Annotated in this window: 52 protein-coding genes (2 of these 52 cut by a window edge); 35 read left to right on the plus strand and 17 right to left on the minus strand. The window is 64.0% G+C overall.

What is annotated here, in order from left to right; genetic code table 11:
* Positions 1–816: the 5' portion of a LacI family DNA-binding transcriptional regulator gene (locus J2Y63_RS01275; protein WP_435264568.1), read on the minus strand. It extends 204 nt beyond the left edge of the window; 816 of the gene's 1,020 nt are visible here — the first part of the coding sequence; it begins with the start codon at positions 814–816; its stop codon lies off the left edge, out of view.
* 283 nt (positions 817–1,099) lie between these two features.
* Here J2Y63_RS01275 and J2Y63_RS01280 point away from each other — a divergent pair, with 283 nt between their 5' ends.
* The 5 genes from J2Y63_RS01280 to J2Y63_RS01300 all read left to right on the plus strand — a co-directional run bounded on the left by J2Y63_RS01280 (position 1,100) and on the right by J2Y63_RS01300 (position 6,747).
* A complete protein-coding gene (locus J2Y63_RS01280; RefSeq protein ID WP_435264569.1) occupies positions 1,100–2,146 on the plus strand; it encodes an ABC transporter substrate-binding protein in 1,047 nt (348 codons plus the stop codon).
* 78 nt (positions 2,147–2,224) lie between these two features.
* Complete coding sequence (locus J2Y63_RS01285) at positions 2,225–3,046, plus strand: ATP-binding cassette domain-containing protein (RefSeq protein ID WP_256115012.1); 822 nt, start codon at positions 2,225–2,227, stop codon at positions 3,044–3,046.
* Positions 3,043–4,296 carry a sugar ABC transporter permease gene (locus J2Y63_RS01290; RefSeq protein ID WP_435264570.1) on the plus strand — a complete coding sequence of 418 codons (1,254 nt, stop codon included), beginning with the start codon at positions 3,043–3,045 and terminating at the stop codon, positions 4,294–4,296. The genes J2Y63_RS01285 and J2Y63_RS01290 overlap by 4 nt, the downstream gene beginning before the upstream one ends.
* Positions 4,297–4,321: 25 nt before the next feature.
* The gene (locus J2Y63_RS01295) at positions 4,322–5,050 is read left to right on the plus strand and encodes an SDR family oxidoreductase (protein ID WP_435264571.1); all 729 of its coding nucleotides are present in this window, start codon (positions 4,322–4,324) and stop codon (positions 5,048–5,050) included.
* A 65-nt stretch (positions 5,051–5,115) separates the two neighbouring features.
* Positions 5,116–6,747 (plus strand): FGGY-family carbohydrate kinase, encoded by a 1,632-nt coding sequence (locus tag J2Y63_RS01300; protein ID WP_435264572.1) that lies wholly within the window; start codon positions 5,116–5,118, stop codon positions 6,745–6,747.
* Here the strand turns inward: J2Y63_RS01300 and J2Y63_RS01305 are convergent.
* Complete coding sequence (locus tag J2Y63_RS01305; RefSeq protein ID WP_435264573.1) at positions 6,744–7,724, minus strand: bile acid:sodium symporter family protein; 981 nt, start codon at positions 7,722–7,724, stop codon at positions 6,744–6,746. The two genes, J2Y63_RS01300 and J2Y63_RS01305, sit on opposite strands and share 4 nt — an antisense overlap.
* Before the next feature lie 94 nt (positions 7,725–7,818).
* Here J2Y63_RS01305 and J2Y63_RS01310 point away from each other — a divergent pair, with 94 nt between their 5' ends.
* The 3 genes from J2Y63_RS01310 to ggt all read left to right on the plus strand — a co-directional run bounded on the left by J2Y63_RS01310 (position 7,819) and on the right by ggt (position 11,085).
* Positions 7,819–8,688, plus strand: coding sequence for a LysR family transcriptional regulator (locus J2Y63_RS01310; protein ID WP_435265026.1), 870 nt, complete (start codon positions 7,819–7,821; stop codon positions 8,686–8,688).
* A gap of 84 nt (positions 8,689–8,772) precedes the next feature.
* A complete protein-coding gene (locus J2Y63_RS01315; RefSeq protein WP_435264574.1) occupies positions 8,773–9,447 on the plus strand; it encodes a GntR family transcriptional regulator in 675 nt (224 codons plus the stop codon).
* A gap of 45 nt (positions 9,448–9,492) precedes the next feature.
* Positions 9,493–11,085: a gamma-glutamyltransferase gene (gene ggt / locus J2Y63_RS01320; RefSeq protein ID WP_435264575.1), complete on the plus strand. Its 1,593-nt coding sequence runs from the start codon at positions 9,493–9,495 to the stop codon at positions 11,083–11,085.
* Between the two features lie 47 nt (positions 11,086–11,132).
* Here ggt and J2Y63_RS01325 read toward each other — a convergent pair whose 3' ends face one another.
* Positions 11,133–11,987, minus strand: a complete 855-nt coding sequence (locus J2Y63_RS01325) for an alpha/beta fold hydrolase (RefSeq protein WP_435264576.1) — start codon at positions 11,985–11,987, stop codon at positions 11,133–11,135.
* Between the two features lie 48 nt (positions 11,988–12,035).
* Complete coding sequence (locus tag J2Y63_RS01330; protein WP_435264577.1) at positions 12,036–12,650, minus strand: pyridoxamine 5'-phosphate oxidase family protein; 615 nt, start codon at positions 12,648–12,650, stop codon at positions 12,036–12,038.
* Between the two features lie 105 nt (positions 12,651–12,755).
* Here J2Y63_RS01330 and J2Y63_RS01335 point away from each other — a divergent pair, with 105 nt between their 5' ends.
* The gene (locus J2Y63_RS01335; protein WP_435264578.1) at positions 12,756–13,679 is read left to right on the plus strand and encodes a LysR family transcriptional regulator; all 924 of its coding nucleotides are present in this window, start codon (positions 12,756–12,758) and stop codon (positions 13,677–13,679) included.
* On the opposite strand, the gene J2Y63_RS01340 is transcribed toward J2Y63_RS01335, so the two are convergent.
* The 5 genes from J2Y63_RS01340 to J2Y63_RS01360 form a co-directional block, all read right to left on the minus strand.
* Entirely contained in the window at positions 13,680–14,894 is a 1,215-nt protein-coding gene (locus J2Y63_RS01340) for an adenylate/guanylate cyclase domain-containing protein (protein ID WP_435264579.1), read from the minus strand. It lies immediately after the preceding gene.
* A gap of 125 nt (positions 14,895–15,019) precedes the next feature.
* The gene (mce, locus tag J2Y63_RS01345; RefSeq protein WP_435264580.1) at positions 15,020–15,421 is read right to left on the minus strand and encodes a methylmalonyl-CoA epimerase; all 402 of its coding nucleotides are present in this window, start codon (positions 15,419–15,421) and stop codon (positions 15,020–15,022) included.
* A 9-nt stretch (positions 15,422–15,430) separates the two neighbouring features.
* The gene (scpA, locus tag J2Y63_RS01350; RefSeq protein ID WP_435264581.1) at positions 15,431–17,557 is read right to left on the minus strand and encodes a methylmalonyl-CoA mutase; all 2,127 of its coding nucleotides are present in this window, start codon (positions 17,555–17,557) and stop codon (positions 15,431–15,433) included.
* Positions 17,557–19,560 (minus strand): acetyl-CoA carboxylase biotin carboxylase subunit, encoded by a 2,004-nt coding sequence (locus tag J2Y63_RS01355; protein WP_435264582.1) that lies wholly within the window; start codon positions 19,558–19,560, stop codon positions 17,557–17,559. Before J2Y63_RS01355 ends, scpA begins: the two co-directional genes overlap by 1 nt.
* 24 nt (positions 19,561–19,584) lie before the next feature.
* Entirely contained in the window at positions 19,585–21,117 is a 1,533-nt protein-coding gene (locus tag J2Y63_RS01360) for an acyl-CoA carboxylase subunit beta (protein ID WP_435264583.1), read from the minus strand.
* 124 nt (positions 21,118–21,241) lie between these two features.
* Here J2Y63_RS01360 and J2Y63_RS01365 point away from each other — a divergent pair, with 124 nt between their 5' ends.
* The 6 genes from J2Y63_RS01365 to J2Y63_RS01390 all read left to right on the plus strand — a co-directional run bounded on the left by J2Y63_RS01365 (position 21,242) and on the right by J2Y63_RS01390 (position 27,659).
* The gene (locus tag J2Y63_RS01365) at positions 21,242–22,678 is read left to right on the plus strand and encodes a helix-turn-helix domain-containing protein (RefSeq protein ID WP_435264584.1); all 1,437 of its coding nucleotides are present in this window, start codon (positions 21,242–21,244) and stop codon (positions 22,676–22,678) included.
* Positions 22,679–22,718: 40 nt separating this feature from the next.
* Positions 22,719–23,384: a DUF2161 domain-containing phosphodiesterase gene (locus tag J2Y63_RS01370; protein WP_435264585.1), complete on the plus strand. Its 666-nt coding sequence runs from the start codon at positions 22,719–22,721 to the stop codon at positions 23,382–23,384.
* 108 nt (positions 23,385–23,492) lie between these two features.
* The gene (locus J2Y63_RS01375) at positions 23,493–24,560 is read left to right on the plus strand and encodes an ABC transporter substrate-binding protein (protein WP_435264586.1); all 1,068 of its coding nucleotides are present in this window, start codon (positions 23,493–23,495) and stop codon (positions 24,558–24,560) included.
* On the plus strand, positions 24,541–25,623 hold the full coding sequence (locus J2Y63_RS01380; RefSeq protein ID WP_435264587.1) for a FecCD family ABC transporter permease: 1,083 nt from the start codon (positions 24,541–24,543) through the stop codon (positions 25,621–25,623). The genes J2Y63_RS01375 and J2Y63_RS01380 overlap by 20 nt, the downstream gene beginning before the upstream one ends.
* Positions 25,616–26,374, plus strand: coding sequence for an ABC transporter ATP-binding protein (locus J2Y63_RS01385; protein ID WP_435264588.1), 759 nt, complete (start codon positions 25,616–25,618; stop codon positions 26,372–26,374). Before J2Y63_RS01380 ends, J2Y63_RS01385 begins: the two co-directional genes overlap by 8 nt.
* Positions 26,367–27,659: a hypothetical protein gene (locus J2Y63_RS01390; protein WP_435264589.1), complete on the plus strand. Its 1,293-nt coding sequence runs from the start codon at positions 26,367–26,369 to the stop codon at positions 27,657–27,659. Before J2Y63_RS01385 ends, J2Y63_RS01390 begins: the two co-directional genes overlap by 8 nt.
* 9 nt (positions 27,660–27,668) lie before the next feature.
* Here the strand turns inward: J2Y63_RS01390 and J2Y63_RS01395 are convergent, their stop codons facing one another.
* Positions 27,669–28,151, minus strand: coding sequence for a RidA family protein (locus tag J2Y63_RS01395; RefSeq protein WP_435264590.1), 483 nt, complete (start codon positions 28,149–28,151; stop codon positions 27,669–27,671).
* 193 nt (positions 28,152–28,344) lie between these two features.
* Between J2Y63_RS01395 and J2Y63_RS01400 the strand changes: the two genes are divergently transcribed.
* Complete coding sequence (locus tag J2Y63_RS01400; RefSeq protein WP_435264591.1) at positions 28,345–28,998, plus strand: TetR/AcrR family transcriptional regulator; 654 nt, start codon at positions 28,345–28,347, stop codon at positions 28,996–28,998.
* A gap of 6 nt (positions 28,999–29,004) precedes the next feature.
* On the opposite strand, the gene J2Y63_RS01405 is transcribed toward J2Y63_RS01400, so the two are convergent.
* Positions 29,005–29,892, minus strand: coding sequence for a LysR family transcriptional regulator (locus tag J2Y63_RS01405; RefSeq protein ID WP_435264592.1), 888 nt, complete (start codon positions 29,890–29,892; stop codon positions 29,005–29,007).
* 85 nt (positions 29,893–29,977) lie between these two features.
* Between J2Y63_RS01405 and J2Y63_RS01410 the strand changes: the two genes are divergently transcribed.
* The 7 genes from J2Y63_RS01410 to J2Y63_RS01440 all read left to right on the plus strand — a co-directional run bounded on the left by J2Y63_RS01410 (position 29,978) and on the right by J2Y63_RS01440 (position 37,325).
* A complete protein-coding gene (locus J2Y63_RS01410) occupies positions 29,978–31,309 on the plus strand; it encodes an aspartate aminotransferase family protein (protein ID WP_435264593.1) in 1,332 nt (443 codons plus the stop codon).
* A gap of 126 nt (positions 31,310–31,435) precedes the next feature.
* On the plus strand, positions 31,436–32,587 hold the full coding sequence (locus tag J2Y63_RS01415) for an ABC transporter substrate-binding protein (RefSeq protein WP_435264594.1): 1,152 nt from the start codon (positions 31,436–31,438) through the stop codon (positions 32,585–32,587).
* An 85-nt stretch (positions 32,588–32,672) separates the two neighbouring features.
* On the plus strand, positions 32,673–33,749 hold the full coding sequence (locus J2Y63_RS01420; RefSeq protein WP_435264595.1) for an ABC transporter ATP-binding protein: 1,077 nt from the start codon (positions 32,673–32,675) through the stop codon (positions 33,747–33,749).
* Positions 33,750–33,751: 2 nt separating this feature from the next.
* Positions 33,752–34,615 carry an ABC transporter permease gene (locus tag J2Y63_RS01425; RefSeq protein WP_435264596.1) on the plus strand — a complete coding sequence of 288 codons (864 nt, stop codon included), beginning with the start codon at positions 33,752–33,754 and terminating at the stop codon, positions 34,613–34,615.
* A gap of 1 nt (position 34,616) precedes the next feature.
* Complete coding sequence (locus J2Y63_RS01430) at positions 34,617–35,417, plus strand: ABC transporter permease (protein WP_256114975.1); 801 nt, start codon at positions 34,617–34,619, stop codon at positions 35,415–35,417.
* A gap of 166 nt (positions 35,418–35,583) precedes the next feature.
* Entirely contained in the window at positions 35,584–36,621 is a 1,038-nt protein-coding gene (locus J2Y63_RS01435) for an alpha/beta hydrolase family esterase (protein WP_435264597.1), read from the plus strand.
* Between the two features lie 146 nt (positions 36,622–36,767).
* Positions 36,768–37,325, plus strand: a complete 558-nt coding sequence (locus J2Y63_RS01440) for a TetR/AcrR family transcriptional regulator (protein WP_435264598.1) — start codon at positions 36,768–36,770, stop codon at positions 37,323–37,325.
* Between the two features lie 60 nt (positions 37,326–37,385).
* Here J2Y63_RS01440 and J2Y63_RS01445 read toward each other — a convergent pair whose 3' ends face one another.
* The 3 genes from J2Y63_RS01445 to J2Y63_RS01455 all read right to left on the minus strand — a co-directional run bounded on the left by J2Y63_RS01445 (position 37,386) and on the right by J2Y63_RS01455 (position 39,403).
* Positions 37,386–37,730 carry a hypothetical protein gene (locus J2Y63_RS01445; protein WP_256114971.1) on the minus strand — a complete coding sequence of 115 codons (345 nt, stop codon included), beginning with the start codon at positions 37,728–37,730 and terminating at the stop codon, positions 37,386–37,388.
* A 354-nt stretch (positions 37,731–38,084) separates the two neighbouring features.
* Positions 38,085–38,732 (minus strand): glutathione S-transferase family protein, encoded by a 648-nt coding sequence (locus J2Y63_RS01450; RefSeq protein ID WP_435264599.1) that lies wholly within the window; start codon positions 38,730–38,732, stop codon positions 38,085–38,087.
* An 80-nt stretch (positions 38,733–38,812) separates the two neighbouring features.
* Positions 38,813–39,403: an amino acid synthesis family protein gene (locus J2Y63_RS01455; protein ID WP_435264600.1), complete on the minus strand. Its 591-nt coding sequence runs from the start codon at positions 39,401–39,403 to the stop codon at positions 38,813–38,815.
* Positions 39,404–39,551: 148 nt separating this feature from the next.
* On the opposite strand from J2Y63_RS01455, the gene J2Y63_RS01460 reads away from it, so the two are divergent.
* The 9 genes from J2Y63_RS01460 to J2Y63_RS01500 all read left to right on the plus strand — a co-directional run bounded on the left by J2Y63_RS01460 (position 39,552) and on the right by J2Y63_RS01500 (position 49,058).
* Positions 39,552–41,375: a helix-turn-helix domain-containing protein gene (locus J2Y63_RS01460; protein ID WP_435264601.1), complete on the plus strand. Its 1,824-nt coding sequence runs from the start codon at positions 39,552–39,554 to the stop codon at positions 41,373–41,375.
* Positions 41,376–41,495: 120 nt separating this feature from the next.
* A complete protein-coding gene (locus J2Y63_RS01465) occupies positions 41,496–42,488 on the plus strand; it encodes a flavin reductase (RefSeq protein ID WP_435264602.1) in 993 nt (330 codons plus the stop codon).
* Between the two features lies 1 nt (position 42,489).
* Positions 42,490–44,004 carry an aldehyde dehydrogenase gene (locus J2Y63_RS01470; protein ID WP_435264603.1) on the plus strand — a complete coding sequence of 505 codons (1,515 nt, stop codon included), beginning with the start codon at positions 42,490–42,492 and terminating at the stop codon, positions 44,002–44,004.
* A gap of 21 nt (positions 44,005–44,025) precedes the next feature.
* The gene (locus J2Y63_RS01475; protein WP_256114965.1) at positions 44,026–45,102 is read left to right on the plus strand and encodes an LLM class flavin-dependent oxidoreductase; all 1,077 of its coding nucleotides are present in this window, start codon (positions 44,026–44,028) and stop codon (positions 45,100–45,102) included.
* Between the two features lie 2 nt (positions 45,103–45,104).
* Positions 45,105–45,917 carry an alpha/beta fold hydrolase gene (locus tag J2Y63_RS01480; RefSeq protein ID WP_435264604.1) on the plus strand — a complete coding sequence of 271 codons (813 nt, stop codon included), beginning with the start codon at positions 45,105–45,107 and terminating at the stop codon, positions 45,915–45,917.
* Positions 45,910–46,299 carry a carboxymuconolactone decarboxylase family protein gene (locus J2Y63_RS01485; protein WP_435264605.1) on the plus strand — a complete coding sequence of 130 codons (390 nt, stop codon included), beginning with the start codon at positions 45,910–45,912 and terminating at the stop codon, positions 46,297–46,299. The genes J2Y63_RS01480 and J2Y63_RS01485 overlap by 8 nt, the downstream gene beginning before the upstream one ends.
* A 150-nt stretch (positions 46,300–46,449) precedes the next feature.
* Positions 46,450–47,283 (plus strand): transporter substrate-binding domain-containing protein, encoded by an 834-nt coding sequence (locus tag J2Y63_RS01490; protein ID WP_435264606.1) that lies wholly within the window; start codon positions 46,450–46,452, stop codon positions 47,281–47,283.
* A 63-nt stretch (positions 47,284–47,346) separates the two neighbouring features.
* The gene (locus J2Y63_RS01495; protein WP_435264607.1) at positions 47,347–48,321 is read left to right on the plus strand and encodes an amino acid ABC transporter permease; all 975 of its coding nucleotides are present in this window, start codon (positions 47,347–47,349) and stop codon (positions 48,319–48,321) included.
* Positions 48,318–49,058: an amino acid ABC transporter ATP-binding protein gene (locus J2Y63_RS01500; RefSeq protein ID WP_435264608.1), complete on the plus strand. Its 741-nt coding sequence runs from the start codon at positions 48,318–48,320 to the stop codon at positions 49,056–49,058. The genes J2Y63_RS01495 and J2Y63_RS01500 overlap by 4 nt, the downstream gene beginning before the upstream one ends.
* Positions 49,059–49,088: 30 nt before the next feature.
* Here the strand turns inward: J2Y63_RS01500 and J2Y63_RS01505 are convergent, their stop codons facing one another.
* On the minus strand, positions 49,089–49,967 hold the full coding sequence (locus J2Y63_RS01505) for an aldo/keto reductase family oxidoreductase (RefSeq protein ID WP_435264609.1): 879 nt from the start codon (positions 49,965–49,967) through the stop codon (positions 49,089–49,091).
* A 111-nt stretch (positions 49,968–50,078) separates the two neighbouring features.
* On the opposite strand from J2Y63_RS01505, the gene J2Y63_RS01510 reads away from it, so the two are divergent.
* The gene (locus J2Y63_RS01510; RefSeq protein WP_435264610.1) at positions 50,079–50,996 is read left to right on the plus strand and encodes a LysR substrate-binding domain-containing protein; all 918 of its coding nucleotides are present in this window, start codon (positions 50,079–50,081) and stop codon (positions 50,994–50,996) included.
* A 3-nt stretch (positions 50,997–50,999) separates the two neighbouring features.
* Here the strand turns inward: J2Y63_RS01510 and J2Y63_RS01515 are convergent, their stop codons facing one another.
* On the minus strand, positions 51,000–52,454 hold the full coding sequence (locus J2Y63_RS01515) for a TrkH family potassium uptake protein (RefSeq protein ID WP_435264611.1): 1,455 nt from the start codon (positions 52,452–52,454) through the stop codon (positions 51,000–51,002).
* Between the two features lie 207 nt (positions 52,455–52,661).
* Between J2Y63_RS01515 and J2Y63_RS01520 the strand changes: the two genes are divergently transcribed.
* Positions 52,662–53,843, plus strand: coding sequence for a GGDEF domain-containing protein (locus J2Y63_RS01520; protein ID WP_435264612.1), 1,182 nt, complete (start codon positions 52,662–52,664; stop codon positions 53,841–53,843).
* A gap of 3 nt (positions 53,844–53,846) precedes the next feature.
* Here J2Y63_RS01520 and J2Y63_RS01525 read toward each other — a convergent pair whose 3' ends face one another.
* Positions 53,847–54,878, minus strand: coding sequence for a LacI family DNA-binding transcriptional regulator (locus J2Y63_RS01525; protein WP_435264613.1), 1,032 nt, complete (start codon positions 54,876–54,878; stop codon positions 53,847–53,849).
* Positions 54,879–55,152: 274 nt separating this feature from the next.
* On the opposite strand from J2Y63_RS01525, the gene J2Y63_RS01530 reads away from it, so the two are divergent.
* Positions 55,153–55,952: the 5' portion of an ABC transporter substrate-binding protein gene (locus J2Y63_RS01530; RefSeq protein ID WP_256114955.1), read on the plus strand. It continues 535 nt past the right edge of the window; only the first 800 of its 1,335 coding nucleotides appear in the window; the start codon lies at positions 55,153–55,155; its stop codon lies beyond the right edge, outside the window.

Consider the following 55,952-nt stretch of genomic DNA (forward strand, 5'->3'; position numbering starts at 1 on the left):
GATCCAGCGCATCACGCCTTCCAGCGAAATCGTCGAGTTGACGAACATGCCGCGCGGCAGCGGACTCATGCGTTCGGCAAGCTGCCGCATGGCGTTTTCCGCCTTTTCGGGGGCATAGCCGACGGTTTGCACGAGCGTGTCGTCGACGGCGACGCCGGCCTCCGCATGGGCATCGCGAAAACCGCGCACGCGCTCCATCGTGTTGTGGTCCGTGCCGCGGCCGCCGACAAAGAGGAGAGGGGTCTTCTCGCCATATTCCTTCTCGCAATTGGCAAGCACCCGGCGCGTCAGCTCCAGCGCGCCGCCGTAATTGTCGGAGATGACGGAGGGCGCGCGGGCGCCGGGAAGGTCGAGGTTGATGGTGCGCACGCCGGCGGCAGCGCACAGTTCCATGACGCGGTCCGGGTCGGTCGCGCCCGTCGCGATCAGGCAGTCGACCTGGTAGGACAGCATGGCGCGCGCGGCCTCCAGCTCCAGCGCCGGGTCGCGCATCGTGCAGGTGATGATCGGAAACAGGCCGCGTTCGCGCGCCAGCGCCTCGAACTGTTCGACGATCGAGCCGAAATAGCGGTTGTCGTATTTGGGCACGATCATCCCGATGATTTTCGACCGGTCCCGGCGCAGCACGCTTGCCTGCATGTTGAGCGCGTAGCCCTGTTCCTCGGCAAGCTTGGTGATCTTTTCGGCGAGCTTCGCGCTGATGCGGCGCTTCTTCCAGTTGCCATTCAGAACGGCGCTCACGGCGCTGGCCGAGGTGCCCGCCAGCTCCGCCAGATCATAGATGGTCGTCCTTTTCGTCTGCGTCGTCCGGTTCACATTTCATCTCCGTTTCGAGAGCCACCTTGACACCAATGGCGATTGGTGGCAATTCTTGCTTCATCGATTGAGCAAGCATGCTCCATCGATGAAGTTGCCTGAACAGCAAGGCTGACCCAAGGGAGGAGTCAGACGGAGCATCGACGAACCGGACGTTGTGGCATCCCCGCAGCGAACGATGATCTGCGCGCTTTGGTGCGTGGAAGGCGTCGGTCCTGTCGCCCTTGTCGGCTTGAGGACGCCGGCGAACGTGAACTTGAGAAATCAACCGTGGAGGAACCCAATGAAGACGCTTACCCTTTTGCTCGCATCGACCGGTCTCGTCCTGTCGCTTGGCAGCGCCGCCCTTGCCCAGGAGGGCGCGACCGTCGCCTTCCTGATGCCCGACCAGGCCTCGACCCGCTACGAGCAGCACGACTATCCCGGCTTCAAGGCCGAGATGGAAAAGCTGTGCCCGAGCTGCACCGTGATCTACCAGAATGCCAATGCGGACGTCGCCCTCCAGCAGCAGCAGTTCAACTCGGTGATCGCGCAGGGCGCCAAGGTCATCGTGCTCGATCCGGTCGATTCCGCCGCTGCCGCAGCCCTCGTCGAGATCGCCCAGTCGCAGGACGTCAAGGTCATCGCCTATGACCGCCCGATCCCCGACAAACCGGCCGACTACTATGTCTCCTTCGACAACCAGGGCATCGGCAAGGCCATCGCGCAGTCGCTGGTCGACCACCTGAAGGCCAAGGGCGTCGCGGACGGTGCCGGCGTGCTCCAGATCAACGGCTCGCCGACCGATGCGGCCGCCGGCCTTATCCGCGACGGCATCGATTCCGCGCTCGACGCCTCGCCCTACAAGACGCTCGCCGAATTCGACACGCCGGACTGGGCGCCGCCGAAGGCACAGGAATGGGCGGCCGGCCAGATCACCCGCTTCGGCGACCAGATCGTCGGCATCGTCGCGGCGAACGACGGCACGGGCGGCGGCGCGATTGCGGCGCTGAAGGCAGCCGGCGTGAAGGAAATGCCGCCGGTCACCGGCAACGACGCGACGATCGCAGCACTCCAGCTGATCATCTCGGGCGACCAGTACAACACGATCTCCAAGCCCTCCGAAATCGTCGCGGCGGCTGCGGCCGGCGTTGCGGTGAAGCTGCTCAAGGGCGAAACCCCGGAAGCGACCCACAAGCTCTACGAAACGCCCTCGCAGCTTTTCGTGCCGGCGGTCGTGACGGCGGAGAACATCAAGGCCGAAATCTTCGACAAGGGCATCAACAAGCCGGAAGAAGTCTGCACCGGCGAATATGTTGAAGGTTGCCGCAAACTCGGCATCATCAACTAACCTGCCCATACGTGTCCGGCCGTTTGACGCGGCCGGACACCCGATCAGTCGAGGTCAGCCCTAGAGGTTCCAGAGGCCATGACAGCCACGCTTCAAAATATTCCCGCCAAGGGAGAATCCGTGCTGCGCCTTAGCGGCATATCCAAGAATTTCGGCGCCGTATCCGCCTTGACGGACATCGATCTCGACGTGAAGGCCGGCGAAGTCGTCGCCCTTGTCGGCGACAACGGCGCGGGCAAATCGACGCTGGTCAAGGTGCTCGCCGGCGTGCACCAGGCATCCTCCGGCACGATCGAGTTCTGCGGCGAGCAGGTGACGCTCGACAGCCCCGCCAAGGCGCTGGACCTCGGCATCGCCACGGTGTTCCAGGACCTGGCACTCTGCGAAAACCTCGACGTCGTGGCGAACCTCTTCCTCGGCCACGAAATGTCGCCCTGGGCGCTCGACGAAGTGGCCATGGAAGTGCGCGCCTGGACCCTGCTGCGCGAGCTTGCCGCGCGCATTCCCTCCGTGCGCGAGCCCATCGCCTCGCTCTCCGGCGGCCAGCGGCAGACGGTCGCCATCGCGCGCTCGCTGCTGCTCAATCCGCGGCTCATCATGCTGGACGAACCGACGGCGGCGCTCGGCGTTGCGCAGACGGCGGAGGTGCTGAACCTCATCGAGCGGGTGCGCGACCGCGGCCTCGGCGTCATCATCATCAGCCACAACATGGAAGACGTGCGCGCCGTCGCCGACCGCATCGTCGTGCTCCGGCTGGGCCGCAACAACGGCATCTTCACGCCGGATTCATCGAGCCAGGAGCTCGTCTCCGCCATCACGGGCGCCACGGACAATTCCGTCTCGCGCCGCGCCGACCGCAAGTCCGGTCACGTCCAGGAAAGCACCGGGGGAACCGCATGAGCCAGAACCCTTCCAACAAGTCCACGCCGACACTCGACCGCAGCGACGAGCGCGTGCGCCACGACGACAGCCTCGCCGCCATGGCGAAAGGTTTCATCGACCGCGTGCGCTCCGGCGACCTCGGCATGCTGCCGGTCGCCGTCGGCCTGGTCGTCATCTCCATCGTCTTTTCCGCGCTGAACCCGATCTTCCTCGCGCCGAACAACCTGGTGAACCTGCTGTTCGACTGCGCCACGGTCGGCGTCATCTCGCTCGGCATCGTCTGCGTGCTGGTGCTCGGCGAAATCGACGTCTCCGTCGGCTCCATGAGTGGGCTCGCCTCGGCCCTGGTCGGCGTCATCTGGGTCAATATGGGCTGGCCGGTCGCGGGTGCGATCATCGTCGCGCTGGTCGTGGGTGCGGGCGTCGGCATGCTTTATGCCATGCTCTATAACCGCCTCGGCATGCCGAGCTTCGTCGCGACGCTCGCCGGCCTGCTGGCGCTTCTCGGCTTGCAGCTCTACATCCTCGGCCCGACCGGCTCGATCAACCTGCCCTATGCCTCGCCGCTCGTGCGCTTCGGCCAGATCCTGATCATGCCGGACTGGTTGTCCTACACGCTGGCGCTCGTGCCGGGCCTCGTGATGATCGGCCGGGGACTGCGCACCCGCACCCAGCGTCTTGCCGCGAACCTCTCCGCCCAGCCGATGCGGGCGCTGATCCTGAAGGCCGTCGTGCTGACGGTGGTGCTGGAAGCCGCCGTCTTCTACCTCAATCTCGGCCGCGGCATTCCGTGGATGTTCGCGCTGTTCATCGCGCTCGCCGTGATCCTCAACTATGCGCTGACGCGCACCAAATGGGGCCGCTCCATGTTTGCCGTCGGCGGCAACAAGGAGGCCGCACGCCGCTCCGGCATCAATGTCCGCCGCATCTATATGAGCGCCTTCATGCTCTGCTCGACGCTCGCGGCGCTCGGCGGCATCCTCTCGGCCTCGCGGCTTGCCTCGTCCAGCCAGCAGGCCGGCACGGGTGACGTGAACCTCAACGCGATCGCCGCGGCGGTCATCGGCGGCACCAGCCTGTTCGGCGGTCGCGGCAGCGCCTATTCGGCTCTGCTCGGCATCATCGTCATCCAGGCGATCTCGAACGGGTTGACCCTGCTCAACCTCTCGTCGTCTCTGCGCTATATGATCACCGGCGGCGTTCTCGCCATCGCGGTTATCGTCGATTCGCTTGCCCGTCGCTCCCGTGTCAGCCACGGTCGCGCCTAACGCATATTGAATGGAGTTCTAGACCATGGCTGACCTCATGAAGGGCAAGATTGCCGCCATCACGGGTGCCGCATCCGGCATCGGCCTCGAATGCGCCAGGACCTTGCTTGCCGAAGGCGCGAAGGTCGTGCTCGTCGACCGGGCGCAGGACAAGCTGGAACAGCTCTGCAATGAGCTGGGTCCGAACGCCCTGCCGCTCGTCGTGGACCTGCTGAAGCCGGCCGAGGTGTCCGGCATGCTGCCGCGCATCCTCGACATTGCCGGCGGGCTCGACGTCTTCCACGCCAATGCCGGCGCCTATATCGGCGGCCCGGTGGCGGAGGGCGATCCGGATGCCTGGGACCGCATGCTGAACCTCAACATCAACGCCGCCTTCCGCTCGGTGCATGCCGTGCTGCCGTACATGATCGAGCAGAAGACGGGCGACATCCTGTTCACCAGCTCGATTGCCGGTGTCGTGCCCGTCATCTGGGAGCCGATTTACACGGCCTCCAAGTTCGCCGTGCAGGCCTTCGTGCACTCGACCCGCCGCCAGGTATCACAGCACGGCGTGCGCGTCGGCGCGGTCCTGCCGGGGCCGGTGGTAACGGCGCTGCTCGACGACTGGCCGAAGGAGAAGATGGACGAGGCGCTGGCCAATGGCAGCCTGATGCAGCCGAAGGAAGTGGCCGATGCCGTGCTCTTCATGCTGACCCGGCCGCGCAATGTCACGATCCGCGATCTGGTGATCCTGCCCAACAGCGTCGATCTCTAAACAAGCGGCGGGCGGCATGAGGCCGCTCGCCGGAAACATTCCCGATTTGCAGGCGGTAAGACCCTATGAGCACCCCTTCCTCCGCACGCCCCGCGGGCTGCGAACGCTACCTGATCGGCGTCGATGTCGGCACGGGAAGCGCCAGAGCCGGCCTCTTCGATCTGACCGGTCGCATGCTGGCCTCGGGCAAGCGCGACATTTCGCTGTTTCGCGAGGCGGGCGCGATGGTCGAGCAGTCGAGCACGGAAATCTGGGCCGCCGTCTGCGCGTCGGTGCGCGATGCCGTCGCCAAGGCGGGTGTTGCGCCGGAACAAATCGCCGGCATCGGCTTCGATGCGACCTGCTCGCTGGTCGTGCTCGGCAGGGAAGGGGCGCCGCTGCCCGTTGGCCCATCGGAAAATCCGGAGCGCGATATCATCGTCTGGATGGACCACCGGGCCGTCGATCAGGTCGAGCGCATCAATGCGCTGGGCCACAACGTCCTGCGCTATGTCGGCGGCCGCATCTCACCGGAGATGGAAACGCCGAAACTGCTCTGGCTCAAGGAGAACCGTCCGCAGGTTTTCGATGCCGCCTGGCAGTTCTTCGACCTGGCGGATTTCCTCACCTGGCGCGCGACGGGTGATCTCGCCCGGTCCACTTGCACGGTCACCTGCAAGTGGACCTATCTGGCGCATGAAAAACGCTGGGACCCGAGCTATTTCCGCGAAATCGGCCTCGGCATTCTGGCAGACGAGGAATTCTCCCGCATCGGTCAACAGGTCGTTGAGCCCGGCACGCCGCTCGGCAACGGCCTCACCGCGCGCGCGGCGGAAGAGCTCGGCCTTGCTGCCGGCACGCCGGTCGGCGCCGGCATGATCGATGCCCATGCGGGCGGCATCGGCACAGTGGGCGTCGATGGCCCGCCGGAAAACAATCTTGGCTACGTCTTCGGCACGTCATCCTGCACCATGACCTCGACCCACGACCCGGTCTTCGTGCCGGGCGTCTGGGGGCCTTACTTCTCCGCCATGGTGCCCGGCATGTGGCTGAACGAGGGAGGGCAGTCGGCGGCCGGTGCCGCGATCGAGCAGCTTCTCTCCTTCCATCCGGCGGCTGGTGAAGCGGTCGCACTGGCAAAGACACGCGGCCTATCGCTGCCTGTTCTGCTGGCCGAGCTGGCGGCCGAAAAGGCAAAAACGCTGTCCGCCGTGGTGGAACTGGCCGATGGCGTACATGTCGTGCCGGAATTCCTCGGTAATCGTGCGCCCTTCGCCGATCCGCATGCCCGCGCGGCGATCGTCGGCCTCGGCATGGAGCGTGACCTCGACAACCTCGTCTCGCTCTACATCGCCGGCCTCTGCGGCATCGGCTACGGCCTGCGCCAGATCATCGAAACACAGACGGCCGCCGGCGCACCGGTCGACAAGATCGTCATCAGCGGCGGGGCCGGCCAGCTCGATCTCGTGCGCCAGCTTCTCGCCGACGCGACGGGCAAGCCGTTGCTGGCAACGCGCGCCGAAGAACCCGTCCTGCTCGGCGCCGCCATTCTCGGCAGCGTCGCCGGTGGTGCCTTCCCGGATGTCGGCGCGGCGATGGCTGCCCTTTCAAAGACTGATCGGACCTATCACCCGGCGGACGGCGAAACAGCCGCCCGTCACGTCAAGCGATACGATGCCTTCACCCGGCTTCAGGCGTTGAGCCGCGAAATCCGCTAGACGGCGTCGGGTATCGCAGCCGCCTTGCGCTCGGCGTAGATCCGGGCGAGCCAGGCGCAGACCATCAGCTGGATCTGGTGAAACAGCATCAGCGGCAGGACGATCGCGCCGATCGGCTGGCCGGCGAAGATGACGCCTGCCATCGGCACGCCGCTCGCCAGGCTTTTCTTCGAGCCGCAGAAGACGGCGGTGATGCGGTCCTCGCGGTTGAAGCCGAAGAGTTTTGCGCCAAGGCTGGTGATGAGGAGCACGACCACCAGCAGCAGGGCGTCCAGCGCGACGAGCATGGCCAGGTCCTGTGCCTCCAGCTGGTGCCAGACGCCTTCGGTCACCGCATCCGAGAAGGCGAGGTAGACGACCATCAGGATGGAGCCGCGGTCGAAGGGCGTGAGCAGCGACTTGCGCGCGCGCACCCATTTTCCGATGAAAGGCTGCAAGAGCTGGCCGGCCACGAAGGGCAGGAAAAGCTGGAGCATGATCTTCCAGACCATGTCGAACGACACGCCGACATGGCCGCCGGCGGAAAACAGCATGGCGACCAGTGCCGGCGTCAGGAAGATGCCGAGGATGTTGGAGGTCGAGGCTGCGCAGATCGCCGCCGGCACGTTGCCGCCGGCAATCGACGTGAAGGCGATCGACGACTGCACCGTCGAGGGCAGCACACACAGGAAAAGCAGGCCGAGATAGAGCGGCTGCGGGATCAGCCAGGGCGACAGGACGCCGAGGCCGAGGCCGAGCAACGGGAACACCACGAAGGTGGTCGCCAGGATGAAGATCTGCAATCGCCAATGCAGGAAGCCGGCAATCACCACGTCGGTGGAAAGGCGCGCGCCATGCAGAAAGAACAGGCCGGCGATCGCGATATTGGTGGCAATGCCGAACCACGCCGCCGGTTCGCCGGAAATCGGCAGGAGGGAGGCAAGGCCCACGGCTGCGATGAGAAGCAGGGTGAAGGTATCGGGGAGCAGGCTTTTCATGGGGGCGGTCCGGAATCCATCAGTCTCGACAGGCTGCCGATCTTTGATATCCTGATTCACAATGCAAGGAATAACAGTTATCGAGGATCGCGATATGCTTGATATGGTGCAGTTGCGCAGCTTCGTGACGGTGGCCCAACTCAAGAGCTTCACGCTCGCCGCCGAGCGGCTGGACCTCGGCCAGTCGACCGTAAGCCAGCATCTGCAACGGCTGGAGCGCAGCCTGCATCGACGGCTCGTCCATCGCGACACGCATACGGTTCGGCTCACCCCCGATGGCGAGGCCCTGCTGCCGCACGCCCGGCAGCTTCTGGCGCTGGAGCGCCAGGCCGTCGCCCAGTTCGAGACCGATACGCCGCGCGGTGTCTTTCGGCTCGGTGTTTCCGAGGACCTGGTGAGCGGGCAACTGCCGGGATTGCTGGAGGACTTCATCGCCGATTATCCCTCCGTCGATCTCCAGCTTTCAGTCGCGCTGTCGAAGTCGCTCGCCGAAATGCAGGATCGCGGCGAGCTTGATCTCGTCATGGCCAAGCGCAGGATCGGCGACAGGCGGGGCGACGGGGTGCTGCGCGAGCCGCTCGTCTGGCTGGCGAGTGACCCCGAGGCGGTGCTCGCCAAACCCGTCCTCCCGCTGATCGTCTTCCCGCCGCCGAGCCTCACCCGGATCCTGCTGATGGAGGCGCTGGAGCGCAGCGGCACGCCATGGCGCATCGTCTGCTCGTGCCACAGCCTCAGCGGGCTGACCGCGGCGGCGCGCGCCGGCATGGGGGTGCTCGTCCAGCCTCGCAGCCTCGCGCCGGCCGGGCTTCGCGAGATCGTCCCGCCCAACCTGCCGGTTCTGGAGGATGTCGAGTTCGTGCTCGTCACCGCGGCTTCGGCCGACCGCGCCACCGTCTCGGCCTTCTCCCGCCGGGTGCGGGAACGGTTCGTCAAAGGGTTTGTCCCGACGTCCAGCCCCGACTGACAATTTCGCCGCACCCCGGCTTGACGGCGCATATCCGTCGGTGATTGGATAAGTGGATACAAAAATACTTTTTGGTCCCATGCCATGTCCGCAGGTTTTTCCAGCCAGCCGAATTCCGCCGCGACAGCGGAGGAGGAGGCCTATCGCCATATTCAGCAGGCGCTTCGTCTCGGCCTCTACAAGGCGGGCGAACGGCTGATCCCCGAGGATATCGCCGCCGAGATCGGCATGAGCCGCATGCCGGTTCGCGAGGCGTTCCGGCGGCTCGCCTCTGATGGTCTCGTGGTGTTGCGCCCCAACCGCGGCTGTATCGTTGCCGGCCTCACGCTCGATGAACTGTACGAGGCCTTCGAGATGCGCTCCGTGCTGGAGGGGCTTGCCGTGCGCCTCGCGGTTCCCCGCATCGACGAGGACGTGCTGGACGAACTCGAACGGTTGCTCGCGCGCATGGAGCGCGCCGGGCAGAGCGGCAGCAGCGACTGGGTCGTGCGCCACCAGGAGTTTCACGGCCGGATCTACGCGCTGAGCGGCCGGCCGAAGCTCATCCACCAGATCTCGGCGCTGCATGTGGTCATCGAGCCCTACATGCGCATCTGGTTCGACTATGTCGACAAGCCGCTTTCTGCCCGGGAGGAGCATGCGGTGTTGATCTCGGCGCTGCGTTCGGGCGATGCGCGCCACGCCGAGCAGGTGATGCAGGAGCATATTCTCGGCACGGCACCCCTGCTGGCCGATTTCGCGACCCCGAGCCGGCGCTGAAACCGGCCGCTGGCGCGGTCAAGTTATACGAAGAAGAGGAACAGCATGCGCAATTTCGAGAAGCCGACACGATCCGTCGCCGTATCCCGCCAGGCGATGGCGGCGACATCGCATCCGTCCGCGACGCTGACGGCGCTGCAGGTCATGGAGGCCGGCGGCAATGCCGTGGACGCGGCCATCGCCGCGTCCGCCGTGCAATGCGCCGTCGAGCCGGGCTCGACCGGCATCGGCGGCGACTGTTTCGTGCTTTTCGCGCCGGAAGGCTCCGACAGGGTCGTCGCCTATAACGGCTCCGGCCGCACGCCGGCGGCGCTGACGCTCGACTGGTTTACCGAGCGCGGCCTGACCGAAGTGCCGCGCCAGTCGCCGGCGGCGGTGACCATTCCCGGCGCGATCGATGCCTGGGTGCAACTCCACGCCGATCATGGCCGACTTCCGTTCGCCGATGTCCTGGCGCCGGCGATCCGCTTTGCCGCGGAAGGCTATGCGATCACGCCGCGGGTGCATCGCGATTGGTCGCTGGAGGAGGAGTTGCTGGCGGCCGATCCCACCGCCGCGCGTATCTTCCTGCCCGCCGGTCGCGCGCCGAAAATCGGCGAGGTCCACCGCCAGCCGGAACTCGCCGAAACGCTGAAGCGGATCGCGGTCGATGGCCGCGACGGCTTCTACACCGGCCCCGTCGCGGAAGACATGGTGTCCTATCTCCGTTCGCTCGGCGGGCTGCACACGATGGAGGATTTTGCGACGGCGCGCGGGGCCTATGTCACGCCGGTCACCACGGACTTTCGCGGATACACGATCCACGAATGCCCGCCGAACGGCCAGGGCATCGTCGCGCTCCTGATCCTCAACATCCTGAGCCGTTTCGAGGCGAATGGCGATCCGCAATCGCCCGACCGGCTGCATATCGAGATCGAGGCGACACGGCTCGCCTATGCCGCACGCGACGTCTGGCTTGCCGATCCGGACAAGGCGGACGTGCCGGTGGAGGAGTTCCTGTCGGACGCGCTTGCCGACCGGCTTGCCGGCATGATCGACCTTCGCCGCGCGCTCACCGACCTGCCGCCCTTCGACATGCCGCTCCATCGCGATACGGTCTACATTTCCGTGGTGGATCGCGACCGCAACGCCGTCAGCTTCATCAACTCGGTCTTCGACAGTTTCGGCACGGGTCTCGTCGCGCCGCGCTCAGGCGTGGTCCTGCACAATCGTGGCCAGAGTTTTTCGCTGAAACCCGGCCATCGGAACGTGGTGGCGCCGCTGAAGCGGCCGCTGCACACGATCATCCCCGGCATGGTCACGCGCGCCGGCAGGGTCGAGATGCCCTTCGGCGTGATGGGCGGCTATTACCAGGCGATGGGCCATGCGCACCTGATTTCGAAGGTGTTCGACTATGGTATGGACTTGCAGGAGGCGATCGACCTGCCGCGCTTGATCCCGAAATCCGACGGCACGCAGGTCGAGGCCGAACATACGCTGCCGGCGGCGACCGCCGACGAGCTCCGTCGGCGCGGCTTCGCAATCGTCCCGGCGGAGGACCCCATCGGCGGCGCGCAGGCGATCCGCATCGATTGGGAGAACGGAACGCTGACCGGCGGGTCCGAATCGCGCAAGGACGGCATCGCGCTCGGCCTTTGATGGGCAACGAGCGCCGGCCGGAAGATTAGCCGGCGCTTGCCACTGTCTCAGGCCTTTAGAAAGACCCTGATCGCGTCCGCGATCTCGTTTGCATGGGTTTCAAGCGCGAAGTGGCCCGTATCGAGGAACTGGATCTGGGCGTTCGGGAGGTCGCGCTTGTAGGCCTCGGCGCCGGGCGGCAGGAAGAAGGGGTCCTTGTCGCCCCAGATCGCCAGAAGTCTGGGTTGATGCTCCCGGAAATAGGCCTGGAAGGCAGGGTAGAGGGCGACGTTGCTCGCATAATCCAGCATCAGGTCGAGCTGGATCTCGTCGGCCTCCGGACGCTGCAAGTAGAAGAGATCGAGGGCGATGCCGTCGGGCGAGACCTGCGCGGGATTGGACACGCCGTGTTCGTATTGCCAGCGAATGGCGTCCTCGCCCAGCATGCCCCGCAGCGCCTCGCGGTTTTCCGGCGTCGGCGCGCGCCAGTAGCGTTCGATCGGGTTCCACCCGTCGCTCAGTCCTTCCGTATAGGCGTTGCCGTTCTGGGTAATGATGGCCGTTATGCGCTCCGGATGGGCCATCGCCAGGCGCAAGCCGGTCGGAGCGCCGTAGTCGAAAACATAGACGGCAAACTTTTCGAGGCCGACGACCTCGGTGAAGCGCCCGATGACCTTGGCGAGATTGTCAAACGTATAGGCGAACTGGTCGCGCGAGGGGAGCGCCGAGCGGCCGAAGCCCGGAAGATCCGGCGCCGCGAGATGGAAATCCTTCGCCAGCAGCGGGATGAGGTCGCGGAACATGTGGCCGGACGTCGGAAAGCCGTGCAACAACAGAAGAGACGGCTTCGCCGGATCGCCGGCTTCGCGATAGAAAATCTCGAAGCCGTCGACATCGACGCTGCGATAGATGGGATGTGTCATGGTTGTGCTCCAGTAGGGTGATTTCGGTGGAGATGAAGCCGGTGCAATTCAGCCGGCCCGGGCTTTCAGTTCGGCATTTTCCGCTTCCAATTGCGCGAGACGATCGCGCAGCGGCTGGACCGCCTTTGCGATCTCGTCTTCGGTAAACCGCGGGACGATGTGCTGCGGGCAGTTCCAGTCGAAGGCTTCGAGCCGGAGACGGAAGATGCGTTCGAGCTTCGCCCGGTACGGGCCATCCGTGACCAGCTCGGTCAACGCCGGCTCCTCGTCGAGCTCCAGCCTTTCGACATGGGCATAGATCTTCAGGCGTGCTCGTCTCGGATAATCCATCAGGAAGAGGCAGGCGCGGTCGTTGGCCTTAAAATTCCCGGTGCTGATGTACTGCCGGTTGCCGCGATAGTCCGCGAAGGCCAGGGTCTGGTCATCGATCACCTTGAGGAAGCCGCGCGGGCCGCCGCGGTGCTGGACATAGGGCCAGCCGGTCTCCGACACGGAGGCGATGTAGACGCTGTCGCGCTCAGCGATGAAGGCTTTTTCGTTTGCGCTGAACCGGTCGAACTCCCGATGCCCGCGAAAGTCCGACCAGATGCCGTCGGCTCCCATTTCGGCCTGCACCGCGCGCACACTCGGCGTCACTGCAATGTCCATAAATCCGTAGCCCATGGTCCCGCTCCGAGGATTGACTTCGATGGCGTCAATTTAGTCATTTCGGTTTTTGGGATAATTGGCTATTTATGGTTATAACCTAACCAGAAAATGGGAATATGGATGGATCGTCTCGGTGCCATGTCCCTGCTGATCGACGTCGTCGATAGCGGCAGCTTTTCGTCAGCGGCAAGGCGGCTGGGCGTGCCGCTGACGACCATCGCCAGGAAGATTTCCGACCTTGAGGCGGCGCTCGGGGCAAAACTCCTGGTCCGCACCACGCGCAAGCTGAGCCTGACCGATGCGGGGGTCACCTACCTTGCGGCCGCCCGGCGGATCATCGATCAGGTAGATGAAGCGGAGCGCGAGGTCTCGGGCGAATTTACCGCGCCCAAAGGCGAGCTCGTCATCACGGCGCCGGTGCAGTTCGGCCAGCTCCATGTCCTGCCGATCGTGGCCGACTTCCTCGATCTGTTTCCGAACATCAACATCCGGTTGCTGCTGCTCGATCGAAACGTCCAGCTCGTGGAAGATCACGTCGACATGGCGGTGCGTATCGGCAGGCTGCCCGACAGTGCGATGATCGCGACGACGGTCGGTTCGATGCGCACGGTCATCTGTGCGAGCCCAGAACTGCTGGCTGTCCACGGCGTGCCGCAAACGGTGGCCGCGTTGCAGGAGATGCCCTGTATCGTCCTCGATGGCCCCGGCTCCTCCGCCAACTGGCGGCTCACCGATCCGCAGACGAAGACAGCCACGCTGGTCGCTATGGCACCGCGCCTTTCGGTCACGACCGTCGAGGCTGCAATCCGCGCAGCACTCCTCCATGTCGGCATTATACGGCTGTTCCACTATCAGGTCGCGGATGCCGTCAAGGCCGGCAGCCTCCGGATCGTTTTCGAGCCGTTCGAGCCGGAGCCGGCGCCGGTGAACGTGGTGCATGTGGCACGCGGCCAGATGCCGCTGAAAATGCGCAGCTTCCTGGATTTCGCCTTGCCGCGGCTGAGGCGCCGCTTGCTGGAATTCCAGGGCGCAAGTGCCGGCTAGTCAGGCTTGCGGCCGCCGTGGAGCATGCAGCCGCCTCTTGCGCGTCACGCCTTTCAGGCGGAACTTGCCGAGATCTTCGAACGTCTCGCTCTCCGGCGCGGAGAGCAGGGCAAACAGGTCGTCGGAGATCAGCAGCGGACGATCGACCTTTCGGGTGGCGGCGACGATGCGGGAGGCTTCGTTGACCGCCGGCCCGATGACGGTGAAATCCAGCCGTTCGTCGCTGCCGATATTGCCGTAGAACACCTCGCCGACATGGAGCCCGACATGGACGGTCGTGGTGGCGAGCCCGGCGGCCTGCCGTGTCGCGTTGAGCGCGTCTATGCGCTCTGCGAGGTCGTGCCAGGCCTTGAGGCTCGCGGCTGCGGCTTCCTGCGGATCGGCGTGATTGAAGATGGCCAGCGTACCGTCGCCGATCAATTTGAGGACATCACCGCCGGCCCCGTGCACGGCGGAGATGACCGCCTCGGCATAGTCGCCCAGCATGGCGATGAGTTCGTTGCCGGGCACGCTTTCCGACAGCGATGTGTAATTCCGCATGTCCGAGAACCAGAGCACGGCGTGGATGCTATCGACCTTGCCCCGCTCGATGCGTCCCGTGAGCACGCGCCTCGCCGCATCGCGCCCCAGGTAAACTTCGGCAAGCGAGCCGGTGATCTGGCGAAGTGCTGTGGATTTCACGGCAAGCACCAAAGCCGGCACAACGCGCCGCAGACATGCGAGATTTTCTTCGCTGAAGCCGTCTGGCCGTTTTGTCGACCATCGCGAAAACAGGCCGTCGATCTCACCGATCGAGGCCGTGGTTCCCAGCCTGTGCAGCTGGACGAAATAGTCTGTGTGGCCTGCCTCGCGCATGTCGTCCAGCACGGGGAACGTATAGTTCCCGTAGTTGGAGAGCAGCACGCGCACTTCATCGAGCCCGTTTTCCAGGAGATGATGGAAGGGGCTGTCGAGCCATTGCTGTTCGTAGCGTGTCGCCTCCAGCCGCAGAAAATCCCGCCGCCCGGCATTAGCCTCTTCCTTGATATCCCAGAAATAACCCTGGGATTCGAGAACGGGATGGAGCGTATCGATGAAAATCACTGCCTGTTCGAGCTCGATGCCTAGCAAACGGAGGCGGCGGCAGAAGCCCGCGAGCAGCTCGGCCGGGTCCGTCCCGTCCAGCCCCTGCTGCACGAGCCAGTCCACGATGTTGCCGATCTCTTGCTGATCCAAGGAAACACTCCGAAGGTGAGAGCCAGGCGCGAAGCGCCCGTCAAGCAAGATCGATAAAGGCGCGCGGCGCCGCAGGCAATCGCCTGAGGCGCCGATTGTAAAGATAGAGCCTTTGCTGCTCGAACCTAGCTTTCTTCGAATTCGACGAGCGCGCCGTGAAAATCCTTCGGATGAGCGAAGAGCACGGGCTTGCCGTGAGCGCCGATCTTGGGCGTGCCGTCACCGAGGATGCGTGCGCCGGTGGCGCGGACGGCCTCGGCTGCGGCGCCGATATCCGCCACCTCGAAGCAGAGGTGATGGATGCCGCCGGCCGGGTTCTTCTCCAGGAAACCGGCGATCGGCGAGGCCTCACCCAGAGGATGGAGCAATTCGATCTTGGTGTTGGGCAGCTCCACGAAGACGATGGTGACGCCATGCTCGGGCAGGTCCTGGGGCGGGGAGACCTTCGCCCCCAGCTGGGCATAGCGGTCGGTGGCGGCCGCAAGGTCCGGGACGGCGATGGCGACGTGGTTGAGCGGTCCGAGCATGGCTCTCTCCTATTGGTTCCGGATGCGGCCCTCGACGAGGTCGAGCACGGCATTGGCGGCGTCGAGCACGTTGGTGCCGGGGCCGAACACGGCCGATACACCATGCTCTAGCAGGAAGTCATAGTCCTGGCGCGGAATGACACCGCCGACGACCACGACGACGTTCTGCGCCCCGCGTTCGCGCAACGCCGCGACCAGCGCCGGCGCAAGTGTCTTGTGTCCGGCGGCAAGCGAGGACATGCCGACGACCTGCACCTTCGCGCCGACGGCAAGGTCGGCCGCCTCCTCCGGCGTCTGGAAGAGCGGCCCCATCAGCACATCGAAGCCAAGGTCGCCGAAGGCCGAGGCGATCACCTTCGCCCCACGGTCATGCCCGTCCTGGCCGAGTTTCGCCACCATGATCTTCGGCCTGGCGCCGTGCGCGGCAATACGCCCGGCAAGCGTCCTGTATTCGGGGTCGTCGCCATAGGCGGGACCGTAGATGTCGCCGACCACGTCGGGCACGGCGGCGTGGTCGCCGAAGGCGCGGCGCATGGCATCGGAAATCTCGCCCACCGTTGCGCGCGCCCGCGCCGCGGCGACGGCCGCTTCCAGAAGGTTGCCTTCACCAGTTTTCGCGGCCTTTTCCAGCGCCCCGAGCGCTGCGGCCACCGCTGCGCCGTCGCGCCGGCGGCGGATGTCTTCCAGCCGCTTGATCTGCGAGGCGCGCACGGCGCTGTTGTCGATTTCGAGGATGTCGATCGGCTGTTCGTCCTCCAGCCGGTATTTGTTGACGCCGACGATCACCTCGTCGCCCCGGTCCACGGCGGCCTGCCGGCGGGTCGCGGCCTCCTCGATCAGGCGTTTCGGCAGGCCCTCGATCACGGCCTTCGTCATGCCGCCCATCGCCTCCACCTCTTCGATCAGCGCCCAGGCCTTTTCGGCAAGCTCGTGGGTGAGGCTTTCGACATAGTAGGAGCCGGCCAGCGGATCGACCACCCTGGTCACGCCCGTCTCGTGCTGAAGGATGAGCTGTGTGTTGCGAGCGATGCGGGCGGAAAACTCCGTCGGCAGCGCAATCGCCTCGTCGAAGGAATTGGTGTGCAGCGACTGCGTGCCGCCGAGCACGGCCGACATCGCCTCGAAGGCGGTGCGCACGATGTTGTTGTAGGGATCCTGCTCCTGCAGCGAGACGCCGGAGGTCTGGCAATGGGTGCGCAGCATGCGCGAGGACGCCTTCTTCGGCTGGAACTCGTCCATCACGCGGTCCCAGAGCAGGCGGGCGGCGCGCAGCTTGGCCGCCTCCATGAAGAAGTTCATGCCGATGGCGAAGAAGAAGGAGAGGCGGCCGGCGAAATCGTCGACGGAGAGACCCTTGGCGATGGCGGCGCGCACATATTCGCGCCCGTCGGCGATGGTGAAGGCGAGCTCCTGCACCAGCGTCGCGCCCGCCTCCTGCATATGATAGCCGGAGATCGAGATGGAGTTGAACTTCGGCATCTCGCGCGCCGTATAGTCGATGATGTCGGCGATGATCCGCATCGAGGGCTGCGGCGGGTAGATGTAGGTGTTGCGGACCATGAACTCCTTGAGAATGTCGTTCTGGATGGTGCCGGACAGGTTTTCGCGCGCGACGCCCTGTTCTTCGCCGGCGACGATGAAGCTCGCGAGGATCGGGATCACCGCGCCATTCATCGTCATGGAAACGGAGATCTTCTCCAGCGGAATATTGCCGAAGAGGATCTTCATGTCCTCCACGCTGTCGATGGCGACGCCCGCCTTGCCGACATCGCCGACGACGCGCGGGTGATCGCTGTCATAGCCGCGGTGGGTGGCAAGGTCGAAGGCGACGGAGACGCCCTGCTGGCCGGCGGCAAGTGCCTTGCGGTAGAAGGCGTTCGAGGCCTCAGCCGTCGAGAAGCCGGCATATTGCCGGATCGTCCAAGGCCGGCCGGCATACATGGTGGCGCGCGGGCCGCGCACGAAGGGCGCAAAACCTGGCACGGAAGCGAGATGGCCGGTGCCGGCGAGGTCGTCCTGCGTATAGACGGGCTTGACCGCAATGCCCTCGGGCGTCTGCCAGGTCAGCGTATCGGGCGAGGCGCGCAGTTCCTTTTCCGCCAGCGCTTCCCAGTCCGCAAAAGTCTTGCCGGCCATCATTCGAACTCCAGGATCGTTTCGTCCACGGCAAGGCTTTGCCCGATCGTGACGGCGATGCGCCTGACCGTGCCGCGGCGCTCGGCCTTCATCGCGTTTTCCATCTTCATCGCCTCGATGGTGGCGAGCGTTTGTCCGGTCTCGACTGTTTCGCCTTCCGCGACGAGAAGCATGGTTATGACGCCGGGCATCGGGCAGAGCAACAGCTTCGACGTATCGGGCGGCAGTTTCTGCGGCATCAGCCGGGCGAGTGCGGCCACGCGTGGCTCACGCACATGGGCCTTCACATCCATACCGCGCCAGCGCAGGCGGATCGCCGAACCGACGAGGTCCACCTTCACGCCCATGCGCGTGCCGGCAACAGTAAAGATCGCGTGGCGGCGGCCGGGCGTCCAGTTGCCCGCAACGTCCAGCGTCTCGCCGTCGTCGAAATGCACGGCAAGACCGTCCTGGCCGATTTCCAGCGTCAGCGCATGCTCGCTGCCGGCAAGGCTTGCGACCCATTGCCGGCCGACGATGCGGCGATGGTTGCCGATCGTGCCGGAGATTTTCGCGGCGCGTTCCTGCAAGGCCTGCTGGACGAAGCCGGCGACGGCGGCAAGCTGGCGGGCAGCCGAGTCGTCCGGCGCGACGCCGTGGAAACCATCCGGGAATTCTTCGGCGATGAAGGCGGTGGTGAGCCTGCCGTCGCGAAAACGTTCGTTGCCCATCACGGCGGAGAGGAAGGGCAGGTTGTGGCCGATGCCTTCCACCTCGAAATCGTCAAGCGCGCGCGCCATGGCGTCGATGGCGGAAAGCCGGTCCGGCGCCCAGGTGCAGAGTTTTGCGACCATCGGATCGTAGTACATCGAGATCTCGCCGCCCTCGAAGACGCCGGTGTCGTTGCGCACGACGATGCCATCCGCCTGCCGGCCTTCCATCGGAGGGCGGTAGCGGGTGAGGCGGCCGATCGACGGCAGAAAATTGCGGTAGGGGTCTTCGGCATAGAGGCGGCTTTCTATGGCCCAGCCGTTCAGTTTGACGTCCTCCTGCCCGAAGCTCAGCTTTTCTCCCGCGGCGACGCGGATCATCTGCTCCACGAGGTCGATGCCGGTGATGAGTTCCGTCACCGGATGCTCCACCTGCAGGCGCGTGTTCATTTCGAGGAAGTAGAAATTGCGCGCGCCGTCGACGATGAATTCCACCGTGCCGGCGGAGTGGTAGCCGACGGCCTTCGCCAGCGCCACGGCCTGTTCCCCCATCGCCTTGCGTGTCGCCGGATCGAGGAAGGGCGAGGGGGCTTCTTCGACGACCTTCTGGTTGCGCCGCTGGATGGAGCATTCGCGCTCGCCGAGATAGAGCGTGGTGCCATGTTTGTCGCCGAGCACCTGGATCTCGATATGGCGGGGTTGCGTCACGAACTTCTCGATGAAGATGCGGTCGTCGCCGAACGCGCTCTTCGCCTCGTTTTTGGAAGACTGGAAACCTTCGCGCGCCTCGGCATCGTTCCAGGCAATGCGCATGCCCTTGCCGCCACCACCGGCAGACGCCTTGATCATCACCGGGTAGCCGATGCGAGAGGCGATCGTTACTGCCTCGTCGGCATTCTCGATCAGCCCCATATGGCCGGGTACGGTGGAAACGCCCGCTTCAGCGGCGAGTTTCTTGGAGGTGATCTTGTCACCCATCGCCTGGATCGCGCCGACCGGCGGGCCGATGAAGGCGACGCCCTCCTTTTCCAGCGCCTCGGCAAAAGCCGCGTTTTCCGAGAGAAAACCGTAGCCCGGATGCACCGCGTCCGCGCCGGTCTTGCGGATGGCCTCGATGATCCTGTCGATGACGATATAGGACTGGGAAGACGGCGCGGGGCCGATATGCACCGCCTCGTCGGCCATCGTGACATGCAGCGCCCCCCGGTCGGCGTCGGAATAGACGGCGACGGTGGCGATGCCGAGTTTTCGCGCGGTCTTGATGACCCGGCAGGCGATTTCACCGCGATTGGCGATCAGGATTTTCTTGAACATTTTTAAGCCTTTGTCGCGTCTCTCTCAGAGCGGAATCGTGTCGTGCTTCTTCCAGCGCGTTTCCACCTGCTTGCCCCGCAGGGAGGCGAAGGCGCGGGCGATGCGGCGGCGCGAGGAATGCGGCATGATCACCTCGTCGATGAAGCCGCGCTCGGCGGCGACGAAGGGATTGGCGAAGCGTTCCTCATATTCCTTCGTGCGGGTGGCGATCTTTTCCGGGTCGGAAAGCTCCGAGCGGTAGAGGATTTCGGCAGCGCCCTTGGCGCCCATCACCGCGATCTCGGCGGTCGGCCAGGCATAGTTCACGTCCGCGCCGATATGCTTGGAGGCCATCACGTCATAGGCGCCGCCATAGGCTTTTCGCGTGATCAGCGTCACCATCGGCACGGTGGCCTGGCTATAGGCGAAGAGCAGTTTCGCGCCGTGTTTGATGACGCCGCCATATTCCTGGGCGGTGCCCGGCAGGAAACCCGGCACGTCGACGAGGGTCAGGATCGGGATGTTGAAGGCATCGCAGAAGCGCACGAAACGGGCGGCCTTGCGCGAGGAATCGATATCGAGGCAGCCGGCCAGCACCATCGGCTGGTTGGCGACGACGCCGACGGTCTCGCCCTCGATGCGCACGAAGCCGGTGATGATATTCCTGGCGAAAGCCTCCTGGATCTCGAAGAAGTCGCCTTCATCGGCGACCGCCGTGATCAGTTCCTTCATGTCGTAGGGCTTGTTGGAGCTGTCGGGGACCAGCGTATCGAGCCGCGCCTCCAGCCGCGCCGGGTCGTCGTGGAACGGGCGCAGCGGCGGCTTCTGGCGGTTGTTGAGCGGCAGGAAATCGAACAGGGCGCGGACCTGCTCCAGCACCTCGATGTCGTTTTCATAAGCGCCGTCGGCGACGGAGGATTTTTGCGTGTGGGTGCGCGCGCCGCCCAGCTCCTCCGCGGTGACGATCTCGTTGGTGACGGTTTTCACCACATCCGGACCGGTGACGAACATGTAGGATGAATCGCGTACCATGAAGATGAAGTCGGTCATGGCCGGCGAATAGACCGCGCCGCCCGCGCACGGCCCCATGATGACGGAGATCTGCGGGATGACGCCCGATGCCTCGACATTGCGCTTGAAGACATCCGCATAGCCGGCAAGCGAATCCACACCCTCCTGGATGCGCGCACCGCCCGAATCGTTGAGCCCGATCACCGGCGCGCCGTTGCGCACCGCCATGTCCATGATCTTGCAGATTTTCTGCGCATGGGTTTCCGACAGCGAGCCGCCAAGCACTGTAAAGTCTTGGCTGAACACATAGACCTGCCGGCCGTTGATCGTGCCCCAGCCGGTGACGACGCCGTCGCCGGCCACCTTCTGCTCGGCCATGCCGAATTCCACCGCGCGGTGGGTGACGTACATGTCGTATTCCTCGAAGGAACCCTCATCGAGCAGCACGTCCAGGCGCTCGCGCGCCGTCAGCTTGCCCTTGGCGTGCTGGGCATCGATACGGCGCTGGCCGCCGCCGAGCCGCGCCGCCTGCCGGCGGGCTTCGAGTTGGTCGAGAATTGCGTGCATCGGTCCGTCCATCGCAGGGTCAACCCGATCCTGCTTACGGCCGATGCCGGCAGAAATGAACGCTTGATCGGGTGCACATGTAAGCGTTACACATTTTGCAAAGTAAATTTGCAAAGTTGCAAACATGGCTGCGAACAAACTCTATATCGGCCGCAAGGTGCGGGACCTGCGCCAGGCGAACCGCGCGACCCAGGCGCAATTCGCCGAGCGCCTCGGCATTTCCGTCTCCTACCTCAACCAGATCGAGAACAACCAGCGTCCCGTTTCGGCCGGCGTGCTGGTGGCGCTCGCGGAAAAATTCCGCATCGACCTCGCCGAACTCTCCGGCGGGGAGGGCGACCGGCTGGTTTCGGCCTTGTCAGAGACGCTGACAGACACGCTTTTCGATGGCTACACGCCGAGCCTGCAGGAGCTGAAGCTCGTCACCCAGAATGCACCCGGCTTCGCCCACGCTCTCATCGCGGCGCACCGGGCCTACCGCCACAATTCCGAACAGCTCGCCAGCATCAACGACACGCTGGGCCGCAGCCTCGCCTCCCTCGAAGCGACGCCTTACGAGGAGGTGCGCGACTTCTTCCACTTCGTCGACAACTATATCGGCGATCTGGATCTGCTTGCAGAAGCGCTGGCGGCGGAGATCGGCATCGGCGATACGGATCCGGGGCCGGTCCTCTCCGGCTATCTCGAACGGCACTATGGCGTGAGGATCGCGCGCGCAACGCAGAACGATGATCTCGTGCGCGCCTACGATCCCGAAGCGCGCCTGCTCACGCTCAATCCCTACCTGCCCGCGCCGACCCGCCATTTCCAGATCGCCCTCCAGATCGCGCAGCTTCATGCGGAGACGGTCGTCGATAGCGTCGCGGCCGGCGCCGGCTTCCGCACGACGGAAGCTTATGAGATCTGTCGCATCGGCCTGCACAATTATTTCGCCGGTGCATTGCTCCTTCCCTATCGCAGGTTCATGGCGGCGGCGCGCGAGGTGCGGCATGATCTCGACCTGCTCGCCGCCCGCTTCGGAGCGAGCCTCGAACAGGTCTGCCATCGCCTGTCGACGCTTCAGCGGCCCGGCCAGAAAGGCGTTCCGATCTTCTTCGCTCGCATCGACCGGGCGGGCAACATCACCAAGCGCCACAGCGCGACCCGCCTCCAATTCGCCCGCTTCGGCGCGGCCTGTCCGCTGTGGAACGCGCACCAGGCCTTCGAAAGCCCCGGCCGCATCACCCGCCAGCTCGCCGAGACGCCGGATGGCGTGCGCTATCTCTGTCTGTCCATGCAGGTCTCGCGCGGCGGGCGCGGATTCCGCCAGCCGCAGCAGCACTATGCGCTGGCGCTCGGCTGCGAGGTCTCCTACGCGGAAAACTTCGTCTATGCCGATGACATGGACCTCACCAATGCGAGCGCCTACGACCCGATCGGCATTTCCTGCCGCATCTGCGAGCGCACCCAATGCGCCAGCCGCGCCGTGCCACCCCTCAAGGGCCGCCTGGTCATCGAGCACAATACGCGCCGCACGATCCCCTATTCGATCCGCCCGGTGGGGGATGCGCCGCAGTCCTGACGGTGCTAATGGGCATCGCCGACATGGATTTCAGGCCGACATGGAAACTTCGCTTTATCTCCCGATCAAAACCTTTCTTGAGCGCGCCGGTTATACGGTCAAGGGCGAAATCGGAGGCTGCGATCTCGTCGGATTGAGCGAGGGCGATCCGACCGTGGTGGTCATCGGCGAATTGAAGCTCGTCTTCAATCTTGAACTAATCCTTCAGGCCGTCGACCGCGCCGCGGTGGCCGACGAGGTGTGGATTGCTGCCCGCATTTCCGCCAAGGGCAGGGGGCGGGAGAGCGACAGGCGGTATCGCGACCTCTGCCGCCGGCTCGGATTTGGCATGCTGGGCGTGTCGGATGCCGGCGAGGTCAGCATCATCGTGAGCTCGGTATCCCCCATGCCCCGCAGCAACCCGAAGCGCCGCACCCGGCTGGTCAAGGAGCACCGCAAGCGCGCGGGCGACCCGGCGCTCGGCGGCTCGACGAAGGTGCCGATCATGACGGCCTACCGCCAGCAGGCGCTCGCCTGCGCCGCCGCCATGGCCGATGGCCCGCAACGGCCGCGCGACCTCAAGCCGATCGTGCCCACCGCCGGCCAGATTCTGCTCAAAAAATACTATGGCTGGTTCGAGAAGGTCGACAAGGGCGTCTACAGGCTCAGCGATGCCGGCGCGCTGGCTGTGGAGAATTCAAGGCGGACGACCGAGAGCGCGAAATAGGGGGCCACCGGCCTTACGCGCGCTGGACAGACAGCAATAACATGACTATCACGCTCATGATATTTTCGTCGCCGCGAGCGAGCCGGCGCCCTATCAGAGGAGTGGTCCATGTCCCGCAGTTCCAAGACGTTTTCCGCACTGGCCTTGTCCCTGGCGCTTCTCCTGCCGGCGACCGTGCATGCTGAAAGCTCGTTCGTCGATCACCGCGGGAAGACGATCACCTTTGCAAAGCCGCCGGAACGGGTCGTCACGATCGTCCGCTCCGCGCCGATCATCTATCGCGCGGTCGATGCGAAGGCGGACAGCATTGCCGGCATGAACAAGGATTCACTGGTGCGCTATTTCACCAAGGGCATCTATGCCGAGATGCTGCCGGAAATGGCCAAGATCAATGCCAGCGCCGCCCAGGATGGTTTTGTGCCGAATGTCGAGGCGATCCTCGCGCAGAAGCCGGATGCGGTCATCCAGTGGACCCATGACGAGAAGATCATCGAGCCGCTGGAACGCGTCGGCCTCACCGTGGTCGGGTGGCAGTGCTGCACGGAGCAGGACCGCCTCGATTACCTCACGCTCACCGGCTACATGACCGGCCGCAACGACCGCGCACAGGCGATCCTGAAGGCGCAGGCCGACACATTGAAGACGCTCGACGGCAAGGTCGCCAAGCTCGATGCGGCCGCCCTTCCGACCGTCCTGCATATCGACAAGGTGGCCGACCAGATCCAGGTCATCGCCAACGGCTCGCAGAACCTCGCGCTGAGCGGCGTGAGCAATCCGGCTGCCGACAATACCGGCGAATGGTGGCGCACCATCGATTTCGAGCAACTGCTCGTCTGGAACCCCGACATCATCATCATCCCGGCCTATGCCGACGACCTTAACCCCAAAGATTTCTTCGACAATCCGGTTCTTGCGAGCCTCAAGGCGGTCAAGGAAAAGCGGGTCTACAAGCAGCCGGTCTTCGCCCGCACGCCGGATGCGCCGGAAATCTTCCTGACCTCGGAATGGCTTGCCGCCATCGCGCATGGCGCCGACTTCGCGCCGGATTTCAAGAAGCAGATCGCCGGCATCTACGAGTTGCTCTATGGCGCCAAGCTGACGGACGATCAGGTAAAGGCGATCCTCGAATCCGAAAGCAACGCCGCGGCGAACAAATATGCCGAACTCTTCGGCTGAGGCGCCGGCCGGCAAGGTGAGAACCGGCTGGCTTGGCCGGAAACTGGCTACAGTTTCCATCCTCCCCATGCTGATCGCCCTGCTGGTTGCCGTCGTGCTCTATTCGGTGACGATCGGGCGCTACGACCTGTCGGTGCGCGACGTCACCTATATCCTCATCGACAACGTCCATCCGCTGGTCGTTCCCTATTGGGATCCGGTGCATGAGGTGGTGGTCGAGCAGGTCCGCCTGCCGCGCATCATGGCAGCCGTCATCATCGGTTTCGGCTTGTCCGTTTCGGGTGCTGCCCTCCAAGGGCTTTTTCGCAATCCGCTGGTCGATCCCGGCATCATCGGCGTCACCTCGGGCGCCGGCTTCGGCGGCACGCTGGCGATACTCATCGGGTGGCAGGGGTATCTCCTGCTGGCCATGGCCTTCCTCTTCGGCATCGGCAGCGCCTTTCTCGTTAAGCTGCTGTCGACGGTGCGGGGCCGTACCAGCATGCTGACGCTGGTTCTGGCGGGCGTCGTCATCTCGGCCTTCTTTTCGGCGGCGATTTCGATTGCCAAGCTGCTGGCGGATCCCTTCCAGAAACTGCCCGCCATCACCTATTGGCTGATGGGCAGCATCGCCTCCAGCAACTATCTGGACGTGCTGCTGGTCGCCGCGGCGGTGGTGCCGTCCGCCATCGCGATCTACCTGCTGCGCTTCCAGATCAATATCATGTCGCTTGGCGAGGAAAAGGCGCGCGCGCTTGGCACGAGGGTCGTGCTGGTGCAATGGATCATCCTGGTCGCGTCCGCGCTCATCTCGGCCGGCGTGGTCGCGACGTCCGGCATTATCGGCTGGGTCGGTCTCGTCATTCCGCATGTCGCCCGCGCACTCGTCGGGGCCGATCACCAGCGGCTGCTGCCGGTCTCCGGCGTGCTCGGCGCGATCTACCTGCTGATGGTCGACAACCTGGCGCGCACGGTGACGACCGCCGAAATCCCGCTCGGCATCATCACCGCGCTGATCGGCGTTCCGGTCTTTGCGGTGATCCTGCGCCGGTTGCATGCCAAGGGAGGCTGGTCGAGTGATTGAGGCAAGCGACCTCACCGTCGAGCGCGGTGGCCGGATCATCCTGCGGGACTACAGCCTCCGCCTGGAGCGCGGCCGGACGCTGGCCGTGCTCGGCGCCAACGGCGTCGGCAAGACCACGCTCATCAACACGCTGATCGGCCTGATAAAACCGAGATCCGGACGGCTTTCGATCGGCGGGCAGGTGGGCTTCGTGCCGCAGCTCTTCGAAGTGCCGTTCTCCTATTCCGCCCTCGATATCGCTCTCATGGGAAGGGCGCGCCATCTCGGCCTGTTCGGCGCGCCCGGCAAGCGGGATTACGAGATCGTCCGGCACTATTTCCACATGCTCGGCATCGAGGATTTCGAGCCGCAGACCTTCAATTCGCTAAGCGGCGGCCAGCGCCAGTTGGTGATGATCGCCCAGGCACTCGCCTCGGAATGCGAGCTGCTGGTGCTTGACGAACCGTGTGCCGCGCTCGACTACAAGAACCAGGACAAGGTCCTGAGCCTGCTCGAGCATCTGCGGGACAGCCACGCCATGACGATCGTCTTTTCCACCCATATGCCGCAGCATGCGGTGGAGATCGCCAGCGACGTGCTGCTGATGACCAGCGGCAGCAGCTATGTCTGTGGGCCGACGGCGGATGCGCTCAATGCCGAAAACCTGACGGCGCTCTATGATCTGCCGATCGCGCGGGCGGATTTTTCCGGGCTTACCAAACATACCTACGCACCGGTGTTCCGCCATGAGGGAGTGGTGATCGATGGCTGAAGCAACCGGCAAACGCATTGCGTATATCCACTGGGGCAACAGCTGGCAGCTCAGGAGCTTCCAGGACTTTCGTCACCATCTCGACGATCTCATCTACATCCACGAGCTGCCGAAGGTCGATCTTTCGTTCTATGCGGCGGTGGTCATGCCGGATGCGATGGATGCGGCCGCAGCGCTCCCCCATGCGCAGCAGTTGAACGGTTATCTCTACGGCGGCGGGTTTCTTGTCGTGTGCCTCCAGGGCCATGCCGACTGGCTCGACATTCCGGGGCTGGAATGGACGCCCGGCAACTGCCGCGACTGGCTGTGGTGGACGAAAGGCGAAAAGCTGGAGGTCAAGTTCTCCGAGCCGCACCACCCCATCACCGAAAGCATGCCGCTCTCGCATATGAGCTGGCACTGGGGCGGCTCCTACAATGTTCCGGAGGGCGCGCGCTCGATACTGGAGATCAACGATGGACGCGGCAGCCTGTTCCTCGACTTTCCATCGCTGCCGGGCGGCGGGCGCCTGCTGCTGACGACGCTCGACCCGCACTCGCACAACGGCCAGCGCTTCATGCCGGCGACGACGCGTTTCTTGCAGTCCTTCTATCCCTGGCTGAACCGCGAGCTCGGCATCGAGCGGCCCCAGCGCAACCGGTTCACCTATCTGCAATGCTCGCATGTGCCATCGGAATGGCATCCGCAATGGATCGAGGAGAGCCTCGGGCAGGCGGGTTTCGAGACCCAATTCAGCCCCCTCTACCAGCTCGGCCCCGAATTGCTCGGGGCGACAGACTCGCTCTACCTTCCCAGCAGCCATGACGAGTTCTTCCTGAAGAGCCGGGCCGAAGACTTGCTGGCATTTCTGGAGCGCGGCGGAAACCTGATCCTCTGCGCGGAGCCGTGCCAGCCGTGGCTGCCGTTCATGGCGCCGTTCCATGCCGTCCCGCCGCGTCCCTTCACCAATATCAAGGTGCGCCCGCGCGACGATCGCTTCGGCATCTTCTCGGACCTCGGAGAAGGGTTCGACGGGTGGCAGGGCGTTTTCGGCCAATATGCCCGCGGCTGGACCGACCCGCCGCCCGGAGCTATCTGGCTGACCGACATCGGCCCCGTGCACGACCCGAAACCGGCGGACTGGATCTGGCAATATCCGTCGGTAACGGGCCGGGGCGGCTATGTCTTCATGCACAATGGCGACAACATGACCCGCTATCCCGATCACGGTCCGAAAAAGGAAGCGCTGGTCGCCAATATCGCCGTTGCGCTTCGAAAGCTGTCCATGGGCGAACTGTTGTTCTAGCGGAAACCGCTATTCCAGCATGACGATGGCTTCGACCTCGAAGAGCATGGGGTCGATGGCAAGCTTGGGCACGGGAACAAGCGTCTGCGCCGGCAGCGTGTCCCCGAATATCTCCTTGACGTTCTTGGTCAGCACCTCAAGCTTGGACATGTCGTGGTCGACCACGAAAATCGTGAGCTTGGCGACCTGGTCCGGCCTGGCGCCGAGCCCATCGAGGGCGGCGCGCAAATTGGCGTAGGCCTGCTTCACCTGAACGGCGAAGTCGGGCGACAAGCCTCCCGTGGCGTCCTGTCCGCCCTGTCCGGAAATGTAGGCCATCCGCGCATTGCTCGGCACGATCACCGCGGCGCTGTAGCCGTTCGGCGTCGGGTCGTAGAGGTTTTGCGGATTGACGATCGTCAGCTTGAGATTGTTCGCTTTCGTCACAGTGGAAACTCCCGTGGTCATGATGATGAGCCCTCCGATAAGCAGGTGCTGGATTGCGCGTGACATGGTTTCTCTCGGCTCCGGGACGGCTAGCGATGTGTCCTCGCGGCCGCAGGGTTGAACTTCGACGTGCCGTTCATATGTTGACTCGTACGATGTACGATTTCATTGCATCGTACATCGTACGAGTCAACCGGTCAGGATCGACATTCGCCGCGTCGTCGGGTTAAGTCGGCGCTCTGATCAGCAAGGAAGACGGATGGCAGCCAAATCCAGCAAACGATCTCAACGGACGGGTGCGTCCGCGCCCGAACCGCGCGGAGAACCGCCGCTCTCCCTGGACCGGATCGTGGCGACCGCGGTGGAACTGCTGGATGCCGAAGGGCTCGACGGCTTGAAGATGCGCCGGCTCGCCGATCGCCTCGGCTCGGGCGTGATGAGCCTCTATTGGCACGTCGACAACAAGGAGGATGTCTTCGACCTGGCGCTCGACTCCGTGCTCGAATATCGCGGAACGGTCGGATCGGAAGACTGGCGCGCAGACGTCCTTCACATGCTCGAAGACTGGCGCGCCAGCATGTTGCGCCACCCCTGGTCGGCATCGCTGTTGCCGCGCCGCGCACTCGGGCCGAACATCCTCGCCCGCCTGGAACTGCTGAGCAAGACGCTCTCCGGAGCCGGTGTGGCGGACGCGGATCTGAACGTCGCGATATGGTCGCTCTGGAACTATGTGATGGGCGCCACTATCACCCTATCGAGTTTCGATTTGGATGCAGACAGGGCGAGCGGCAAGCAGCGCGTTGAGCATCACTACCCGACGATCGAGCGCTCGGGCCTGCTGTTGGACGACGACTGGGACGGCGTTTTCCGCAAGGGACTCGATTTCCTGCTCGACGGCCTCGCGCCGAGATAGCCTCGCCTAGCGGGCGACGGATCGCGCGACGTCGATAAGCTCCCTGACGAGCGGGTTGGCCGGATGTTTGTAGCCGATGGCGATAACGCATTCGTCCATGTTGGTGATGGTGCGGAAGGCGACGCCGGGGCGGGCGTAGAAGCGGGCGGTGCTTTCCGCCGTGATGCTGATGCCCTTGCGCATGGCGACCGCCTGCAACTCGGAATCCACCGTCGCCGCTTCGAAGACGACGCGGGCCTCGCGGCCGTTGCGGTACTGGCCGGCCAGCCAGTAGTCGCGCCAGATGCCTGAGCCTGGAGCCGCGATGAAGGGCTCGTCGAGCAGCTGCTCCACCTCGACGGTCTCCTGCAGGCTGAGCGGATGGCCATCGGGCAGGCAGGCGACGCACCGTTCCCGCGCGATCTCGACGATGTTGATATTGGTCGTGTCGACCGGCGGGCGAAAGATGCCGCAATCCACGCTGCCGGTGGCAAGGCCCGCATCCGGATTGTTGAAGTCGTATTCGATGAATTCCAGCGTGGCATTGGGAAAACGGCGCTCGAATTCCTGGGTGATCTTCGGGATGAATTCCACAGCCGTGCCAATAAGATAGCCGACCCGCAGGGAATTGTGCACGGAGAGCTGGAGCGACTTCACATCCCGGTAAAAACTTTCCATCGCCCGGTTGAGCTTCTGGGCATATTCGCAGAGCGCCTCGCCATCTTTCGTTAGGGTGACGCTGCGCGTCGTGCGCTGGAAGATTTCGAAGCCCAGCGTCTCCTCGAGCTGGCTGATGGTTTGGGACAGCGCCGGCTGCGAGACCGCGAGCTTTTCGGCGGCGCGCGCAAAGCTCCTCTCGCCCGCGACGGCAAGCAGGCAGCGGACGTGCCGAAGCTGGATATTCATAAGCGCCATGAATTAATCCTTTCGCTAATCGTCCTTGTTGTCAACGCGCTTTCATGGGGTAATCGCGCTCATCGAAGGTGAGAGGAAACATCCCATGAATGTCGCACAAACCGCTGTAAAATCGGACGAATATCGGATCGAGGAGGGGAAGCGCTCGCTGATCCACGATCCGGTCGAAGGGGACAACACCAAGATCATGCTCGTTCGGGCACGCGGCTCCCATGTCTGGGACGACAAGGGCAATCGTTACCTCGATTGCACTTCGCAGGCCTGGTCGAACAATCTCGGCGCCAACGATCCCCGTGTCGTCGAAGCGGCGATCGCCCAGCTCCGGGAAATCACCCATGCACGGCCGAACTTCAACACCAAACCGCTGCTGACGCTGACGTCCAAGCTGCGCGAGATCTCGCCCGGCGACCTCAACCGCATCGGCTATGCGCTGCACGGCAGCCTCGCGGTCGAAATGGCGATGAAGCTCGCCTTCAAGAACCGCCCCGGCGCCCAGAACCTCATCGTCCTGCAGGATGCCTATCACGGCCGCTCGATCACCACGATGGCGGCAAGCTGGCCGCATCCGAACAATCCCTTCCTGCCGATCTCGCCGCGCTTCACCCGCGTGCCGCATCCCGATCCTTATCGCCCGCGCCTCGGGCTCGATCCCGAGACCGATGTCCAGCTCTGCCTGTCGCTGCTCGAAGATGCGATCGACAGGGGTGTCGATGGCGGCGTCGCCGCGATCATGATGGAGCCGATCATGGGCAATGGCGGCCATATCGTGCTGCCGCACTCCTACCTGAAGGGCGTTCGCGAGATCTGCGACCGTCGCGGCATCCTGCTGATCTGGGATGAAATCCAGAGCTGCTTCGGCCGGACCGGCAAGATGTTCGCGGCCGATTTCTACGGCATCGTTCCCGATATCATGACCTTCGGCAAAGGCATCGGCGGCGGCTTCCCTCTGGCCGGCATCTTCGCCAGCGACAAGCTGCAGAAGTTCGATTCCGGCGAGGACGCGCTCACCTTCGGCTCTTTCCCGGTGGCGATGGCCGCCGCGGTCGCCACGGTGGATGCGATCATCGGCGACGGGCTCTGCGACAAGGCGCATGCGCTCGGCGAATACGCCACCGGCCGCCTGCACGAGATGGCAGGACGCCGCAAGCTGATCGGCGATGTCCGGGGACCGGGCCTCTTCGTGTCGATCGAGCTGGTCAAGGATCGCGACAGCAAGGAACCGGCGCGCGCTGCCGCCGCAGAGGTCTATCGTCGCGGTGTCGACCGTGGTGTGCTGTTTGGCGAAAGCCGCTATGCCGGCCTCGGCAACCTGATCAAGGTCAAGCCTCCGCTGGATTGCTCTATGGAGGACATGGCCCACGCGCTCGACGTTCTCGACGAAGTGCTGGGCTCGATCGAAGCGGATGGCATCGCCTGAGCGTCCAGCCCGCAAAAGCTTCCGGCGGTAAGCCTGCCGGAAGCACTGGAAATGAGAACTGGGAATGACAAGACGTGCCGAAGCACGCGACGCTGTTCAGCAAGACCAACAAAGGGGATCACGACAATGTTCGACAAGAAATTCACACGCCGATCCATTCTCGCCGCCGGCACCACGGCGGCACTCACCATGCCCTTCATACGGCCGTCCTGGGCGGCACCCGACCAGGTCCGCGCGCTGATGTGGGAGGCCTATCTTCTGCCCGACCAGATCACCGCCTTCGAGGAGACCAACAAGGTCAAGTTCGTCCCGACCTTCTTCGACGGCAATTCCGAGGCTTATAACAAGCTGCGCGTCGGCGGCTCCAAGGAATTCGACCTCGTCCAGGCCGACGGTTTCTGGCCGCAGCTCTACTACCGCGAAAAACTGCTGCGCACGGTCGATTACGCCAAGGTGCCCAATGCCGGCGGCTACCTGCCGGAATTCCAGGCCGCGGCCTTCGACGTGCTCTCCGAGCCGGAAGCGGGCGGGAAGATCGGCTTTCCGTTCTGCTGGGGCGCCTATGGCATCACCTACGATGCCGGCAAGGTGGCACCGGAGAAGACCGAGACGCTCGAATGCATGTTCAATGCCGACTATTCCGGCATGCTTTCGACCAGCTCCCGCTTCGAGGAAAACATCGCGCTCGCCGCACTCCTGGTCACCGATCGCCTGGGCAGCCGCACCAAGCCCCGGCCGGATGGCAAGCCGTTCAATCCTTATGTGCTGACTGACGAGGAGCTTGCCGAGATCGAGAAGCTGCTCGTCCAGCAGAAGGCGTTGCTGCTGACCCGCTACCAGGACAACCCGACGCTCTTCCAGCTGCTGCAAAGCGGCGCCGTGGTGGCCGCGACCGAATTCGCGCAGGTCTTCCGCCAGTTGCTGACGGCGGAAAGCCAGGGCGCTCCGGCCGTCGACTTCCGTCATGCCTTGAAGATGAAGGAAGGCGGGCTCGGCTGGGTCGATACCTGGCTGGTCACGTCCGGTGTCGAGGACGGACCGAAGCTCGACCTCTGCTACAACTTCATCGACATCATGATCTCGGCGCCGGTGATGAAGAAGATCGGCGAAGTGGCGGGTTGCTCGACCACGGTCGACCTGCGCGCCATATCGACGGAGGACGAGCGCAAGCTCTTCCTCATGGACCGTTCGAGCGAGATCGCCGACCTCTTCATGTTCGACCAGCCGTCCTCCCCTGAAAAGTGGGAACGCGTATGGTCGAACGTACAGGCGGCGTGACCAGCCCGTATTCCATCCTCCCAGATACGGCGGCCGGGGCGGCTTTCACGCCCTGGCCCCCATCTCATGAGCACAGGTCCATTTCATGCGACAAAGCGATTCCTATATCCGGATTGACAATGTTTCGCGCCGCTATGGCGCGGTAAAGGCGCTGGACAGCGTCACCCTCGACATCGCCAAGGAGGAGTTCATCGCCATCCTCGGGCCGAGCGGATCGGGCAAGAGCACGCTGCTTCGGCTGATCGCCGGCCTCGACCGGCCGACCGAGGGGCACATCAGTTTCGAAGGCAAGGACGTCACCGGGCTGCCGCCGCACAAGCGCGGCATCGGCATGGTGTTCCAGGAGTTCCTGCTCTTCCCGCACCGGACGGTGCGCGAGAACCTCGCCTTTCCGTTGCGTATGCGCAGGGAGCCGCAGGCGGTGATCGACGAGCGGCTCGAATGGGTGGCCGGCGTCCTGTCGCTGACGGCGCTGCTCGATCGTTATCCAAGCCAGCTTTCCGGCGGCCAGCAGCAGCGCGTCGCGCTTGGCCGCGGCCTCATCGCCCGGCCGACCTTGCTGCTTCTGGACGAGCCGCTGGCCAATCTCGACCGTGAACTGCGCCAGGAAATGGAGGTCGAGATCCGCCGCTACCAGAAGCAGCTCGGCATCCCCTTCATCTATGTCACGCACAACCAGGAAGAAGCGCTCAGCATGAGCGACCGGATTGCGGTCATCCACAACGGCCGGCTGGAGGCGCTCGATGTGCGCCAGGCGATCTACGACAACCCGCCGACGCCCTTCGTCGCCCGCTTCGTTGGCAAGTCGACGAAATTCCAGGGCACTGTGACGCCGGACGGCAAGACGGTGCGGCTTGCCCGCTACGACCATGAATTCCCGCTGCCGCCACAGGATCGCTTCCAGCCCGGCGATGCGCTCGACGTGTTCGTGAAGAACGAGCGCTTCGACCTGAACCCGAAATCCGATGGCGGCAGCGGCATCGTCTGCACGGTGTCCGATATCGTGCTGCGCGGGCCGTTTCTCGAATATATCCTGGAGACCGATCGAGGTGACACCGTGATCGTCGTCAAGCCGAAGCGCAACGATCCGCTGCCCATTCAGGAGCGCGTGCTGCTTTCCTGGGCGCCGTCCGATTGCCATATCTTCAAGGCGGGGAGTTGACGATGCCAAACGTTTCGCTGCGCCAGCGCCTGCTGCTCTACGTTCCGAGCGGCTTCCTGCTGTTCTTCTTCGTCTTCCCGCTCATCGCGCTCGTCGTGCTCAGCTTCTGGCAGACCGAGAACTACAAGATCGTGCGTGAACTGACGCTCAACAACTATGTCACGCTGGCGACGGAGGGGGCCTATATTACCTTCTTCCTGCGATCGCTCGCGATGGCGGTCGGCGTCTCGGTCACCCTTGTCGTGATGGCCTGGCCGATCGCCTATTTCATCGTGCGTTATGGCGGCCGCTACCGGATCATCCTGTCGCTGCTGCTCGTCATCCCGTTCCTCTCCGGCGAAGTGCTGCGGCTGATCGCGCTTCAGGGCATGCTGGGGCCGGCCGGCCTCGTCAACGGCATGCTGGTGCGGATGGGGGCGGCGCCGCTGCGGCTCATCATGTATTCGAACGTCGCCTCGTTCATCGCCTTCATCTATCTCTACCTGCCGCTGGTCGTCACCACGGTCTATCTTTCGTTGATCAATTTCGATTTCCGCCTCGCCCATGCCGCCAATGCCTGTGGCGCCAACCGCTTCAGGGTGTTCACCGAAGTCGTCTGGCCGCTCAACCTGTCCGGGACGCTCGTCGGCTTCATGCTGGCCTTCATCCCCACGCTGTCCGCCTCGCTGGTGCCGCGGTTCCTCGGCGGACCCAACGGCACGCTCTACGGCATGTCGATGTCGCAGCAGTTCGGCGAGTCCGGCACCTGGGCGCTGGGTGCGGCCATGGGCGTCGTGTTGTTTTTGTTTTCGGCGCTCGCGCTTGCGATCCTCAGCTTCGGCGTCGATCTGCGCAGGACCGGATTTACCGGAATGGGGAGGCAGTAAGATGAGCCCGCATGTTTCCGATGCCATCGCCAAATGGCTGCTCGCAGCCTTCGTGATCCTGGTTTTCGCCTTCCTGTATATGCCGATCGTCCACATCCTCTTCGCGTCGCTGTCGAGCCGGCCCAATTTCCCCTATCCGCCGGAGTTCAACTTCGCGAGCTATGTGCGGCTGTCCAACAACACCGTCTATCAGAGCGCCTTCCTCAACAGCCTGCTGCTCGCCTCCTGTACGGCGGTGCTGTCGACAGTGCTGGGCTTCCTCGCCACGATCGGCGTGCTGAGGTTCGGCGGCCGCAGGGCGCTGTTCTACGCCATCCTTTTTGCCGCGCCGCTCTTCGTGTCGGAGATCATGCTCGGCATTTCCAGCATGGCGCTCTACTACCTGCTGTTCGAGTTGCAGGGGAACATGGTGACGGCGATTATCGCCAATGCCGTGCATTGTTTCAGCTTCTGCTTCCTCATCATGGCGGCCATGCTCTACAAATATGATTGGCGTATGAACGAGGCAGCCATCGTCTGCGGCGCGTCGCCCGTGCGCTCGTTCCTGGAGATCATGCTGCCGATCACCTGGCCAGCGATCATGGGCAGCCTGATCACCGCTTTCGTGCTGTCGCTCAATGGTCTCGACATTTCCTTCTATCTGCTGGGCGCAACGCCAACGATGCCGTCCGTCGCCTGGGGCGCCTTGCGCTACGGCGTCAAGCCGGAGCTCTATGCGCTCTCGACGCTGATCAACCTCGTCGTCTTCGGCCTGGTGCTCGGTTTGCTTGTCTCGATCAGGCTGAAGCGCAAGGATGCGTAGAGGAGGGCGGGGTCGCACTAGTGAATTCTAGGTCAACGCCTTGACATGCCGGAGGTGACACGGCATCCACGGGCAACGGCTGCACCATCAATACCTTGCGTAAACTGTTCCTGTATTAGGAACGACAGTGCCAGCCGATACAGATCAGCACTCACAGGGCGTTTTGATGGATATACTTCGTCTGCTTGGCCGCGTGCGGCCTGAAGGTTCTATCCGCGTGACAGCGATGGGCCTGCTTCTCGCTCTCGGCCTTGCCGGCCCCGCTTTTGCAGCAGGCTGCGGCCAGTCCATCGCACCCGGCCAGATGGAGTTCACGGTAAAGACCGGCGGCATCGAGCGGCCGGCGCTGGCCCATGTTCCGGCTGCCTATGATGGGAAGAAAAAGCTCGCCATCGTCTTCGATTTTCACGGCAGCAATTCCGGTCCGGCCGGCCAGTTTCGCCGCAGCGGCTGGGATGCCGTCGCCGAGCGCGAAGGCTTCGTGGCGATTGCGCTGCAGGGAAGCCTCGACGGGCAGTACAAGGGCACGCATGCCTGGAACGTGCCGGGCGTGACGAAGGGCGGCACGCACGACGACGAGCGCTATATCAAGGATGCTATCAAGACGGTGAAGGACACCTTCTGCGTCGACCCGACACGCATCTACGCCTCCGGTTATTCGGGCGGCGGCCGCATGCTGTCGCAATATATCTGCAACGGGCATCCGGACTTCGCAGCCGCCGGCTTCGTCATGGGCCTGCGCGCCGGCTACCCGGTGGAGCGCGATGGCGTCTGGCAGCCGGATGTCGCATCCTGCAATCCCGGCAATCCGATCTCCATTATCGCCTTCTCCGGCATGAAGGACGTCACCAATCCCTTTGTCGGCGGCGGCAGGCCCTATTGGCAATATGGTGGCGAAGCTGCGCTTCGGCGCTGGGCGGAGCTGGACAAGTGCGAGGCCAAGGGCGACGTCCTCACCGATGCGGCGATGACGGCGCTGTCGTTCGATACCTGCGCCAGCGGCGCGCGCATCACATCCTATCTGCTCAAGGAAAACACCCACGACTGGCCGGCCCGCAGCGTGCTGTTCCGAACCTTCGACGCGAACGGCAAGGTAACCTCCGAACGGGACGCGACCGGCCGCATGTGGGAGTTCTTCAGGAACACGCGCTCTCCGGAAGAAACCCCGGTGACAGCGGGAGAGGCCACCGAGCGCGCCGGATAAGCCTGTCCAAATCTGTGCGTGAAGAGGCTTACGCCTGGCCCGGTGTCGAAAAGCGGACAGACAAACGTCGCCGCATTTCGTATAGCGGGCGAGGGTGCCGCAGGCCTAGAGCTCGCCGCACAAGGCAATCAACGTTGGGTCCGTTCATGCTCAGGCCGACAAAATCCGAAATAGAGGCCGGGATCATTGATCGGGCGGCCGCCCTGTTCGCCCAGCACGGATTTGCGCATGCCTCGCTCTCGCAGATCGCCGATGCCGTCGGCTATTCGAAGGCCGGGTTGCTGCATCATTTCCCGAGCAAGCAGGCCATCTATGATGCCGGCATCCGGACGCTGCGCGAGCATGCCGAAGAGATGCTTGAAAGCGTGAAGGGATTGCCGGTCGGACGCGAGCGGGATCTTGCGGTGGTCGAGGCCTCCGTCACCTTCGCCTTCGAGCAGCCGGGCATTTCGGCGCTGGGCAACCGTATCGCGCTCGATCCCGATCCCAACGATCAGCAGATGAACGAGATCGGCTTCATCATGTATGAGGCGATCGGCATCGATCTTCAGAAACTGGAACTGGACAGGATCATTCGCGTGACCTGCGCTTTTTCGGGCCTCGGCATCACGGCCAATCTGGCAGTGCGCACGAAACAGACGAAGGAATGGCGCGCCTCCATGGTCGCCGCAACGATGGATGCGCTGGGTCATCGCCAGCCGTAGTGCCCCGGCCGGCGTCTTCCGGCCGAGGCTACAGAAAATCGATGGTGCAGGCGGGGGCGATTACCGGGCGCGCTTCGGCCAATATGGGTCGTGCCGATCCCGCTGCCAGCCGCGATCCCTGCGATCGCGATCCTTGTGTTTGTCCTTGTTGGCCTGAGAAATCGCATAGGCGCCGACAGCCGTTGCCGCAACGCCGACGGCAACCGCGGCCGCTGCCTGATCGGCCTTGCGACGATTTTCGGAATAGATGTTGCGCGTGCAGCGCTGATGCTGCCAGCCGCCCGGCCGCATGCCGCTGTCGGCGCAGATATTATAGGCTTCGTCCATGGACTGGGATCTGGACTGGCAGCCGGAGGCGAACACCGCCGCGGCAAGTGTGAGGGCGAGAAGGGGTCTTGATTGCATGGAAGTTCCTTTCATAGGCGCGCGTCATCGCAAGCACAGGCTATGTGCTTGGTGACCTCGTGGTTTTTGGGGGATGTGTCTGGGCGGGCGCGCCGAATGCCAGACGAGATGGGGCTATATTTCGGGCCGGCGCATCGTGACGCCCGTGCCGGGCGCGAATGTCGCGGAGACGGCGACATGGAGGTGCCTTCTGACAGCGCGAAGTGAGCCGTGTAAGATCGTCATTCCTTTGCCCTGCCCCATGGCCGACCCTCGTTTTGCTTGCCTACCGAATCGGTAGGAAGCAGACCGATTCGGTTTATAGGGGATTTTGCGGCGGGATCAAGGCGTACGGGATATGCTGTCCGTTTGAGGTCATTTCTGCGTGGCAGTGAACACCGCCAACTGAGCGTCGAAAGCACGTTTGTAGGCAGGTCGCGCCTGGCCGCGGGAGATATAGGCGGAAAGCGTTGGATAGTCGCCCAGGATATCCGAGCCTTCCAAGCGGCGCAGCACCGTCACCATCAGGAGGTCGCCTGCGCTGAACGCGCTGTCGAGCCAGTCGGCATCGCCGAGCCGGCTGGAAAGCTGGTCCAAACGGTCACGGATGCGGCCCTTGAGAATGGGCTGGCGCGCCTCGTGCCAGGCCTTGTCGCGCTCCGCAAAGTGGGCGGCTTCGCGCTCGACGATGGGCGGCTCCACCGTGCTCAGCGCGGCAAACATCCATGTGATGGCGCGCGCCCGGGCATTCGCATCCTCCGGCAGCAGGCCCCGATGGTGCTCCGCGATGTGGAGCACGATGCCGCCGGACTCGAACAGCGCCAGGTCGCCTTCCTCATAGGTCGGGATCTGCCCGAAGGGCTGAAGGGCGAGATGCGCAGGCTGCTTCATCGCCTTGAACGAAACGAGGCGCACCTCGTAAGGCAGGCCCACTTCCTCAAGCGCCCAGCGAACGCGCATGTCGCGCGCCAGGCCCCTGCCGCGATCGGGCGAGCTTTCAAAGGCGGTGATGGTGATCGTCATTGTCGTTCTCCCTGGTCTGTCCGTCTTGAAGACGATCAGCCAAACGAGATTCCGACACTACATGTTTCAAGCCGCAAGCCTTAGCCCTGTGCGAGCTCTGCCTCCATTTCCGCAATGTCCTGGAACCGGTCGGCGATGCGGGCGTGCGGGCGGCCGCCATCGGCGGCTGCGATCGCGATGACGATCTCGTCGGGATGCGGCGCATCGGCAATCTGGAAATTGGCGGTGAGGAAGTGGGAGCGCTTGCCGTTCTCGCTCTTGTGCATCATCGGCAAAGAGAGCAGGGCACCGGGCGCGTTGCGCGTATTGGCGAATTCCAGATAGTTCGTGCCGCCGATCGCATTGCGGAAGGGATTGCCGAAACGAAGCGTGTGGATCATCGCCGAGGCATGCTCGATTTCGCCGTTGACGCCGACCGCGGCCGCCTTGCCGCAAGCCTCGATTTTTTCCGCCGGCATTTGCGCCAGGAGCCGGCGGGTCATCTCCTCGCTCAACGGCCCCGCAATGTCGATGATCTCGGGCCGCAAGTTCTCCACGAAGCCCTTGCCGGCCCAGGGATTTTGGATGATGGCGGCGACGACGACGATGTTGAGGGGACGCGGCGCGGCCTTGCCGCCCTCGATGTGGGTTTCCTCAAGGAAGGTGCAGATCTTTCTGATGCCGAGCGCCATGTCTTTTCCGCCGTCTGTTGAAACGTTTCCTCAACCTAACGTGCAGCGGCTCGCGATCTTCCTATCGTTCCTAGGAAACGGAGCAGTACCGCTCCTCTGAAAACAAGTAGCATTCGCGGGCTTCGCGCCGCATTATCGCGGGGCTCAGATGGGAGTGCGCGACGGGTTGGACCACAAATCACAGATACTTTCGCTTCGCGATGTTGCCAGCCAGATCAACAGCGGCGGCGACCTGACGACCGTGCTGCAGCATCTGATTGCGGCTGCCTGCCGGCATGCGAACTGGGCGCTTGGCTCCATCATGGGCATCGATGCCGCGCACGGTTACGCCCACGTCATCGTTCGGCATGACCCGACACTCATCCAGCGCGACCTGCCAGACCGCTGGGAGCTGGCGACCAGCCCGTCGCTGATCGCGCTCCAGCGCAACGAGCCCGTCTATCTGCGCGATGCGCGCGAGAGCGCAGAGTTTCCCGGCTACCGCAAGGAGGCCTTCGAGCGGGACTACCGCACCGTGCTGGTCATGCCGATGAACTGCGCCGACGCCGAGGGCCGGCCGATGGTGCTGAGCGTCATCGCCCGCACGGTGACGGAGGTCACGGAAGACGATCTCGCCTTTCTCGGAACGATCATTCATCTCGGCGCGATCGCGGTGGAAAAGCAGCACCGTCTCGCGGCGGAGAAACGGGCGTCGGATCGGCTGGACCGGGCGCTCACGGCGCATACCTCGCTGCTGGAACATGTGCTCAGCGACGGCTCCGTCTCCTCGCTGGCCGCGATGGTCGGCAGGCTGCTGCCCAATCCGCTGGTCGTCGTCGATTTCACCGTCAACCAGTTGATCGCCGGGCGCTCGCCGCTCGCGACAGACTTCGACGATGTGGCCTGGCAGGCCGCGGCCCCCACGGTCTTCGCCCGCACGCTCATCAAGGCGGCACGCGATGCCGTCGAGCGCGGCACCCTGGAAACGGCGGCAATCCTGCTGGACGACGGCACGCGGCGGCTGCGTGCCTCCGCGCGGATCGAAGCCCTGACGGTCGATCGCCAGCTGGTCGGCGCGCTCGTCATCTTTCCCGGCGCGGTCGCCGAGGGCGAGCTGGACCAGCTCATGCTCGACAGCGCCAAGTTTGCGCTGAGCGTTCAGATGATGCGTTCCTTCCTGCGCTTTCGTTTCGAGACGCGCACGCAAAGCGAGCTGTTTTTCGAAGTCGTCGAGCGGCGCTGGCGCGATGCTGCGGATGTAACCCAGCGCGCCACGCGCCTCGGGCTCGATTTTTCCGCGCCACAGCAGATGATCGTCGTCGATTTTCCGGAGAAGGCGAAGGCCTTCGGCGGCGGTTCCGTCGATGTGGAGCACACCCTGTCACGCATCCTGCGGCAGGCGTCGCTGGAAGCGAGCCTCGTCGCCATCGATGGCGGTGTCGTCTGCCTCGTGCCGCACGAGGCGGGGCGAAAGCAGGAGCGCACGACGAAACTCATGCGCCGCATGGCCGATGAACTGGGCCGCTATTTCGATGAGGCGCCGGTAATCGTTGCCGCAAACCGCTGCGCCGGGCTGGAAGACTACCCCGCCGCCTGGGAGCGGTGCAGCCGGATGATCCGCATCGGCCGGTCGTTCGGGCTGACGGGGGCGCTGTCCACGCAGGATTTCGGTCCGCTGCCCATGCTCGTTTCCGCCGCCGATGTGGGCGACGTGCGCAGTTTCGTTCGCGAAAGCATCGGCGCAATCGCCGAGCACGACCGGGAGAATGGCACGCCCTATCTGGAAACGCTGTCGGCCTATCTCGAAGAAGGCTGCCGCAGCCAGGCCTGCGCCGACCGCCTGGGCCTGCATGTCACGACGCTGCGCTACCGGCTCTCGCGCATCCAGGAACTCTTCGGCATCGATGTCGAAACGGCGGAAAGACGCTTTTCGGTGGAGCTCGCCCTGCGTCTCTACGGCGTCATCGAGAACCACGCCTTCAGCGAACGCTGACCCTTTCGGGCTCTCCTTCGAAGCGCAGGATAACTCTCTGCCACTCTCCTCCGCCTAGGAGGAAGAAGCGGCCGGCGGGCGGCGGTAGCTTCCTCTCAATGAACCGGAGAGGAGGTCGGGATGGTGGAGCAAGCGGCAGCACAGGATGCGCCGATCGACCCGATCGCGTTGCGCCGGGCCTTCGGCACCTTCGTCACCGGCGTGACGGTCATCACCACGCTCGAAGCCGATGGCACGCCGCGCGGCATGACCGCGAATTCCTTCACCTCCGTGTCGCTCGATCCGCCGCTGCTGCTCGTCTGCGTCGCCAAGTCGGCGTCCAGCTATGCGGTGTTCAAGGCGGCGAACTGTTTTGCGGTCAACATCCTGCATGAGGGCCAGGTCGACGTATCGGCGACCTTCGCCTCGAAGGCGCAGGACAAGTTCCAGTCGGTCAACCACGACCGGGTGCATACCGGTGCGCCGGTTCTCACCGACAGCCTGACCTGGTTCGATTGCAGCCTTCACAGCGCGGTGGATGCCGGCGACCATGCCATTCTGATCGGCCAGGTGCGGGCGTTCGGCACCAGCCCGACCGCACCGCTCGGCTTCTGCCGTGGACGTTACGCCAGCGTGAAGGACCCGTTGCCGACCGGCTGGCTCGCCTCGCACGGCATGATCATCGGCTACCTCATCGAGGCGGGCGACAGCCTGCTGCTGCGCTCGGACGGCAAGGGCGGATGGGTGTTGCCGTCGGCGCGCCGGCGCAAGGCGGACAGCCAGCTGGTGCTCGACGGCGGCGATGCGCTGCGCCTCGTGCCGGAGGAAACCTTCCTCTATTCCGTCTTCGACGTCGCCGACAGCGATCCCGGTTATCTCGTCTACCGGGCGCGTCTGGCGGGCGAGGGCGCCTCGGGCAATCTCCCCGCCGACCTGCGCTTCTTCCCCATCGACGATCTGCCCTACGACACGATCGCGACCCATGAACTGCGCTCCATGCTGCGGCGCTACGGGCGCGAGCGGCTGGCGGGCCGCTTCGGCATCTACATGGATTCCGACGACGGCGGCCGTGTCGCGATGATCGACGGCGAAGCCCGCGCCTGGCTCCAGGCCTCCCAAGACCAAGGACAATGACATGAAGACGACAGTCAGCTCCATCGAGGGCTCTCGCCAGCTGCTGTTCATCGACGGCCGGTTCGTGGCCCCGAAGAACGGCAACTACATCCCGAGCTTCGATCCGACGACGGGCGCGCCCTGGTATGAATTTGCCGAAGCCGATGCGGACGATGTCGAGGCGGCCGTCGCCGCTGCCAGTGCCGCCTTCCGCAATCCCGAATGGCGGCGCATGACGCAGACCGATCGCGGTGCGCTGGTGCGCCGTCTCGCCGAATTGGTGCGGGCCAATGCGGATGCGCTTGCCCAGATCGAGACGCGCGACAACGGCAAGCTTCTCAAGGAAACGCGGGCGCAGATGCGCGCCATGCCGGACAGCTACCACTACTTCGCCGGCATGGCCGACAAGTTGCAGGGCGACACGATCCCGATCAACCGGCTCGACACGCTGAACATCAACCTGCGCGAGCCGCTCGGCGTCATCGGCATGATCACGCCGTGGAATTCGCCGCTGATGCTGCTGACCGGAACGCTGGCGCCCTGCCTTGCGATCGGCAACACCATCGTCATCAAGCCTTCCGAACACGCGACGGCCTCGACGCTGGCGCTGGCCGAACTCATCCACGAGGCAGGTTTCCCGGCGGGCGTCGTCAATGTGGTGACGGGCACCGGCAAGAGCGCCGGCGAGGCCCTGACCCGCCATCCGGGCGTCGCGAAATACGTCTTCACCGGCAGCACCGCCACCGGCCGCCGCATCGCCGGCAACGCCGCGCAGAACCTCGTGCCCTGCTCGATGGAACTCGGCGGCAAGTCGCCCCATGTCGTCTTCGGCGACGTCGATATCGAGCATGCGGTGAACGGCGTCGTCTCCGGCGTCTTCGCCGCGGCCGGTCAGACCTGTGTTGCCGGTTCGCGCTGCTTCGTTGAGGCGAGCGTCTACGACAGGTTCATCGAAGCCCTCGTCGCCCGCACGCAGCGCATTCGCGTCGGCCTTCCAACGGGCGATGACACCGATATCGGCCCGCTCGCGCTCGCCGACCAGCTTTCCAAGGTCGAATCCTATGTTATCTCCGGTGTGAAGGAGGGCGCGAAGGTTGCTGCCGGCGGCCGGCGGCCGCAGAAGGATGGCCTTGCGCCTGGCGGCTGGTATTTCGAGCCGACGGTGATGGTTGATGCCGAAAACGACATGACCTTCATGCGCGACGAACTCTTCGGCCCGGTGGTCGGCGTCATGCCGTTCCGCGACGAGGCGGAGATGATCCGGCTTGCCAACGATACCCGCTATGGCCTCGCCTCCGGCATCTGGACGAAGGACATCGACCGGGCGCTGCGTTTCGCCAGCGAGATCGAGGCCGGCACCGTCTGGGTCAACACCTATCGCTCCGCCTCCTTCATGTCCGCCAATGGCGGCTTCAAGGAAAGCGGTTACGGCCGGCGCGGCGGTTTCGAGGTGATGCACGAATTCTCGCGGCTGAAGAACGTGATCATCGACTATTCCGGCGCGATGCAGGACCCCTTCGTCATCCGCCTCAAGTAACAAGCATCGAAAGGCAGAACCATGAAGTTCGCAGTCTCGCTCACGATGGAACGCTTCTCGCCGGATGTGCCGATGGCGACCGCGAAGAACAACCTGCTGACGCTGGCCCGCATGGCAGACGAGGGTGGTTTCGAGATGCTCTGGACCGCCGAGCATCACACGATCGAATGCACGATCTCGCCCAATCCGTTCCAGACGCTCGTCTGGCTGGCGCAGCACACCGAGCAGCTGCGGCTCGGCACCTCGACGCTGGTCGCACCTTACTGGGATCCGATCCGGCTGGCGGGCGAATCGGCACTTTGCGACCACCTGACGAACGGCCGGCTGGAATTCGGCATCGCGCGCGGCTCCTACCAGTACGAGTTCGACCGGATGGCGGGCGGCATGCCGCAGCAGGAGGGCGTCGCCTACATGAAGGAGATCGTGCCGGCGGTGAAGAAGCTCTGGGCCGGCGATTACGCCCATGACGGTCACTACTGGAAATTCCCGCTCGCCACCTCCGTGCCCAAACCCTTGCAGCAGCCGCATCCACGCATCTGGGTCGCCGCGCGCGATCCCGGCACCTTCGACTGGGCGATCGCCAATGGTGCGAGCATCCTGTCGACGCCGCTTTCGGCACCCGCCGCCGAAATCCAGGTGCTCTCCGACAAGTTCCACAAGGCCGTGGCCGACCATCCGGAGGTGCCGCGCCCGCGCTTCATGATGCAGCGGCGCACCTGCGTCTACGATCGGCCGGACGGCTGGGAAAAGGCCGTGCAGCACAGCATGGATTATGGCCGCGCTTTCGAGAACCTCATGCAGAATGCCGGCACCGTGCAGAACGGTTTTCCCGAGGCCGTGCCCTATGAGGCGGTGAAGGGCAAGGAGAACTACAATCCGGAGAACATCCGCAAGAACCTGATGTTCGGCACGCCGGACGAGGTGATCGAGAAGCTGCTGGTGTTCGAAGCGGCGGGTGTCGACCAATACTGCCTCGGCCTCACCTTCAACCTTCCCTTCGAATTGCAGAAGCGCACGATCGAGCTTTTCGTGAAAGAGGTCATGCCGGTCTTCGCCGCGCGCGAGAACGACCGGAAACGGGCGGCTGCGGGGGGCTGATCATGGGTGAGGCACGAGAGCACACGGTCGGCGAGGTCACGCTCAACTATCGCATTGATGGCGATGGCAGCGAGCCGCTCGTCTGCATCCACGGCGTCGGCTCCTATCTGGAGGCCTGGTCCGGCGTGGTGGAGCGGTTGAAGGACCGGTTCACGATCCTGACCTTCGACCTGCGGGGCCACGGCCGGTCAAGCCGCGTCAAGGGCCGCTACGAGATCGACGACTTCGTGGCCGAGACGCTGGCGCTTGCCGACAAAGCCGGCTTCCCGACCTTCAATCTCGCGGGGTTTTCGCTCGGCGGCCTGATCGCCCAACGCCTCGCGCTGACGCATCTGCCGCGCCTGCGCCGGCTCGTGCTTCTGTCCACGGTTGCGGGCCGCACGCCAGAGGAGCGGGAACGCGTCCTCGCCCGCCTTGCGGCGCTTCAGGCCGGAACGCCGGCGGATCACCACACGGCGTCGCTCTCCCGCTGGCTGACGGAAGCGTTTCAGGAGGAACATCCCGACGTGATCGCCTGGCTGCGGTCGCGCGACGCGGAAAACGATCCGGACTGCTATGCGGCGGCCTATCGCGTGCTGGCCGAGACGGATTTCGGCGGCTTCCTCGACCAGATCCGCTGCCCGACCTTGATCGCCACCGGCGAGGAGGACGTCGGCTCAAACCCGCGCATGGCCCGCTACATGCACGACCGCATCCCGGGATCGCAGCTCACTCTCTTTCCGGGCCTGCGCCATTCCATCCTCATCGAGGCGCCGGGCGTCGTGGCCGTAACCATCGACAATTTCGTCTCGAAGACGGAGGCGGCCCATGGATGAGACTTTGCGCAAAGAGGGCGAAGCGGTCCGGCGGCGCGTGCTCGGCGACGACTATGTCGATCGCGCCAAGGCAGGCGCGGATGCCTTCTCCGCACCCTTGCAGGATCTGCTCAACGAATATTGCTGGGGCCTGGGCTGGACGGACGACGGCCTCGATCTCAAGCAGCGCAGCCTGCTGAACCTCGGCATGCTTGCCGCCAGCAACCGCATGCATGAATTCGGCATCCATTTTCGCGGCGCCATCCGCAACGGCCTGTCGGACAGGGAATTGCAGGCGGCCCTTCTCCAGATCGCGATCTACTGCGGCGTACCGGCAGGCGTCGAGGCGTTCCGGGTGGCCCGCGCCATCCGCGCGGAAATGGGCGGGGAGGGCACGACTTGATTTCCGTCATTTCGATGAAGCCAGGGGCCACGCGCTGCTTGGGAACGCCGGAAGACGGGGAGGGGCGATAAGCCCCAAGATTGTTACCATCGGCAGGGAGAGGAACCCGCGCCGTCGACAGAAACGACAATGGACAGAGGGAACAAACACATGATGAAGACATCGACACTCGCGGCGCTCGTCGCCTCTCTCTCGCTTTCGCTCGCCACGGTGCCGGCCCAGGCCGGTGCCGTTCTGGACCGGGTGCTCGCTGCCAAGACCCTGAAAGTCGCGACCGATGCCAACTGGGCGCCGCAATCCTTCGTCAACGACAAGAACGAGATGGACGGCTTCGATATCGACGTCGCCAAGGAGATCGGCAAACATCTCGGCGTCTCCGTCGAGTTCGTGACGCCGGGCTGGGACATCATCACGGCCGGCAAGTGGCAGGGCCGCTGGGACATGCATGTCGGCTCGATGACGCCGACGAAGGCGCGCGCCGAAATCTTCGATTTCCCGGCAGTTTACTACTACACGCCCGCCGCCGTCGCCGTGCACAAGGACAGCAAGGCGGAAAAGCTTTCCGATCTCGAAGGCAAGGTCGTCGGTGTGACGGCAACCTCGACCTTCGAAGCCTATGCCAACCAGGACCTGACGCTGGACGCCGCCGGCGCGCCGCCGTTCACCTATGAGTTCAAGGCCGGCGAGGTGAAATCCTACGCCAACTCCACCACCGCCTTCGACGACCTGCGTCTCGGCGACGGGACGCGCCTCGATGCCGTCGTTTCCACGCTGCCGAGCATTCTCGACGCGGAGAAAGCCGGCTACCCGATCAAGCAGCTCGGCAAGCCGGTCTTCTTCGAGCCCCTTGCCGTCGCCGTCGAGCATGGCGACAAGGAGCTGAGCGAGAAGATCGCCGAGGCCGTGGACGCGATCCGGGCCGATGGCACGCTGAGCAAGCTGTCGGTCAAGTGGTACGGTGTCGACTACACGGTCACGCAGTAAAAAGACCCATCCGTTCGCGCGCGCCCGCAAAACCGGGCCGCGCCTTACATTCAGGGAGCGGAGATGCTGTATCCGGATACCGTCGAGTCCGAAGTGCTCGTCCACAAGCCGTGGTTCGTCGCGGTGATGTTTGCGGCGATCTTCGCCCTGTTCCTTGCCTTCGATCTCTCGGGAACGTCGATGGGCGAGCTGATGCGCCCGGTGATCGGCGAGCCCTTGGAAAGCGGCATCTACGGCCGCTTCGCCATCGCCTTCGTCATCGCCGTGCTGTTCTGCCTGAACGTCGTCCTGATCGGTTTCGCCTCGCTTAGGGTGCAGATCACGATCGTCTGGCTTGAACTCCTGCTGCTGTTCCTCGCCTTCTTCAAGACATTCAATCTCAGCCTGCCGTTCATGGCCGAGAAATTGCCCTTCCTCGTCACGCAGGGGCTTTTCACGACGATTTACGTCTCGGCGATCTCCATCGTCATCGCGTCCGCCATCGCCATTCTCGGCGCGGTGGCGAAGCTCTCGACGAACGGGTTCGCCTATGCGATCGCGAGTTTCTACACCTCGTTCTTCCGCGGCCTGCCGCTCCTGATGCAGGTCTACCTCATCTATCTCGGCCTGCCGCAGCTCGGCTTCATCATCGATGCGGTGCCGGCCGGTATTCTCGCGCTGTCGCTCTGCTACGGCGCCTATATGACGGAGATCTTCCGCTCCGGCATCCAGAGCATCGACCGCGGCCAATGGGAGGCCTCGCGCTCGATCGGCTTCGGCTTCGGCATCACCATGCGCAAGATCATCCTGCCGCAGGCGCTGCCCGTCATCATCCCGCCGACCGGCAACCAGTTCATCTCGATGCTGAAGGACAGTTCGCTCGTCTCGGTCATCGGCGTGTGGGAACTGATGTTCCTGGCGCGCACGCTCGGACAGAAGTCGTTCCAGCATATGGAAATGCTGATCTCCGCCGCGATGCTCTACTGGGGCGTGTCGATCTGCCTCGAACTCATCCAGTCACGCATCGAGCGTCATTATGCGAGGAGCAAAGTCCGATGAGCGAAAAGATCATCGACGTCCGCAACGTCTCCAAATGGTACGGCGCGTTCCGGGTGCTGACCGATGTGAACCTGACGGTGGAAAAGGGCGAGCGCATCGTCATCTGCGGCCCCTCCGGCTCGGGAAAGTCGACGCTGATCCGCTGCTTCAACCGGCTGGAGGCGCATCAGGAAGGCGACATCGTCGTCAACGGCATCCCCCTGCATGACAAGATGCGCAATGTCGGCGAGGTGCGCAAAAATGTCGGCATGGTCTTCCAGCACTTCAACCTCTTCCCGCATATGACCGTGCTGATGAACTGCATGGTCGGGCCGATGTGGATCAAGGGCGTCTCGCAGGCCGAAGCCCGCAAGACCGCACTGCAATTCCTGGAGCGCGTGCGCATTCCCGAACAGGCGGACAAATATCCCGTGCAGCTCTCCGGCGGCCAGCAGCAGCGCGTGGCGATCGCCCGTTCGCTCTGCATGCAGCCGGCCGTCATGCTGTTCGACGAGCCGACATCCGCGCTCGATCCGGAAATGGTGTCCGAAGTGCTCGACACCATGACGAGCCTGGCGCGCGACGGCATGACCATGGTCTGCGTCACCCACGAAATGGCCTTCGCCCGCGCCGTCGCCGACCGGGTGATCTTCATGAATGCGGGCCAGATCGTCGAGCAGGGCAAGCCGGAAGAATTCTTCAAGAACCCGCAGCACGAGCGCACCAAGCTCTTCCTCAGCCAGATCCTGAAACACTGAAGGGCCGGCGATTGCCGGCCCGTTCAAGCATCAATCGGCCTTCGCCGCGGCGATACCGTCAAGCCGCTGCATCGCTTCCGCCGGCAGCTCGATATCGGCGGCGGCGAGATTTTCGCGCAGATGGCCGCGGGACGACGTGCCGGGGATCAGCAGGATGTTCGGCTTGCGGGCGAGCAGCCAGGCGAGGGCGACCTGAAGCGGGGTCGCTTCCAGATCCGTCGCGACCTCGGACAGGGTTGCGGATTGCAGCGGCGAGAATCCGCCGAGCGGGAAAAAGGGCACGTAGGCGGTACCTTCCGCCGCCAGCTGGTCGATCAGCGCGTCGTCTCCCCGGTGGGCCAGGTTGTACTGGTTCTGGACGCAGACGATATCCGTAATTTTCCGGCCATCCGCGATCTGCCGGGCGGTCACGTTCGACAGCCCGATATGCTTGATCAGGCCCTGGCGTTGCAGGTCTGCGAGAACCGTGAGCGGCTCCTCCAGCGAGCCCTCCGCAGGCCCGTGCACGTCGAACATGGCGCGCAGGTTGACGACGTCGATGGTGTCGAGGTCGAGGTTCTTCAGGTTGTCGTGCACGGCCTGCGTGAGCGCTTCCTTCGAGAAGGCCGGGTTCCACGACGCATCCGAGCCGCGCGTCGCGCCGACCTTGGTGACGATGACGAGGCCGTCCTTGTAGGGATGCAACGCCTCCTTGATGATCTGGTTGGTGACATGCGGTCCGTAGAAGTCGCTGGTGTCGATATGGTCGACCCCGCTCTCTATCGCTTCGCGCAGCACGGCGATCGCCTCCGCCCGATCCTTCGGCGGGCCGAAGACGCCCTTTCCTGCGAGCTGCATGGCGCCATAGCCGAGCCGCTTTACCGTGAAGTCGCCGAGTTTGTACGTGCCGGATTTGTCGAGATTGGACATGTCGTGCCTCCATTGTCTGGTCGATCCTGAAATAGGGCGGCTTGTCCGCAGCGAAAATGGGATATAATCCGCACAGCTTGTCCGTAATGGCGGACAGTGGTGGAGGGCGACATGACACTGGGCAGCTCGAACATGGCGGATCTGGGCGCCTTCCTGGCGGTGGCACGGGCCGGCGGTTTTCGCGAGGCAGCCCGCGCGACCAACAGCAGCTCGTCGGCCCTGAGCGATGCCGTGCGGCGCCTTGAGACCGAGCTTGGCGTCCGGCTTTTCAACCGCACCACGCGAAGCGTCGTGCCCACCGAGGCGGGACGCGGCCTCATGGAGCGCATCAGCCCGGCCTTCAGCGAAATCGGCGGCGCGCTGGAGCACGTCCGGAGCCTGCGCGGCCGACCGGCGGGAACGTTGAAGCTCAATGTCCCGGTCAGCGCGGCGCGGCTGGTGCTGCCGAAGATCGTGCCGCAGTTCCTGGCGGCCTATCCCGACATCCAGCTTGAGATCGTCACCGACGAGAATTTCGTGGATATCATCGCTGCCGGATGCGATGCCGGTATCCGCTATGACGAGCGGCTGGAACTGGACATGATAGCGGTGCCGATCGGCCCGCGCATTCAGCGGTTCGCCAGCGCTGCATCGCCCTCCTATCTTGCTGCGCGCGGCCGGCCCGAACATCCGCGCGATCTGCTGTCGCATGCCTGCATTCGAAGCCGCTTCGCCGGCCGGTCGCTCGGCTCCTGGGAGTTCGAGCGTGACGGCGAGGTCGTGCGGGTCGATCCTCCGAGTTCGCTGATCGTGCAAGCGGGCGGCGGTTCGGACCTGGGCGTCACGGCCGCGATCGACGGAGCCGGCATCATATCGCTCTTCGAGGATTGGCTGAAGCCCCACTTCCAGAGCGGCGCCCTGGTCCCCGTGCTGGAGCCGTGGTGGCTGAGCTTTTCCGGCCCGTTCCTCTATTATCCAGGGCGCCGGCTGGTGCCGGCCCCGCTGCGCGCCTTCATCGATTTCATGAAGGTATTGCCGTCGCCCGACTAGCGGTCAGCTTTTCCAGAAGAGCGGCGTCAGCACAACGAGGACAGTCAGAACCTCAAGACGGCCGAGCAGCATCATGATCGTCAGAAGATAGAGCGCCGGATCGGAAATCGTCGAGAAGTTGCCGGCCGGACCCACGATGGGGCCGACGCCCGGCCCGACGTTGGAGAGCGCGGTGATGACGGATGATGCGGAGGTCAGAAGATCGTAGCCCATCGCCGTCATGGCGACGCTGCCGGTGGCCCACAGCAGGAGGTAGGTTACGAAGAAGAGGAAAACGTTACGTTGCAGATCGGGATCAACCGCCATCTTGCCGTAGCGCACGATATGGATCCCGTTCGGATAGATCAGCTTATAGAGGCCGGTGCGGATCGAATTGAAGAGGATGATGAACCGGTAAGCTTTTATGCCGCCGGCGGTCGATCCAGAACATCCACCCATGAAGGTCATGAAAAACGCCATCGTCACCACGAACGGTCCCCAGAGCGTATAGTCCTGGCTGGCAAAACCGGTCGTGGAGAGGATTGTCGACACGGTGAAGAACGAGTGCGTAAGCGCTTCATGGAACGGCACGCCGTTCTGGAGACGTTGGTAGATTGCGATCGCCACGGAGAATAGCACGAGATAGCCGAGAAACACGCCGATCTGCGGATCACGCAGCGCATCAAGACGGCCGCGGACCATGAAGACGATCAGGATCGAAAAGGGTAGGCTGCAGAGCGTCATGAAGAAGGTGCCGGCCCACAGCAGCGGCAAGCTGTTGAAATAGCCGAATGACGCGTCATGGGTCGAAAAACCGCCGGTCGCCACCGTCGCCATGGCGTGGTTGACGGCATCGAAGCGGCTCATGCCGAGTGCGGCAAAAACCAGCGTGCAGGCCAGCGTAATCAACACGTAGATAAGGACAAACGCCCGGGTGAAGCTGGCGATCCGGGCGAACGGCTTATCGTTCGTGTCGGACGATTCCATTTTGAAGAAGGAGATGCCGCCGACGCGCAGGTAGGGCATGACGAAGAGGCCGAGGGCGACGATACCAATGCCGCCGAGCCAATGGAGGAGCGAGCGCCACATCAGGATGCCTGGCGGCGCATTGTCCAGACCCGAAATGACCGTCGAGCCCGTCGTCGTGATGGCGGAAACGGATTCGAACAGCGCCTTGGCGAAGTTCATGTCGAGAGACGACAACATGAAGGGTAGGGCGCCGACGAGCGAAAAGACCAGCCATAGGACGTTGACCAGCAGAAAGCCCATCTTCTTGTTGAATGGCGGCGGGCCGGCGCGTGTCGCGGCCGCGGTCACGGTTGAAAGGCCGCCGACCAGCACGGCCGACAGCATGAAGACCTTCCAGTCCCGATGACCATAATAGATGTCGACAAGCGCCGGCACGAGCATGGCTGCCGCAAGATAGAGACCGCAGATTGCTGCGATATTGACGACGGCGCGGTAGATCGTGGCGTTCAACGGAAGGTGTCCTGCGTGCCGGCTATCGACTGGTTCGAAGGATCGAGCGGCCGCAGTCCGTTGCTGCGATAGGCAATAACCTTTGCCGCCGTCAAACTCAAGGTCGGTGCGAACGGGCCATCGACGTTTGACGCGGTCCTGCTTTAGGTCGTTGTTCAGCTTTCTGCCGTAACGTCAGGTAATCTTGCTGCATGCGGGGATTTCGGAATGGGCGTCGTGACGCTGGACCAGGTGGAGCGCCAGATCGCGCGGGGCTTTCGGTTCTTGCGTTTTTCTCCGGACATCGAGGCCGCCTTCCGCAAGGACTATGTGGCGGAGCGGGTGCGGCTCGCCGTCATCTGGGGCGTGATCGGAACGCTGATCTACGATCTCGTCTATTTCGGCGACCGCACCATGATGGCGGATGTCTTCACCGCGCTGGTCTTCGCGCGCTTCCTGGTGTTCACGCCCTTCGTGATCGCCTGTATCCTGACCGTCCGCCGCTGGCGGAATGCGCTGCTCTACGATAGTCTTTCCGTCGCGATCGCTGTGATGGGCGTCACCTTGCCGATGCTTGCCGCCACGCAAAGCGCCAGCCCCTACCTTTTCGTCTACCAGAACGGCAACTCCGCCGCCTTTCTGTTCTTCGTCATCGCATTGCGGCCGCGTTTTCCCGCGGTCCTTGTCGGGCTCACGCTGATGTGCGCCTCGCATTTCACCACCACGCAGATGACGGGCGCCTTCGACGCCGTGACCTATTCCGGCATTATCACCTTCTATGTGACGCTCTCGATCTTCCTGGCGGTGAGCGCTTATTTCCTGGAGCAGAAGGACCGGCAGAATTTTCTCAATCAGTTGCGAGCCGGCCTGCTTTACGGGCAGCTGGAGCGCAATGCCGAGCGGGACGAGCTGACGGGGCTGCTCAACCGGCGCTCGCTCGCGCGGATCTGCGAAGGCTTGTGGAACGGTGGAAAGCATAAAACCGTGGCCGCCATCCTGCTCGACATCGATCATTTCAAGCGTTTCAACGACGTTCACGGCCATATCGAAGGCGACGCCTGCCTTCGCGCCGTCTCGCGATGCATCCGCGACACGGTGGACGAGGCATCCTTCGTGTTCCGTTTCGGGGGCGAGGAGATGCTGGTCCTCTCGGCTGATCGGGAACCCCTGGCGGCACTGGCGATGGCGGAGCGCATCCGCGTCGCCATCGAAGGCCTCGCCATGCGCCATCGCGGACTGGACGATGGCTGCGTGACGGTCAGCCTCGGTGTTGCCCTGGCAGCCGCTGCCGAGACGACGCTGGAACGGCTTCTATGCGATGCCGACAGCGCGCTCTACGAGGCGAAGCGCATGGGCAGGAACACCGTGGCGCTCGCCGGCGATACGTTGGTCGACGCCCGCGTCGCCTAGCATTCATTCGAGCTGGAGGTTCTCCTTGAGCAGGACCTCGATACGGATCCGCTCCTGGGAGGCGAGCAGTTCGCGGTGATCGGCGCGGGCGCGCATGATGCGTAGCGCGCTTCTGACGGCATGGCCGGGGTCCTGGGCGATCACGGCGTCGATGCGTTCATCCATCAGCGCCTTTTCGCTGAAGGGGGTGCGCTCGTGCGCGACGACGGTGAGGGGGCGGGAACCCTGCGCGTTCCAGACGGCCGACAGCGGCACCCTCGCCTCCGAACTCAGGACGTAGACGGCGACGGTGTCCGGGTTGTGCTGCAGGGTGCGCTGGATGATCAGCTCGGTGCGCTTTTCGTCCGCATAGGTTTCCAGCGACGGCAGGATTTCGAGATGCGGGAACTGGGTGTTGATGATGCTGTCGAAGCCGAGACGGCGCTGGATGCTGTCGAGCGCCATCATGGTTTCCGCCACCACCATGATCTTGCCGGGCTTCTCGCTGATGAAGCGGCCGGCGATCTTGCCGGCGGTGGCACCGGCGGCGAAATTGTCGACGCCGACATAGTCGGCGCTCTCCAGCCGTTCCTGGCCTGACAGGAACTGCACGACCTTGACGCCGCGCTCGACGAGCCGCATCAGCGCGTCGCGCACCTGCGGCGATTCCGGCGCCATGACGGCGACCCCGTCGATGGCTTCGGGATCGATGGCGGTCAGGTATTTGGCGACATGGTGCGGATCCGCCATGGGAATCTGCACGGCCTCCACCGCGATGGAATCGGCGCGAAGCGCTTCCTTCGCCTCGGTGACGCGGCCGATGAGCTCCTTGAGATACTGGTCGCCGGAAGTCGGAAGCACGAAGCGGAAGCGATAGGTCTTGTTGCGCGCCAGCGCGACGGCGGCCGGGTTGCGGACGAAGCCGATGCGCTCGATCGCCTCGGCGACTTTGCGCGCGGCCTTCCCGCTGACATTCGGGCGCTCGTTCAGCACACGGTCGACGGTCGCTAGGCTGACGCCCGCTGCTTCTGCCAGGTCTTTTGCGGTTGGCCGCATGCGCCCGCTTTCCTCCTCCCAAGAGTCTGAATCGGATTTCTCTAGCAAAAGCAGGCGAAAAGCAAGAATTGAAGTGCGCACCTCAAAAATTGCTTGCATTGAGGTGCGCACCTCAATATGACTCTCTCCATGGCGGCGAGGAGGAACACCGCAGCCATTGGAGATGGCGTGGAAGAGGGCAGGCCCATGGAGGCGTCCTTCCGCGCCTGTTGCCCGCCACGGGCGTTTTCGCCTTTCGATGGAAGTCGGAAGGAAGGGGGAGGAGGCCCCAGTCATGAATTTTCATAAAGTCAGATCATTGACCGCTCTCGGCGCCCTTTTGGCCGCCGGCGTTGCAAACACAGGCCAGGCCGGCGCCGCCGAATTGACGCTGTGCTGGGCCGCCTGGGACCCGGCAAACGCCCTCGTCGAACTCAGCAAGGATTTCGAGGCCAAGAGCGGCAATACGATGAAATTCGAGTTCGTGCCGTGGCCGAACTTCGCCGACCGCATGCTCAACGAGCTGAATTCCGGCGGCAAGCTCTGCGATCTCCTGATCGGCGACAGCCAGTGGATCGGTGGTGCCGCGGAGAACGGGCAGTACGTCAAGCTCAACGATTTCTTCGACAAGGAAGGAATCAAGATGGATGACTTCATCCCGGCCACCGTTGTCGGTTATGCCGAATGGCCGAAGAACTCGCCGAACTACTGGGCGCTGCCGGCCTTCGGCGACGTCGTCGGCTGGAGCTACCGCAAGGACTGGTTCGCACGCCCCGAACTCCAGGCGGAGTTCAAGCAGAAATACGGCCGCGATCTCGCGGTGCCGAAAACCTTCGCCGAACTGAAGGACATCGCCGAATTCTTCCAGAAGCGCGAGATCGACGGCAAGACGGTCTATGGCGCGGCAATCTACACGGAGCGCGGCTCCGAGGGCATCACCATGGGCGTCATGGACGTGCTCTACAGCTTCGGCTTCCAGTACGAAAACCCCGACAAGCCCTATGAGCTGGACGGCTACGTAAATTCCGCCAAGGCGGTGGCCGGCCTGGAGTTCTACAAGGAACTCTACAATTGCTGCACACCGCCCGGCCATTC

This window comes from Shinella sp. BE166, from assembly GCF_051201095.1.
GTDB classification, from domain to species: Bacteria; Pseudomonadota; Alphaproteobacteria; order Rhizobiales; family Rhizobiaceae; genus Shinella; species Shinella lacus.

Coding starts and splice junctions, on each gene's coding strand:
- J2Y63_RS01280 (WP_435264569.1), top strand. CDS start 1,100: ATGAAGACGCTTACCCTTTTGCTCGCATCGACCGGTCTCGTCCTGTCG.
- J2Y63_RS01285 (WP_256115012.1), top strand. CDS start 2,225: ATGACAGCCACGCTTCAAAATATTCCCGCCAAGGGAGAATCCGTGCTG.
- J2Y63_RS01290 (WP_435264570.1), top strand. CDS start 3,043: ATGAGCCAGAACCCTTCCAACAAGTCCACGCCGACACTCGACCGCAGC.
- J2Y63_RS01295 (WP_435264571.1), top strand. CDS start 4,322: ATGGCTGACCTCATGAAGGGCAAGATTGCCGCCATCACGGGTGCCGCA.
- J2Y63_RS01300 (WP_435264572.1), top strand. CDS start 5,116: ATGAGCACCCCTTCCTCCGCACGCCCCGCGGGCTGCGAACGCTACCTG.
- J2Y63_RS01305 (WP_435264573.1), bottom strand. CDS start 7,724: ATGAAAAGCCTGCTCCCCGATACCTTCACCCTGCTTCTCATCGCAGCC.
- J2Y63_RS01310 (WP_435265026.1), top strand. CDS start 7,819: ATGCTTGATATGGTGCAGTTGCGCAGCTTCGTGACGGTGGCCCAACTC.
- J2Y63_RS01315 (WP_435264574.1), top strand. CDS start 8,773: ATGTCCGCAGGTTTTTCCAGCCAGCCGAATTCCGCCGCGACAGCGGAG.
- ggt (WP_435264575.1), top strand. CDS start 9,493: ATGCGCAATTTCGAGAAGCCGACACGATCCGTCGCCGTATCCCGCCAG.
- J2Y63_RS01325 (WP_435264576.1), bottom strand. CDS start 11,987: ATGACACATCCCATCTATCGCAGCGTCGATGTCGACGGCTTCGAGATT.
- J2Y63_RS01330 (WP_435264577.1), bottom strand. CDS start 12,650: ATGGGCTACGGATTTATGGACATTGCAGTGACGCCGAGTGTGCGCGCG.
- J2Y63_RS01335 (WP_435264578.1), top strand. CDS start 12,756: ATGGATCGTCTCGGTGCCATGTCCCTGCTGATCGACGTCGTCGATAGC.
- mce (WP_435264580.1), bottom strand. CDS start 15,421: ATGCTCGGACCGCTCAACCACGTCGCCATCGCCGTCCCGGACCTTGCG.
- scpA (WP_435264581.1), bottom strand. CDS start 17,557: ATGGCCGGCAAGACTTTTGCGGACTGGGAAGCGCTGGCGGAAAAGGAA.
- J2Y63_RS01355 (WP_435264582.1), bottom strand. CDS start 19,560: ATGTTCAAGAAAATCCTGATCGCCAATCGCGGTGAAATCGCCTGCCGG.
- J2Y63_RS01360 (WP_435264583.1), bottom strand. CDS start 21,117: ATGCACGCAATTCTCGACCAACTCGAAGCCCGCCGGCAGGCGGCGCGG.
- J2Y63_RS01365 (WP_435264584.1), top strand. CDS start 21,242: ATGGCTGCGAACAAACTCTATATCGGCCGCAAGGTGCGGGACCTGCGC.
- J2Y63_RS01370 (WP_435264585.1), top strand. CDS start 22,719: ATGGAAACTTCGCTTTATCTCCCGATCAAAACCTTTCTTGAGCGCGCC.
- J2Y63_RS01375 (WP_435264586.1), top strand. CDS start 23,493: ATGTCCCGCAGTTCCAAGACGTTTTCCGCACTGGCCTTGTCCCTGGCG.
- J2Y63_RS01380 (WP_435264587.1), top strand. CDS start 24,541: ATGCCGAACTCTTCGGCTGAGGCGCCGGCCGGCAAGGTGAGAACCGGC.
- J2Y63_RS01390 (WP_435264589.1), top strand. CDS start 26,367: ATGGCTGAAGCAACCGGCAAACGCATTGCGTATATCCACTGGGGCAAC.
- J2Y63_RS01395 (WP_435264590.1), bottom strand. CDS start 28,151: ATGTCACGCGCAATCCAGCACCTGCTTATCGGAGGGCTCATCATCATG.
- J2Y63_RS01400 (WP_435264591.1), top strand. CDS start 28,345: ATGGCAGCCAAATCCAGCAAACGATCTCAACGGACGGGTGCGTCCGCG.
- J2Y63_RS01405 (WP_435264592.1), bottom strand. CDS start 29,892: ATGGCGCTTATGAATATCCAGCTTCGGCACGTCCGCTGCCTGCTTGCC.
- J2Y63_RS01410 (WP_435264593.1), top strand. CDS start 29,978: ATGAATGTCGCACAAACCGCTGTAAAATCGGACGAATATCGGATCGAG.
- J2Y63_RS01415 (WP_435264594.1), top strand. CDS start 31,436: ATGTTCGACAAGAAATTCACACGCCGATCCATTCTCGCCGCCGGCACC.
- J2Y63_RS01420 (WP_435264595.1), top strand. CDS start 32,673: ATGCGACAAAGCGATTCCTATATCCGGATTGACAATGTTTCGCGCCGC.
- J2Y63_RS01425 (WP_435264596.1), top strand. CDS start 33,752: ATGCCAAACGTTTCGCTGCGCCAGCGCCTGCTGCTCTACGTTCCGAGC.
- J2Y63_RS01430 (WP_256114975.1), top strand. CDS start 34,617: ATGAGCCCGCATGTTTCCGATGCCATCGCCAAATGGCTGCTCGCAGCC.
- J2Y63_RS01435 (WP_435264597.1), top strand. CDS start 35,584: ATGGATATACTTCGTCTGCTTGGCCGCGTGCGGCCTGAAGGTTCTATC.
- J2Y63_RS01440 (WP_435264598.1), top strand. CDS start 36,768: ATGCTCAGGCCGACAAAATCCGAAATAGAGGCCGGGATCATTGATCGG.
- J2Y63_RS01445 (WP_256114971.1), bottom strand. CDS start 37,730: ATGCAATCAAGACCCCTTCTCGCCCTCACACTTGCCGCGGCGGTGTTC.
- J2Y63_RS01450 (WP_435264599.1), bottom strand. CDS start 38,732: ATGACGATCACCATCACCGCCTTTGAAAGCTCGCCCGATCGCGGCAGG.
- J2Y63_RS01455 (WP_435264600.1), bottom strand. CDS start 39,403: ATGGCGCTCGGCATCAGAAAGATCTGCACCTTCCTTGAGGAAACCCAC.
- J2Y63_RS01460 (WP_435264601.1), top strand. CDS start 39,552: ATGGGAGTGCGCGACGGGTTGGACCACAAATCACAGATACTTTCGCTT.
- J2Y63_RS01465 (WP_435264602.1), top strand. CDS start 41,496: ATGGTGGAGCAAGCGGCAGCACAGGATGCGCCGATCGACCCGATCGCG.
- J2Y63_RS01470 (WP_435264603.1), top strand. CDS start 42,490: ATGAAGACGACAGTCAGCTCCATCGAGGGCTCTCGCCAGCTGCTGTTC.
- J2Y63_RS01475 (WP_256114965.1), top strand. CDS start 44,026: ATGAAGTTCGCAGTCTCGCTCACGATGGAACGCTTCTCGCCGGATGTG.
- J2Y63_RS01480 (WP_435264604.1), top strand. CDS start 45,105: ATGGGTGAGGCACGAGAGCACACGGTCGGCGAGGTCACGCTCAACTAT.
- J2Y63_RS01485 (WP_435264605.1), top strand. CDS start 45,910: ATGGATGAGACTTTGCGCAAAGAGGGCGAAGCGGTCCGGCGGCGCGTG.
- J2Y63_RS01490 (WP_435264606.1), top strand. CDS start 46,450: ATGATGAAGACATCGACACTCGCGGCGCTCGTCGCCTCTCTCTCGCTT.
- J2Y63_RS01495 (WP_435264607.1), top strand. CDS start 47,347: ATGCTGTATCCGGATACCGTCGAGTCCGAAGTGCTCGTCCACAAGCCG.
- J2Y63_RS01500 (WP_435264608.1), top strand. CDS start 48,318: ATGAGCGAAAAGATCATCGACGTCCGCAACGTCTCCAAATGGTACGGC.
- J2Y63_RS01505 (WP_435264609.1), bottom strand. CDS start 49,967: ATGTCCAATCTCGACAAATCCGGCACGTACAAACTCGGCGACTTCACG.
- J2Y63_RS01510 (WP_435264610.1), top strand. CDS start 50,079: ATGACACTGGGCAGCTCGAACATGGCGGATCTGGGCGCCTTCCTGGCG.
- J2Y63_RS01520 (WP_435264612.1), top strand. CDS start 52,662: ATGGGCGTCGTGACGCTGGACCAGGTGGAGCGCCAGATCGCGCGGGGC.
- J2Y63_RS01525 (WP_435264613.1), bottom strand. CDS start 54,878: ATGCGGCCAACCGCAAAAGACCTGGCAGAAGCAGCGGGCGTCAGCCTA.